Source organism: Natrialba sp. SSL1 (genome assembly GCF_001861355.1).
In the GTDB taxonomy this organism is placed as follows: Archaea; Halobacteriota; Halobacteria; order Halobacteriales; family Natrialbaceae; genus Natrialba.
In genome coordinates this window covers 220951-278621 of the sequence record NZ_MASN01000052.1, presented here as the reverse complement: position 1 = coordinate 278621, position 57671 = coordinate 220951, and the positions used below count along the sequence as shown (strand labels likewise).

Genomic DNA, 57671 nt, shown 5'->3' with positions numbered 1-57671 from the left:
CGTGGCCCACCAGCCCTGAGGTGATTCGGACGGCGTGGACGGCACGAATTCGGACGACGACACTGACGCGGCTTCAGACGACATGGACGCCATAGCATCAGCACCGCGTCCCGCTGTTCCGCCATCACCACGCGCCGGCCTGCCAGCCACCAGCCGATCCGGCGTCCGCGTTTCGACGAGGGACTCGAGTTGCCGCCAGACTGACGACGGCACGAACAACAGCAGGCCCGCGATCATGACGAGCGGAAAGACGCCGAGTCGCATCGTCGCAGCCATTCCCAGGTGTGTCCCGACGAAACCCGCCACGAGCGTGAGTCGGAGTCGGCCGGTGACGACGAGCAGTGCGATGCTACTCGAGAGCAGCGCGATCCAGAACCAGTTGACCGCGGTGAGGACCAGTGAGAGATCAGAAAGGGCGGAGCCGAGCGGTGTCAGGTACTGCTCGAGGTGGAGTGTCCGCTGGACGGCGATGCCGCTGAGCCAGGCGTCGCTCTGGAACTTGAGAATTGCGTTGGTGACGTAGATGAGTGTGAAGTGGACCAGAATGGTCGCGGTTGCGAGGGAGCAGGTTCGACTGTCGAGAACTAGCTGGTTCGTCCGCTCGTTCGCGCGCCGATACGCGTCGATCGACCACCGAGCGTTGAGCGGGAGAAAGAGCCCGAGTGCGAGAAACGTCAGCAGGATCGTGTCGCCGCCGTTGAGTGCCAGCGGGTTGCGGGCGTAAAGCGAGGCCGTTAGGACGAGCGCACCAGCGGTCGCGAGTCGCGTTCGGTAGCCGACGAGCAGCGAGGCTGCGAACAGGCCGGCGAGCGCGAGAAGCAGCGCCTGGAACCACGCAGCGCCCGAGAGGGCGTGGATCGAGACCGCCTCGAAGACGGGGTACGTTTCCGCGAGTGTGTCCCTGGGGAAGACGCCCTGATCGGTGTAGAACGTTCGCAGCCCCGGTAGTCGCAACGTAAGGAGATCAATGAGCAGCACGAGACCGAGTCCGATCCGAAACGCAGCCAGCGCTCGCAGGTCGATTCCGAGCCGGGACTCGAGTGTGTCGGTCCAGGAATCGGGTGCTGCTACCACTGCATGGAGTGTGGACGGTCGGGATGTCATCAGGGACCAGTCGGTTGACTATCCTGAGTTTTAGGCAAGGTAACAAGTGCTTTGTCCTCTGCTGGCCGGTGAGAGACTTCGCCTTCAGTCGGGCACAGTGTGGACAGGGCAGTACCAAAATGAACAGACAACCGAAAACAGGAACCGACAGCCGACGTAGTCCGCTTCTCAGTCGGCGTTCGAACTGGACTCGGACCCGGACCCGTTCGCAGTCGCGTCCGAAACGTAGGGAAGCTCGGCTGCAGTCTCCTGCACCGCGCCGGCGTTCGACTTCATCAACGCCGTCGTGTCCCAGACGCCCTCGACGAGTGCCTTACGCTGGGCGTCGTCGACGGTGACATCGATAGTGGTGTCATCGTATCTGACCTGTTCTGCTTCGATATCGATCTCGAGTTCCCCGTCGGGATTCGCGTCGACCCAGTCCTGCAGGCTCTGGATCGTTTCGCTGTCAGCCGTGACGGTTGGAATGCCAAGCGCCAGGCAGTTGCCCGCGAAAATCTCGGCGAAGCTCTCACCGATGACCGCATCGATCCCCCAGCGCATCAGCGCCTGGGGCGCGTGCTCGCGCGAAGAACCGCAGCCGAAGTTCGAGTTGACGACCATCACCGAGGAGTCCTGGAACCGGTCCTCGTTGAACGGGTGGTCTTTCAGGTCGTCGTCCTCGGTAAACCGCTGGTCGAAGAACGCGAACTCGCCGAGGCCGTCGAAGGTAACGACCTTCATGAAGCGCGCGGGAATGATCTGGTCGGTGTCGATGTCGTTGCCGCGGACCGGGAGGCCCGACCCCGAGACGTAGTTGACCTCGGGAATTTCGACCTCGTCTGTGTCGGTCATTAGGCAGTCACCTCCGCTTCCGGCAACTCGCGAACGTCTGTTACCTTCCCCTCGATCGCCGCTGCGGCGACCATCCGTGGGTTCATCAGGACGGTGCGCCCGTCCTTGCTGCCTTGGCGGCCCACGAAGTTCCGGTTCGAGGAGGAGGCGCAAGCCTCGTCGCCCTCGAGTTGGTCCTCGTTCATGCCGAGACACATCGAGCAGCCGGCGTTACGCCAGTCGAAGCCGGCCGCCTCGAAGACGTCCTTCAGGCCTTCCTCTTCGGCGGTCTGCTGCACGCGCTGGCTGCCGGGGACGACCATCGCGCGCACGTCGTCTGCGACCTGACGGCCCTCGACGATCCGCGCTGCGCGACGGAGGTCGGGCAGGCGAGCGTTCGTACAGGAGCCGAGGAAGGCCACGTCGATTTCGTAGCCGTCCATCGTCTCGCCGGGCTCGACGCGCATGTGCTCCTGTGCGCGGCGGGCGGTATCCTGCTTGTCTTCGGCGAGGGCTTCGGGTTCCGGGATTGGCTCTGAAATACCGATTCCCTGGCCGGGCGTAGTCCCCCAGGTGACGACCGGCTCGAGTTCGTCCGCGTCGATGTGGACGATGTCGTCGTACTCCGCGTCGTCGTCCGACCGAATGGACTCCCAGTAGGGCTTCAGTTCCTCGAACTTCTCGGGGTTCTCCTGGAAGTAGTCCGTCTCCGCAAGCCACTCGTAGGTGGTCTCGTCGGGGTTGATGTAGCCCGCGCGAGCGCCGCCCTCGATGGACATGTTGCAGATCGACATCCGACCCTCCATGCCCAGGTTTTCGATGGCCTCGCCGGCGTACTCGTAGACGTAGCCGACGCCGCCCTCGGTGCCGAGACGGCTGATGATCTCCAGAATGACGTCCTTGGCTTCGACGCCGTCGCCGAGTTCGCCGTCGATCTGGATCTTGCGGACCTTCTGTTTCTCCATGGCGACCGTGCCCGTCGCGAGCACGTCGCGGATCTGGCTGGTCCCGATCCCGAACGCGAGCGCGCCGAACGCGCCGTGGGTCGAAGTGTGGGAGTCGCCACAGACGATCGTCTTGCCGGGCTGGGTGAGCCCCTGTTCCGGGCCGACGACGTGGACGATTCCCTGGTCGCCCGAGTCCGGATCGGAGAACTCGATACCGGCCTCGCGGACGTTCTCCTCGAGTTCGGTCATCATTTCCTCGGCGGCATCCTCCTCGTAGGGGCGGGACTGATCCGCGGTCGGGATGATGTGGTCGACGGTTGCGTGGGTGAGTTCGGGGTAGGCGACATCGAGGTCGCGTTCCTCGAGCATGCCGAACGCCTGCGGGCTCGTGACCTCGTGGATGAGGTGGAGGCCGATGAACAGCTGATCCTGTCCGGTCGGCAGGGTGGTCACCGTGTGGTGGTCCCAGACCTTGTCGTAGAGCGTTCCCTCGCTCATTCTTCGTCTACGACCTCGTCAGAGCCGGTGTCTCGGCCGCGTTCGAAGACTCGGTTTGCGTCGTCGCTGTCGTTCGGCGGCGTGTGGGAGACGTCACGCATCGTCTCGGCATCGCTCTTGCGCTGGGAGCGGGACCGAGACCGAGACTCCGGATCTGTTGCAGCCGGTTCACCACCGTCCGTCGCGACGATCGGGCCGCGGTTGAACAGGTTGCCCGCCGTCTCGCCGGTGTAGGGGTTGGTGTGGCTGACCTCGCCCATCTTCTGATTCGCGTTCGTTCGATTTCGGTTCCGTTTCATTTCGGTCGACTGTGATTCGTTCGTGGTCATCGGTTCGTAGTTCGTCAGTTCCTGGTTCCTGTTTCGGGTCGCAATGCGCGCTGACTCGGTCGCAGTCTCAGTCGTCAGCCGGCACTTCCGCTTTCTCTGATTCGCTCTCGCTCGATTCCTCGTCCGCCCACGCGAAGAGGTCGCGCAGCCGCTCGCCGACCTCCTCGATCTCGTGATCCTTCTCGGCCTGGCGAAGCTGGTTGTAGCTCGGACGGCCGGCCTGGTTCTCGAGAATCCACTCGCGAGTGAACTCGCCGTTCTGGACCTCCTCGAGTACCTCCTCCATATTCTCGCGGACGGAGTCGTCGAGGATGCGCTCGCCGCGGGTGAGCCCGCCGTATTCGGCGGTGTCGGAGACGGAGTCCCACATGCCGCCGTTCCCGCCTTCGTACATCAGGTCGACGATCAGCTTGAGCTCGTTCAGGCACTCGAAGTACGCGATCTCCGGGGAGTAGCCCGCGTCGACGAGCGTCTCGTAGCCGTGCTTGACCAGCGCGGTGACGCCGCCACAGAGGACGGCCTGCTCGCCGAAGAGGTCGGACTCGACTTCCTCCTGGAAGTCGGTCTCGATGACGCCGGCGCGAGTGCAGCCGATTGCCTTCGCGTACGCGAGTGACCGCTCCTGGGCGTTGCCGGTCGCGTCCTGGTCGATCGCGAGCAGACCCGGGGTCCCCTCGTCGTTCTCGTAGTTTCGGCGGACGAGGTGGCCCGGACTCTTCGGGGCGACCATCGTCACGTCGACGTCTTCCGGCGGCTGGATCTGGTTGTAGTGGATGTTCAGCCCGTGGGCGAACTGCAGCGTGTCGCCGGCCTCCAGATTCGGCTCGATGGCGTTCTCGTAGACCGTCGGCTGGACGGTGTCGGGAACGAGCACGGACACGTAGGACGCCCGGGAGACGGCGTCTGCCGGCGTCTCGACCGTCAGCCCGTCCGCTTCGGCAGCGGAGCGCGAGGACGAGTCCTCGCGCAGGCCGACGACCACGTCGACCCCGCTCTCGTGGAGGTTCTGCGCGTGGGCGTGGCCCTGGCTGCCGTAGCCGAGCACGGCCACGGTGTCGTCGTCGAGGGTCGATACGTCTGCGTCGTCGTCGTAGTAAATCTCGCTGGTGAATTCGTCAGTCATCGTCTGCTGGTGCGTATTGATTCTGCGGGTGGCTCGCCGCTTCGGCGGTCGATTCGGTCGTGCTCGCGGGTGCGGCGGTGCTCTGAGTGCCACGGGCGAGCGCCGTGGTTCCCGTCCGGTCGATCTCGCGGATGCCGAACTGCTCGAACGTCTCGATCGCGGCGTCGATCTTCTGGCGCGAACCGGTGATCTCGATCGTCGCCGTCTCGGGACAGGAGTCGACGGTCTTGCCGTCGTACATGTCCGCGACGGCTGCGACCTCCGCTGGCTGATCCGCGTCGATCTTCACGAGCGCGAGTTCGCGTCGCATCGCGTCGGACTCGAGTTCGCGCACGGAGATGACCGGGATCAGTTTGCGCAGTTGCTTCTTGATCTGGTCGATGCCGGGGTCGGGTTCCTCGACGACCAGCGTGATCCGCGCGCGGTCGTCGTCGGTCGTCGGGCCGACGGTGAGGCTCTCGATGTTGAACTGCCGTCTCGAGAACAGCCCCGAAACGTCAGAGAGCACGCCGGGTTCGTGTTCGACGAGCGTCGAGATGACGGTCCGGCGCGGCTCTTGCTTGGCCTCGACCTCGGGGTCGATCCGGATGCCCTGCTCGTTGCGCCGCCCCGCTGGGGTCGGTCGCTCCTCGGGAGCGGGGCCGTCCAGGCCGCGTCGGCGTCCAGAGCCGTCTCCGCTCATAGCTGATCCTCCGCCAGCGCGAACTGGCCGTTGTCGCCGCCGCTCGGAACCATCGGGTAGACGTTCGCCTGCGGGTCGATGTGGACGTCGATCACCGAGGGGCCGTCTTCAGCGAGTGCGGCCTCGATCGTGTCGGCGACCTCGTCGTACTCGTCGATCCGGAAGCCGCTCGCGCCGAAGGCTTCGGCGAGTTTGTCGAACTCGGGCATCCAGCCGTAGTCCGACGCGGAGTGGCGGCCCTCGAAGAAGGCGTCCTGCCACTGGCGGACCATGCCGATGTACTCGTTGTTGAGCACGGCGACGGTGATGTCCAGGTTCTCGCGGACGGCCACGGAGAGGCCCTGTAGCGTCATCAGGAACGAGCCGTCGCCGTCGATGCAGACGACTTCCTGGTCGTCGTCGGCGGCGAGGCGCGCGCCGATGGCGGCGGGCAGTCCGTACCCCATCGTGCCGAGCCCGTGACTCGAGACCCACGTCCGAGGCTCGGTGAACGTCCAGTACTGGCAGGCCCACATCTGGTGCTGGCCGACGCCGGTCGTGACGACCGCGCGGTCGCTCGTGGCTTCGTCCAGCGCCTCGACGACGAACTCCGGTTGAATCGGTTCGTCTTCAGGCGCGTCGTAGGCCATCGAGTAGTCCGACTTCCACTGCTGGCACTGCGCGCGCCACTTCGTCGCCTGCGGCGAGGTCTCGACGGCGCGGGCGAGCTGGGAGACGACGGTGTCGGCGTCGCCGACCAGCGGGTAGTCCGCGTGGATGTTCTTCGAGATCTCCGCGGGGTCGATGTCGACGTGGATGATCTCCGCGTCGGGCGCGAACGTCTCGATGCCGCCCGTGAGGCGGTCGTCGAATCGGGTGCCGACGGCGATCATCGTGTCGCAGTGGGTGATCGCCATGTTGGCGTAGCCGGTGCCGTGCATGCCGGCCATCTCCATCGAGAGCTCGTGGTCCTCCGGGAACGAGCCGATACCGGGCATCGTCGTGACGACCGGAATGTCGTGCTCGATGGCGAACTCGCGGCAGGTCTCGCTGGCCTCGCCCTTGATGACGCCGCCGCCGAGCAGCATGATCGGTCGGGTCGCGTTCTCGATCCGTTCGGCCGCGGACGCGACGATCGTCGGATCGGCTTCCTCCGTCACCTCGTACGTGTCAGGCGTCGCCGGCTCGTCGGGTTCGCGGTCCGTCTCGGCGTTCGTGACGTCCTTCGGCAGGTCGACCAGCGTCGGTCCTGGACGCCCCTCACGGGCGAGCGCGAAGGCTTCGCTGACATCGGTGCCGACACGGTCCGGATCGGCAGCGAACGTGTTGTCCTTCGTGACCGGCGTCGTGACACCTGTCGTGTCCGTCTCCTGGAACGCGTCGTTGCCGACGAAGTCCGTCGGAACCTGGCCCGTCAGCGCGAGCATCGGGTCCGAGTCCATGTCGGCGTCCGCGATGCCCGTGACGAGGTTCGTCGCGCCCGGCCCCGAGGTCGCCAGACAGACGCCCGGTTCGCCCGAGACGATGCCGTAGGCGTCGGCCGCGTGCGATGCGCCCTGTTCGTGGGCCATCGTCACGTGCGTGATATCCGAATCGTAGAGCGCGTCGTAGACGGGCATGATGGCCCCGCCCTGCACGCCGAAGGCGTACTCGACGCCGGCGTTCTCGAGTGCGCGGACGACGGATTCGGCACCCGTCGTGACTGGCTTGGGCTGTGTGCCGTCACCAGTGACAGCCGCGTCAGCGCCGGTAGCGCCTGCGGTGGTGTCGTTTCCGTCCGCGTTGGCTGTTGCGTCCGCGTCCTGGTCTTGGTCCTGGTCCTGGTCCTGGTCGTCGTGCTGTTCCTCCGGTGGGATCGAGGTTGCGCGTTCGCTCATCGGTTCCCTCCCGCCGTCGTGCGGCGATTCGATCGGGTGAATCGCTGCGAGCGATACCGTTGTGTCCGTGTTGTCATCTGTGTCGTAACTGCTGGCTCTGAAGACGATGCGGCAAATTCGGGTCGGCGATAAGGAGTGATGTGAGGGGCTAGTAGGCCCCTACAATACGAATCGAAGCGAACGCGCTGCTGTCGCCCGACTGGCGAGCCGACAGCGAAGCGCGGACCGTCATTGCTGATAACGTAGGTCCGCCGATCGTTATAACTGTTGGGGGTGGGGTAATCGTTGCCTGCCGACACGGGCGATCGAGAGAGCAGGGGCTCAGGAGTGGGTGCAAACGAGGCGGTCATTCCTCAGATGCGCACCTCCTCGTGCTCCTCGTGATCGCGGTCGTCGCGGTCTCGCTCCGTGAATTCGTGCGCTTGCTCTGACTCCTGCCGACGGTCGACGTCAGCATCTTCGGCGAAGCGCTCCAGATCGCTGACCGTGACGCGGCGCTTCTCTGCGCCGTAGTCCTTGACGCGGCGGGTTACCGCCCGTACCTCGTCGTCGGTTGGATCGTAGCCGCGCTCGCGCAGTCGCTCCCGTACCGAGTGGGTGCCCGTATGTTTGCCCATGACCAGTCGGCGCTCGGCACCGACCATCTCGGGAGTCATTACTCCGGGCTCGAAGGTATCGGAGTTCTCGATGACGCCGGCGGCGTGGATGCCGCTCTCGTGGGAGAAGGCGTTGTCGCCGACGATGGGCTTGTTGCCCGGCGTCGCCATCTCGCTCTTCTCCTCGACGATCTCGGAGAGTTCGGTGATGCGCGTGGTGTCGATACCGGTGTCACACTGGTAGAGCGACTCGACGGACATGACGAACTCCTCGTAGGCGGCGTTGCCGGCCCGCTCGCCGATCGAGTTGACCGAGACCTGCGCCTGATCGGCTCCCGCTTCGATGCCGGCCAGCGCGTTCGCGGTGGCCAGCCCGAAATCGTCGTGGGTGTGGACGTCGATCCGGGCGTCGGTGTGGGCGCTGATCTTCTCGATCATGTCGCCGAACCGGCCCGGCGTCGCGACGCCGCAGGTGTCGGGAACGTTGATCCAGTCGACGCCGGCCTCGCTGACCGCTTCGACGACGTCGAGCAGGAACGTCTCGTCGGTTCGCGTCGCATCCATCGGCGAGAACATGCAGGTCACGCCCGCCTCTTTGATGCGTTCGACCGAGTCGACTGCGCGCTGTGCGACCTCCTCCCGCGTGGCGTGCATCGAATCCTCGATCTGGACGTCGCTGGTGCTCACGAACGTGTGCACCATCTCGACGCCGGAATCGAGCGCCGCTTCGATGTCGCCGTCGACGACGCGGGCTAACCCGCAGGTTGTCGTCGACGTCGAGGAAGCAATATCACGAACGGCCTCGAACTCCGCGTCCGAATTGACCGGGAAGCCAGCCTCGATGACGTGGGTTCCCATGTCGTCCAGAATCGCGGCGATCTGCCGTTTGTCGTCGTAGGAAAACGACGTTCCGGGTGACTGTTCACCATCCCGGAGGGTGGTATCGAAGACACGTGCTGACTCAATTTCGTCAGTGGAATCTAACGTGCCCTGGAAGAACTCGACCCCCCTGATTGGTATCAGAGGATGGGCTGTCTTGGTGAGACATTGTATCCGTTCCCAGGGAGGAAGTGGTATATAAATCTGGTGCAGAAAGACCTCGATTTGCGTGCCGTGATGAATTATTACAGATGTCTCGTCTACAAAACCGACAGACAGCGACGCCTATAGTGTGTTTATATGCCCTAATAGAATACAACGTCGGCAAGCCGATTTGTCTATTCGTCGGAACAAAGGTGACCAAATTTGCCTCGAATCCACGGCCGATTTGCTGGCGCGCGCAACTCGATGGACGTTCGGTCACTGACGTCCGACCAATCTGCCCTGGAGTAGTCCTTCGTCCAATAATCGACTCCCACAAGAACACGTGTCCAAGGAGGTCACCGAGAAACAGATGAACGAACGCCGGGAAACGATCCATTCGACGCATCGGAAATTCTCAGCCGAGACGTTCACTCATCGACGTATCCACTCATCACCGCTGCCTCATCACTTCCACTTTCATCACCACCACCGCCATCACCACCACCGCCATCACTACCACTGCATCACCACCACCGCCATCACCACCACCTCCTACTCACTCTCGAGTGCCCCCCGACGCGCTTCGTACTCCTCGACGTACTGTCCCTCACAGGAACGACAACAGAACGTCTTTCGCTCCCCGTCGACCGTCGTCGTCACGCCACCGTCCGTAATCTCCTTCCCGCAAAGGACACAGTCGAGGGCAAACCCAGCCGCCGACAGCGCGAGTCGCCGATCGGAGCGAGTGAGCGGTGTCACGTCGTACTCGAGTACACGCGAGAGATCGAGTTCGGTCGCGAGCCAGGAGCGGACGTTGCCACCGGAGATGGCGGCGTGGACGAGAACGTGGCCGTCCATGCCTTCGAAAACGTGATCGACGCCGTCGAGGGTGGTGGCGGCGTCGTAGACATCGGCGACGGCGTCGGGTTTGGGGTGGAGGTTGACGAGGACGGCGGTTTCCTGGCGGAGCGTCGAGCGGTCGATGTCGACGGTGAAGCCCTGGATGACGCCCTGCTCCTCGAGCCGCGAGATGCGGTCGGAGACGGCGGGCGGGGTGAGGCCGACGTGGTCGGCGATTTCGTTGTAGGGCCGACGGGCATCCTCGGTGAGCAGGGAGAGAATTTCGAGGTCGGTGTCGTCGAGGTCGCGCATGGTCGTCTCTCACGTGGGCAAGCGGGTAAAGACTGCGCTGAGAGCGGATTGCGGACGGCGGTGGCACGGAGTCGGAACTCGTGTTCAGATGCCACCTACGCGTGTCGGTATCACCTCGTGTGCAGGTACCAGCATTTTACGCCCGGTTGTGGGAGCACTGTCCATATGACCAGCGACGAGATCACCGACCTGCTGACCGAAGCCTACATCGACGAACTCGAGACCGTGATGAACTACCTGACCAACGCCATCGTCCTGGACGGCGTCCACGCCGAGGAGGTCAAAGAGAGCCTCGAAGCCGACGTGCAGGAGGAACTCGAGCACGCGCGCCAGCTCGGCAACAGACTGAAGCAACTCGAGGAGTCCCCGCCAGGTTCAGCGGCGTTCGAGGCGAGTCAGTCGAGTCTGCAGCCGCCCGAGGACACGACAGACGTGCAGTCGGTCATCGAGGGGGTACTCGAGGCAGAGGACGACGCGATCGAGACGTATCGGGCGCTTCACGAAGCCGCCTCGGAGGCGAACGATCCGGTGACCGAGGACGTGGCGGTGTCGATCCTCTCCGACGAGGAAGCCCATCGGACGGAGTTCCGCGGTTTTCAGAAGGAGTTTCCGACGGACTGACGCGTTATAGTAACAACTGCAACTATTTACACACTGATCGCACGACAGCTGTGCGATCAGGTGTGCATTGACTTGCAGTGGCTACTATAGCTGGCACTTCCGCGGCGCTCGCTCAGCCGACGACGCGAGCCAGAGTGATGCGGCGCGCGAAGACTCTCTCGCAGAGGAACGTTTTTCTCGTCGCGCTCCCACGAAGCGCACATGAGCGACTTCGACCTCGATCTGCGGACGGTCGAGGAACATATCGACGAGGAACTCGATATCGAAGGGAGCATCGTGCTCGGCGTTCTCGACGGGGAGACGCCGGAAGACGAGTGGGTCGAGGCGATTTCGAAGGGGAACGTGCTCGTTCTCTGCGTCGAGGGTGACGTCAACGAACTGGCGTCCGGTTTCGCCCGCGACGTCAAGGAGGCAGGCGGGAATCTCGTGCACTTTCGTGGATTCCTGCTCGTAACGCCGCCGGGCGTCGACGTCAGTACGGATCGACTCTGAGCCGGCTCCCGTCCGATTCATTCCTCCTGCTTGCCCTTCGGAGAGTGGCGTAGCGTGACCTCCTCCTCGCCGTTTACGGAGAGGGATCGAAGATCCCTCAGGCAGTCGGGCTACGCCCGACGACGGCGAGGCTTCCCACGAACTGAGGCCCGCTGCGTTGGGAACTTCCGTTTACACACCGACGGGGTGCTGGCGGGGCCACGCCGCCGTTACTCCTATCCGGCAGTGGGACCGAGGTTCTGCCCTGCTGGCTCGGAGTTATCTGGCTTGTTTTACGTCGGTCAGCACCCAGTACGGCCACAGAACACGTACGTCTGTGGTGCGGCGATTCACGTCCGCCGTAAAACGACGGGATTCTCTCGCCTCAAGAAGATAGCCGTTCGACGGTCGTAGTGATACCCATCTCGCGTCTCACCGCACTCACCCGCCCACAACCATACCCGTCCGGAACGCTGAATCGCGAACGGCAGGAGTGACAGCACAGCGGTCAAAACAGTTAGGGAAGTGGGCTCGCATCTGTCCGTATGGGACGATACGGCTCGCTAGATTACGCCCGGTTAACCAAAGGCGGCTTCTTCCTGGGGCTCGGTCTGTTCGTTCTCGGGGCCACCGGCGAACTCGTCGGTCACCTCGTCTACGGTTCGTTGCCCGCCTGGGAACACACGCTCTTTTTCTACGCCGAGGTATTCGGCCTCCTTATCGGCTTTTTCTCTCCGTGGGTGTTCGGCGTCCTGCTCCCGCTCACCGAGTAGTGGACGCTGCTCGCTCGCGAGCGCTCGGTTATCCGTGCAAATCCGACTGACCGGTTATCCGTGCAAACCCGACTAACGTGAGGACGGCGACACGAACGTAACCACGTGTCCGTCCGGATCCCGAACGACCACGCGTTCGGCGGACTCCTCGTCTACCTGTCGTACCTGCTCTGCCACCGCCTCCAGCGCAGCAGTCGGTTCGTCGGTCTCGAACCCAAGGTCGACGTGAACCCCGCCCCGGGCATCCGCAATTCCAAGATGGGGCTCCCACAACTCGAGTGCCATCGGGCCGTTCATCCGGACGCGTTTTCTGTCGTCGCCGATGTCGACGGTCTCGAAGCCGAGGTCGCTGTAAAAGGATTCGGCGCGCTCGAGTGACTCCACTTCGAGCACGACCTCGAAGATGCCGTCGATTCCCGGGCCGGCGACATCTTGCTGGCCGAGTTCGACACAGTTGCCGTCGGGATCGTAGAGATAGAGCGATCGGACGGGGCCGAACTGCGCCTCGTCGAGGTCGTATCCGGCTGCCTCGAGTCGATCCCACCAGTCGTCGTACTCCCCCTCCGGAATCGAGAACGCGTAGTGGGTGTGCAGGCCGCCGCGGGGTACGCCGTCGGGACGGCGCAGGACGAGGTTCGTGTCGCCGGCCGCGAGCGCGAGTTCGTTCTCGTGGCCGGACTCGCCCGCGCAGTGTCTTTCGTCGTTCGCGTCTCGTCGTACCGACAACTCGAGTACATCCGTATAGAACTCCCGCGCTGACTCGAGGGACTTGACCTCGAGTCCGAGCCAGGAGAGGGTAGTGAGCATAGCGGCCCTTCTTTGGAGAGAGGTATAGAGGCATCGCCGAGTTCGGGCGACTGGGTCGCGAGAGTGGAACGCGGACGACGGGATTGCGGGGTGGAGTGCGGACGACGAGAGAACGGGCGTCCACGGTAGTTGCCTGTCACGTTTATGTGACGACCGCCCGTAGCGATCAGCATGGCATTTCGCGTCGACGAACGCGCGAGCGAGTTTCAGGTGATCGATCGGTTCGACGGCGGCGTCGGCTGGATCGCCCACCCCGACGAGCGCATGCAGCGTGCGAGCCACGCCCTGGTCGTCGACGGTGATCAGACCCGAAGCGCGTCGGGCAAGGATGTCTGGGTCTTCGACCCGGTCGACGCGGAGGGACTCGACCAGTTGCTCGCCGAGTACGGCGAGGTTGCCGGTGTCGTCGTCCTGCTAGATCGACATACACGCGACGCGGCGGCGATCGCGAACCGGCACGACGTGCCGGTCTATTTGCCGGCCACGTATGAGGATGTCTCAGAGGAGATCGACGCCCCGGTCGCACGCTTCACCAGCGAACTCTCCGATACCGGCTTCGAGGCACATACGGTGGTCGACAACCGATTCTGGCAGGAGGTCGCGATCTACGACCCCGAACGCGGAACCCTGCTCGTCCCCGAAGCGGTCGGCACGGTTTCGTACTTCCTCGCCGGCGACGAACGCCTCGGTGTCCATCCGATGCTTCGGCCCGTCCCGCCGACGGACGCCCTGAGCGGGTTCGCCCCCGAGCGCGTCCTCGTCGGCCACGGCGCAGGCGTCACCGAGTCCGCAGCGGTTGCACTCGAGGAGGCACTGTTGAACGCCCGGCGTGGTGCACCGCGGGTGTATGCCGGTGCAGTGAGGCGGTTGTTGCCGGTGTAGTGCGGCGGTTGCCGACAGTTGCTCGACAGTTGCTCGCCGGGAGTTCTGCGCCCAGACCTGGGTTTGGATCTGAGTCTGGGTTTAGGCTGGATCTGCGCATGGACTCGGGTCAGGGTCTGGGTTTGCCGGGGCGTACATCTAACTACGCGCTCCGCGTAGGGACCGCCCACATGGTGTACATCACCCGCGCACTCGTCGACGTCCTGCTCGATCTCGCCAGCGATGCGGATCCGGATCGCGTGACGACCGGCGTATCGGTGACACCCGCGGGTGAGCTCGCGGGCGGCGGTGCGGGCGCAATCCCACCCGACACGCCCGTCTTCACCGATTTTTACCTACCCGATCCCGGGAACGCGATCAACGCCGTCTTCGGCGTCGATCTCTCGACACCTGCGCGCCAGGCCCAGGGACAGTTCGTTTCACATCCGCTACGCGAACTCGAGGTGACGAAGCGAGACGACCTCGCACAGGTGGTCTTCGTCGCGGTACCGCCGTGGTCGGACGACGAGGATTCCTTCGGTGCGTTCGACCGGTCGGGGAACCGCAAGCCGCTCGAGATTATCGACGCCGAGCCACCAGAGCAGTCGCTATCCGGCTAACCGCAGGAATTGATGGGTCGAAGATGCAAACGCGTCCACCGAGACGGTAAGCAGGCCACCGATCTTTGTCTCGGACAACACTCATACCCCGCAAAATAGTCGATTTGTGGCCGCAGTGGTGAGAACGACACCAGCAGCGGCGGCAGCGAAAGCAACAACAACAGCAACAGCAACGACGACGGCCATCAGCCGCTGTACAGCAGTCTCACCAGCCGCTGCCGACAACGTCAACCGCCACTCGGCACGCCGCCGTCGATAATTCGGTCGATGATACCCCGACGTCCCGTCTCGCTGCGTTCGTCCTCCTCATCACGGTCTGACGATGGGAAGTTCGGAACGTGTGGCATGATTTGGTCGACCTCCGTGTAGGAATACAGTTTCGAGTCGGAAAATAGCATTGCCGAGCGCTGTTCGCCCCCTCCGCTCTCTACACACTCTCTTCGGTGCGCACGAGGACTACTCGAGATACCCGAGTCCACGAAGCTGTTCGGTGATCTCCTCGAACTCCGCCTCCGTAAGTTCGCCCTGTTTCTGGTGCTGGATGACGATGCTTCGCAGCAGGAATCGGACGAGGTCGCTCGTGCTCTGGAAGCTCGTTCCTTCGATGGTTTCGTCGACTCGGTTGGCGAGATCCTTCGGGATCGACACCGTCGTGTACTCGGTCATAGTCGATACTCCGTCGCGGGCGTCAAATGCGTATCGCCACCGAGAGATGTCTCCGGTTTCTGCATTCGGAATCGTGGCGCATCCAATTCTGCCCTGAAAACCGCACGGACTCCGTAGCGGTTTTTATATTTCGGCAGTCTATCGCATGGTATGGGAGTCCGGCCACCATCGAGCGGAGACGACGACGACCCGGAGAGTGTCGAGTTCGGAATCGCCGCCGTCGATGCGCACCTCCGAACTGCTGACCTCTCGTTTCCGGCAACGAAAGACGACGTCGCAGCAGAGCTCGGCCACGAACGCGTTCCGTACGACGTCCACGGAAATGACGTTACACTGGGCGAAATGCTCGACGAGGTCCAGGCGCGCGAGTTCCGCTCGAGACAGCAGTTACTGAACGAGTTGCACCAGCCGTTCGAGGAATATCGCAAGGAGCATTCGGGTGGGATGTTTCAGCAGGTGCGGTCGATGCTGCCGTTCTGAGTTTGAGTCTCTGAGCGTCCGTTCTTGCCCGCTCTGGGCGCGTTGAACGCAGTACGTATTGGATGCTCTGCCCCGGAGAAGAGAGAAGAGAGATGAGAGACAAAAGACGAGACCGTCGCTCGATTACTCGTCGTGTTGTTCGCCGCCGTCGTCATCGTACTCGAACGCGCGATCACCTTCTGTTGCCGGCTGCTGGTCGCGTGCCTTCCGCGTAATCTGCTCGAGTCGCCGCCGCTGCTCGCGATGCAGGGTCACGAGCATGTCCGAGAGGACGCCGAACATGAGTAGCTGTACGCCGAGTAAGATGGCGGCCGCCGAGACGAGCGCGAGAATCTCGTGGCCAACGCCGTACTGGAGCCAGCGCCAGAGCACGTAGGTCGCGATTGCGCCACCGGCCGCGATGCCGCCGATGCCGAGACTCCCGAAGTAAAACAGCGGGTTGTTCGTCTTCGCCAGCGAGTACAGCGCGAGGATGATCGTCCCGCCGTCTTTGATCGGGTGGAGGTTCGTCTCCGACTCCTCCGGTCGGGCGCTGTAACTGACCGGGACGACCGTCGTCTCGACGCCGTGTTTCACACACTCGACGGCGAGTTCGGTCTCGATCGTAAAGCCGTCCGAGTCGAGCGAGAGCCGATCGAACGAGTCGACGGTGAACGCCCGGTAGCCCGAGAGGATGTCCTCGTACGCTGCGCCGTGGATGAACCGGAACGAGCGATTGATGAGTCGGTTTCCAACGCCGTTCAGCGCCTTCATCGCGTCGTCGTCCATATCGGCAAAGCGGTTGCCGATGACGTGCTCGTAGCCACGGGAGAGCGGTTCGAGCATCGTCTCCGCATCCGCCGGATCGTACGTGCCGTCGCCATCGAGCATCAGGACGTAGGGCACATCGATGTAGGACACTGCTTCGCGTACGGCCTGTCCCTTCCCCTTGCCGGACTGGGTTAGCACCTGTGCGCCGTGCTCGCTTGCAATCTCTCGCGTCCCGTCTGTGGATCCGCCGTCGATGACGACGACGTTTCCATAGCCGAGGTCCTGAAAGTCGTCGATTACGTCACCGATCGTCGCCGCCTCGTCGAGGGTCGGAAGGAGGATACAAACGTCCGCGGCCGAAATCTCGCGCCGCTCGTCGGTCATGGCGAGCACGCCTCCGGTCTCGGAGGCCGGATCGACCGACTCTGCACGAGTTCCGTCATACTCCATCGCCAGTCACTCGTTGGGCGGTATGCAAAAGGATACTGATACGCTGGTTGCCACGCTGTCGAGGGACCGCTCATCCCCTCGCCTCCTTGGACTCTGATAACCCCAAACCTTGCTCCGCAGCGCTACCAGGTCAGCCCCTCGTACACGTCGAGTTTGCGCTCATCAATCTCAACCCGTCGGCCGTCGACGACCACTCGCTGTGCCATCTCATCGAACGACAACTCGTCGAACTCTGGCCAATCCGTCGCCACCACCGCCCCGTCCGCATTAGAAAGGGCGTCGTCCGGTGAGGCAGCGAACTCGAGTGCCCCGTCGAATCGCGTCTCCCCGTACTGCTCTCTGACGTTGTCCATCGCGACCGGATCGTAGGCGACGACGCTCGCGCCGCGTGATTGCAGTTCGTCGATCACGTCGAGTGCACGAGACTTGCGGATATCGTCGGTACCCGGCTTGAACGAGAGTCCCAGGACAGCAATCCGCGCAGAATCAAGTGAAACGTGGTCTGCGAGCAGGGAGACCAGTCGGGTCGGCTGCTCGTCGTTGACCGAGACGACGGCGTCGAGCAGGTCGGGGTCGTAGCCCTGCTCGCGAGCGCCGGCCCGGAGCGCGGCGACATCTTTGGGGAAACAGGAGCCGCCCCAGCCGAGCCCCGAGCGCATGAAGCGAGCCGAGATGCGGTCGTCGAGGCCGACCGCCTCGAGGACCTCGTAGGCGTCAGCACCGTACTCCTTGGCGATATTGCCCAGTTCGTTCACCAGCGAGACCTTCGACGCGAGGAAGGCGTTGTTCGCGTACTTGATGAGTTCGGCCTCGCGGACATCCGTTTCGACGAGATCCGTTTCCTCGCGTTCGAGGATAGGCGCGTAGAGGTCGCGGAGCGTCGCAGCGGCGGCGTCGCTCGTCGCGCCGACGACAACCTTGTCGGGTTCGAGGAAGTCCCGCACCGCGGTTCCCATCCGCAGGAATTCTGGATTCATCGCGAGGTCGAGACCCTCACCGATCGCGGTGCCGGACTCGCGCTCGAGGATGGGGCCGACGACGTCTTCGGTGGTTCCGGGCAGGACGGTGCTCTTGACGACGACGAGGTGATCGCTCTCGGCGTCGCTTTCGCCAACCGTTGGCTCGAGTGCACGGCCGAGTGACTCCGAACCGGCGCGCATCGGCGCGAGGTCGAGACTGCCGTCCTCGGCCTGTGGCGTCGGGAGACAGAGGAACGTGACGTCGGTCTCGCGAACGTCGGCGTAGTCGGTCGTCGCGCGCAGGTTCCCGCTCATACTGGGACCATCGGAATCGGCGTGGTCGGCGTCGGGACCGGCGTGGTCGGCGATTCGCTCTGCCAGCCCGGACTCGTGAATCGGGGCCTCGCCGGCGTTGATCGTCTCGACGATTGCCTCGTCGATTTCGACGTTGACGACCTCGTGGCCGAGATCCGCGAGACAGGCGGCGATCGTCGTTCCGACGTAGCCGCTGCCAATGATAGAGACGTGCATACTGTGAGTCGTACACGAGCAGACGAGCGACTGCGATTAGTCGTTTTTGGATCTGAAACCCTGTCGGATTGGGACGGCCGTAGACGAGAACGGCGGCAGTTAGCCGTCGAGGATCGTCTCCATCTGCCGGCGCATCCGCGCGTCGATCGGAATTTTCGCACAGCGCTCGTCGAGGCCGATCGTCTGCAAGATGAGACTCGAGTCGTCGAGCAACGAGAGCTGGAGGTAGGTCCCCTCCCGGTAGCCGTCGCTCGTCCGCTTCATATCGATGATTTTCAGCGTTTCGTACTCGCGCAACTGATCCGTGATTCGCTTCTTCCCGAGGACGTTCGCGTCGATGGCTTCTGCAAACGCCCGGTAGACGCGGTACATCTCTGTCGCTTTGAACGCCGAGCGATCGGTGAACTCGTCCATCGTCGCGAGCGCGGCGATAGCAATCTTCGCCTGTGTCGGACAGCCACGGATCAGATCCTGAATGCGCGTGACTTCGGCGTCGTCGTTCGCGACGCGGACGTGTTCCTCGCGAACGCAGTCGGCGTCGTTGTCCCGTGCGACCTCGCCGGCGAGTCGGAAGAGATCGATCGCCCGTCGGGCGTCGCCGTGTTCCTGGGCAGAGAAGGCTGAACAGAGCGGGATCACATCATCCGAGAGGACATCAGCTCGGTAGGCGTCACGCCGTCGAGTGAGGATATCGCCGAGTTGGTTCGCATCGTAGGCCGGGAAGACGATCTCGTCCGGCGAGAACGAACTCTCGACGCGGGTGTCGAGTCGATCGCCGTACTTGAGGTCGTTGCTGATGCCGATGACCGTAATACTCGCGTCGACGTCGTTCTCCTCGCCGGCCCGGGAGAGTTGCATCAGGAGTTTGCTGTCGTCGGCGTCTTCTGGTGGGACGTTCTGGACGTCGTCCGGCGGCGCAAGTCGGTCAATTTCGTCTAACACGACGATGATAGCGTCGTACAGTTCGTCGATTACCTGCCACAGACGGTCGTAGTACGCCCCCGTCGCGATCCCTGAGTGCGGAATCGTGATTCCAGTTTCCTCGGGTTCGTTGAGCCGTTTCGCGAGGTGGATCACGGTCTGCACCTCTGACCGGCGCTGGGCACAGTCGATGACCGCGCGGCCGATGCGAACGTTGTTTTCCTCGCCGCGCTCGACGACTTCACGGCTGACGTAGCGGGTGACGAGCGTCTTTCCGGAGCCGGACTTGCCGAGCAAGAGTGTTCCCTTCCCCGTACCACCAGAAATCGTCGGCTTCAATCGCCGTGCGACGGTCTCGATCTGGTTGTTTCGCCCGACAATCTTGTTCTGGTCGGGGACGTGATCGATCCGTAGCAGATCCTCGTTCGCGAAAATGCGATCCTCCTCGTCGAGAACCGCCAGCGGATCGTCGCGAGATTCGGAGCGAGAGTGAGCAACCGCCCCGTGCTCGGCCGCGAACTCGCCGAGCGTTGCTCCCCCCTCCGTCGACAGTGTCATACACCGTCTTTCAAATGAATTTGGTTTAGTTCTTTCTTTCTCACCTATCTTCGGTCGGGAGGTACTCGAGTGCCGTTCTTACATTTCACGATCAGCATACGGCGATATAACGGCTGAATGCTGTCGATGTGACGAGATAGACACCGGATTTCAAATGAATTGGCATCACAGTGTGGTGCTGGCTCCGCTGGTGCTTGGTGGCGGGGTGGGGACCCACACCAGATTTCAGATGATTTCGTCACTGGGTAGATGGGGTGGTGGACAGATCTGGTTGTTGGGAAATGAACTGATGGAAAATGGGCTGGTGGGAACTCGAGTAGTGGCGACGAAGACGGGACACTCACACCGGATTTCAGATGTAATTGTCGGGAGGGTGTGGGTGGGGTGGTAGGAGGTGGGGAAGTAGAGCAGTGGTCGAGCGATAGGGCTGATGGAATGGCGAAACAGTGGAATGGCGATGATGGAACTGTGGGTGGGGATGATGAAACAGTGGAACGGCGATACTGAAGGTAACAACGGGATAGGAGAGAATTGGTGATGAGAGTAACGCCGAGAACGGTCTGGTGGACTGGTGATCTGGTAATCTGGTGGACTGGTGATCTGGTAATCTGGTGGACTGGTGATCCGGTGGTCTGGATTGCTGTGATGGTTGACGAGTGCCTGATTGAGGCAGGAACCGTCTGGAGAACAGTGCATCGGTGGCCACCGAATTCATCTGAAACCCGGTGTCCCAACTGGGTATGCCCGCCGCACCAATTCGCGGAAAACGCTGCAGACAATATAAATAGATTGTCTCCAAAACATGCAGAACCAGTATGTTTCTCATCATCGTCTATCTTACCTTTCTACTACGCTAGTAGTAGTACTAGATAACCTGTACAGTAATAGTTATAATAAACATCCAAGGCCGCCGATAGCTTGTCGGTAGAATGTCGCTCTTCAAACGTTTCTACAGCCGATATTCAGCACTTGGACCCAACTACACCATCATCCGCATCTCACACCCCACCCCTCACGTCCCCCTCCATTTCATCTGAAATCTGGTGTGGGGGTGCCGATAGCCACCAGTCACGTACTGTTTGACTCAACACATCAACACAAGATCCCACACAATTGAGATAATCCCGCACGTCAAAACCTTGGCTGTCGTTCGATTGAGCGCAGGGAAAACGGATTGGCTGCGCTACTCGAGTACACCTTGCTGAGTCAGCCTCGATCGCGGACGCTCACTCAGTCTGACTGGCCATCGGTGAGTCTCCCTGGAGGCGCTCCGTTGCGGTTTCCTGGTCTTCGGGATAGCCGACGTCGATGCGCCAGCCGTCCATGCGGATCGCGTCGATCGTTCGGCCGGACTGGATGAGGAGGTCGATCGCGTCGGGAAGTTCGTACTCCCCGCGATCGCTGGGCTGGACGAGGTGGCAAGCGTGGAAGATCGCGGGCGTGAACGTATAGAAGCCGGTCATGACGAGATTCGATGGGGGTTCGTCGGGTTTCTCGACGACCTCGACGATTTCGCCGTACTCGTTCGTATCGAGGACGCCGTAGCGCGAGGCCTCCTCGTAGGGGACTTCTTCGACGAGGAACGCTGCGTCGGCTCGCTCCTCTTGCTGACGGTTGACTACGTCACCGAGGTTGCCCCGGAAGATGTTGTCCCCGAGCATGAGCATGAAGTCGTCATCGATGTGTGGTTCGGCCTGTAGGATGGCATGAGCGAGACCCAGCTGCTCGCGCTGATGAGCGTAGGTGATCGGAACGTCCTCATACTCGTCGCCGTAGCGTTCGATGATCTGCTCTTTCTGGTAGCCGACGACGACGATGAACTCCGTTGCACCGATCTCGAGAAGATTGTCGAAGACGTCTTCGATGAGCGGCGTTCCGTCGACTTCGACGAGGACCTTCGGTTTGTCCTCGGTCAGGGGCCGAAGGCGGGTTCCCTTGCCCGCGGCCAGTACGACTGCTTGCATATGGATAGAGGTCCGATGCAAGTCCTATATGTCTTCGGGCATCGTGATTGTTCAGTTTTATCGGCGATCTTCTTTTGTTGGTGCTGGTGTACAACCGGAGACCGTTCTCCACTCACGAGACAGACCGGTGCAACTCTCGATCGTGACCTGTTACCCTGAGCCTGCCTACCAGCAGTTATTCAAGGATACTCGGGCAAGAGCACCTATGAGCGAAGAGACCGTGCCGGCCGTCGTACTCGCGGCCGGAGAGGGTCGTCGGCTCGATCCGCTGACGAACCGGCGACCAAAACCCATGGTTCCGGTCGCGAACCGACCGATACTGGACTACGTCGTCTCGGCACTCGCAGGTGCCGGTATCGACCGCATTGTACTCGTCGTCGGCTACCGCCAGGAACGGATCAGGAACTACTTCGGCGACGGCGACGACTGGAACGTCGACATCGAGTACGTCGTCCAGGACACACAGCTCGGGACCGCCCACGCGGTCTTGCAGGCCGAGGCGGTCGTTGACGGTCCGTTCCTCGTGCTCAACGGCGACCGAATCGTCGATCCCTCACTCGTCTCGCAGGTCCGCGACGCGGTCGCAACCGACGCCGACCGACCCGTCCTCTCGGTCACCCGGTCGGCCCACGCGAGCGACTACGGCGTCGTCTCCATCGAAGGCGACCGCGTCACCGAAATCACCGAAAAGCCGACCGCCCCAGCCCGCTCGGAATTGATCAACGCGGGCGTCTACGGCTTCTCGAACGACATCTTCGATGCGATCCGGGAGACGCCGACGGAGAAAGGAGAGCTCGCAATCACGACGACACTCGAGACCATCCTCGCTGACCGGCCCGCCAGCGCCGTTCGGGAACACGACACCTGGCTGGATGTTTCCTACCTCTGGGACCTGCTCAGCGTCAACGCGGCAATTCTCGGCGACGACAAGTTCGAAACGACCCAGGAGTCGGCACTCGAGGGCGCAGTCGCGACGGATACGGCGATCGGCACCGACGTTTCGTTGGGTGCCAACGCGACCGTCGGCGGCAGCACCGCGCTCGGCGACAACGTCACGATTCAGCCGAACGCGGTCGTCTCGAACGCGGTCGTCTTCCCCGACGCAGTGATCGAATCCGGTGCCGTCGTCCGCGATGCCATCGTCGCGAGCAACGCCAGAATCGGAGCGAACACGACGATCGCAGGCGGAACGAGCACCGTTGTTGTCGACGGCGAGGTCCACGAAGACGTCGACTTCGGCGGCGCGATCGGCGACAACGCCACCCTCGGCGGCGGCGTCACCGTCGATCCCGGCACCGTTCTCGGCGACGACGCCGTCGTCGACGCCGGCGCGCACGTCACCGGTCGAATCGAACCCGATGCGGTCGTCAGGAGGGGGTAATCATGTGTGGAATCGTCGGCTACGTCGGTGAGGGTCCCGTCGGATCGATCGTCCACAGCGGCCTCGAAAACCTCGACTACCGCGGCTACGACTCGGCGGGCATCGCGCTCGTCGACCGCGGCTCAGACGACCTGGCCATCACCAAACGCGAGGGCGAAGTCAGCGGCCTCGACGTGCCGTCCGTCTCGAGTGCAACCTGTGGGATCGGCCACACGCGCTGGTCGACACACGGCCCGCCGACCGATACCAATGCCCACCCGCACACGGGCATGACGGGCGAGGTCGCCGTCGTCCACAACGGTATCGTCGAGAACTACGCGACCCTCAAGGACGAACTCATTGCAGACGGCCACGAGTTCACGAGCGATACCGACACCGAGGTCGTCCCCCACCTGCTCGAGCAACGACTCGAAGCGGGCCACGATCTCCAGTCGGCACTCGAGTCCGTCGTCGACGAACTCGAGGGCAGTTACGCAATCGCCGCCGTCGAGGCTGGCTCGGATCGAATCGTCGCGACGCGCCACGAGAGCCCGCTGGTCGTCGGCCACGGCGACGGAACTGCCTTTCTTGCGAGCGACGTCACCGCCTTCCTGGAGCACACGCGCGATGTCACGTATCTGCAAGACGGCGACGTCGTCGTTCTGGAGGACGGCACAGTGACGATCACACAGGATAGGGACCCTGTCGACCGCCCCATCGAAACCGTCGACTGGGACGCCGACGCCGCCGAAAAGGGCGGCTACGACCACTACATGCTCAAGGAGATCCACGAACAGCCCACCGCGCTCCGGCAGGCGCTCTCGGGGCGGGTGAACCTCGACGACGGAACTGCCGACCTCAACCTCGAGTTCCCGCCCGGATTTCTGGAGTCACTCGAGGAGATCCAGTTGATCGCCTGTGGCACCTCGTACTACGCCGCCCAGTACGCGGCGGGGCTCCTCGAAAGCGTCGCCGACGTTCGCGCGTCGGCCCAACTCGCCAGTGAGTACACGTTCAACGGCGGCCGCGACCCCTGGCGGACGCTCACTGTCGCCGTCACGCAGAGCGGCGAGACGGCCGACACGCTCAGCGCGCTGCGTCGCGCCAGTGGCGCTGGCGTACGCACACTCGCAGTGACGAATACGCTCGGCAGCACGGTCACACGGGAAGCCGACGACAGCCTCTTCATCCGTGCGGGGCCGGAAATCGGCGTCGCCGCGACCAAGACGTTCGCCTCGCAGGTGACGACCCTTGCGCTCCTCTCACTCTTCATCGGCCGAGAACGCGGGACGCTCTCGGCGGCCGACGCTCGAAGTGCACTCGCAGACCTCCGCGGACTCCCCGGCGCAGTCCAGCAGGTCCTCGACGAAGCCGACACAGTCCGCGAGGCGGCCGAAACCTACGTCGACGCCTCGGCGTACTTCTTCGTCGGCCGGACCTACGGCTATCCGGTTGCACTCGAGGGCGCGCTCAAGTTGAAGGAGATCGCCTACGACCATGCGGAAGGATTCGCTGCAGGCGAGTTGAAACACGGCCCGCTCGCGCTCGTGACCGACGAGACGCCAGTTCTCGCCGTCCTGACCGAGGGAACGCGGCCGGCAGAGACGCTCAACAACGTCGCCGAAGCACAGACCCGCGGGTCACCCGCGATCGGTATCGTCGACGGCACCGTCGAGACGAACGCGCTGGATGTCTCGTTCGAGGTGCCATCACTTGGGACCGCGACGCCACTCGTGGCGAACGTCTACCTGCAACTGTTCGCGTACTACATCGCGGATCTGCAGGATCGGCCGATCGACAAGCCGCGGAATCTGGCGAAGAGCGTTACGGTCGAATAACCAAGCACAGGATACGTCCTCAATTTGGGAGGAGTGGTATATCGAACGGGAGATTGTTCGTTACTGTCGTTCGGAACGAACTCGAGATTCCAAACAGTGCCCCGAAGTAGACCACTGCACCGATAGTCACCAAGATGCCGACGAACACAGTGTTGTACTCGGCCAGCCAGTGCGCTTCTCCCAACTGACGGGTACCGTAGACAATGAGCCCCATTCCAACTGCTGCAGCCCACTGACGGCTGATCTCGGACAGTGGAACCGTAATTGGAACGTTTGATCTGACGTAGTAGTAGGCGACTACGAGCCCAACTGCAGCAGATAGTGCTGTTGCAATGGCTGCACCGACCCAGCCGAGCTGCCAGATGAGAACGACGTTGAGGATGACGTTCGTAGCGATGAAGACACCGTTTGCCCGAAACGCAAGGTCAGGTCTGTCGATCGCATTGAGCGTATTCAGCAACTGTTTGTTATAGGTGTAGACGAGCAACGCGACGATGAGAACTGTAAGCACCTCTGTCCCGGCGACGAACGGTTCGCCGTAGACCAGTAGTAGTCGATCACCAATGACCAGTGCACCGACGAGGCCTGGAATCAGAATCAGTCCTGCATAGGAGAGCGCATCTCTCGTGAGCCCGGCGACTGCACTCGAGTCCTTCTCCGCGGAGACCTTACTCATCTCGGGAAAGAGCGTGCTACTGATCGCATCACCGAAGATATCCAGAAACTTGCTGAGCGACCAGACGACAGAGTAGATGCCGATCAGTCCCTGGGTGACGAAGAAGCCGAGCACGGCGATATCGACGGTATCGAACGTCTTGCTGCGCATCTTTCCGAGCCAGGCAAATTTGGCGTACTTGAAGAGACTGACGACGTGTTCCTTCCGTGGGAGTGCGGGTCGAAGGCCGAGAATCCAGATGCCGATCGTCGCCGTCATGATGTAGGCGATCGCGTATCCCCAGAGCATTCCTGCGAGTTCGAAGCCGATCACGACGAGCGCAACCTGTACAATCGCGCGCGTAATCTGCTTGCCACTCGAGAGAACTGCGTAGACGTGCACGAGATGGGTCCCTTTCAGCGATGCGTTGATGAGTTCTTTGTAGAGAGTAACAAAGAGGATAAGAACGACAAATTCGGCAACTGGCACGCCAACGTATGCGTTCACCTGTTCACGAAAGACGACGACGAGGACAGCAACCGCGGTCATCATCGCCCCCATTACTATGAGTCCAGCGCCGACGAATTCCTCCGCTTCTTCACCTTCGCTGATCCGTTTGGTAATTGCTCCGGAGAACCCGACCTGACCACCAATCGCGAACCACGTAACAAGCGTTATGACGAGCGCGTACTGGCCGAGGATGTCTTCGCCGAGGACTCGGGCGAAGTAGACTGTTGCGAGAAAACCTAGTGAGGCACCGAGGAATTTAGATACAAAATATATAATTGATGTCTGTCCCAATCGCATACAAATAACTCACTCTATCTAATTCGGTTGTCAGGGTCCGGTGATAAAGTAGATTGTTGTCTGAGGTAGAACTTTTATTCATCGCTTTGTTCAGTCACCCAACTATCTGGAACGGTCTCAGCAATATCTGGGTGGTTAATGTTGCTTTTTGCGCGTTCAGATAGTTCTTCTTTTGAGTTAGCGTTCATGACTTCTTCGCGTAGATTTTGCCATTCGGAGTGGCGAACAACAATACGAACGGGGATTTCGTCAAGTTCAAGCACATGAGAAATCGCAAGCCGATGGTTGCCATCAATGAATAAGAAGTCGCCGTTACGACTGATAGCTACCGCTATATCGGTCTTTGATCGATCAAATGAACCGCTCAGAACTATAGATTTGACGCTCCTGCCCTGCAATTCGGATTGTGATTTGAAACCAGACTCTTGAATAGAAGCATACAAATCTTCGATGCTCTTCGCTCGTTGTTCAATATCATTGATTGTTCGACAACCGTTCCAGTACACTTCCCCTTCACTGACGCGTTCTATAGCTGTAGAATATATCTCTGTGTTTTCCCAAGCAACATCATTTTGGAACCGATCAACAACGCTACGATATTTTATGAGTTCATTGAGTGATTTGTTCGACTGATCCCAGTTTCCAGACCGAACCTCACCGATGTGTTTCCATCGATCAATATTCCCTGGCGCAGTGCTCTGTATCTTCTTAGGATTCACTTTTATAACTGTGAAGGGTTCTGCCATTCGCTGGTGAAAGTGTAGATATTGTTTATAAAAATATATTATATAATAGTTTATACCTTGATAATTCAATCCTATGATCCTCAGTACTGTACTGAAAAAGGATAGAATACCTTCATTTCGGAGAATGTAAAACCCATCCCGGAATAAAGATTGGATAGTTGTGAGTAATTGCATTGGGGACATGGTGATATAATTCGGTTACGATTGCAACCCATTGATGATTTCCTTTCTGTGGGCTCTGGTGAATCGAATAACTACGTAGACTTTAACCGATAGAACTAGGGAGTTAAAACAGGAGGATCCTATTGATTATGTCAAATTTTTATTCATTCGCTGGGAATGCCGTGATGTTGGCTAAAAGTGCTGTTGGTAGTTGAGCCGAAACCGCCGCCCCCCAAACGATGGTGGCGGATTCGTCGACTACGCCGTCGTTTCGTTGCATTGTCTGCGGGTATACTTAGAGAAATCCTACCGTGAAGCGTTTAATTCTCTGAGTGAGGTGCCGGAAATATTGGCGGTAATTAGCCTTAAGAAGGTCAATTTCCTTGATCACTCGGCGCTAGTGAAATCGTTTGGCAAGACTAAGATGCCGGTCCGGTGAGTGCTGCTACGCCTGTCGGCGAACTGCATGAGCCACTGGTCATGCAGAGATAGACGCGACGTTTTTGACCGTGAAAACGCCAACAATACTATTTCTGATGGACGAATTACCACGTGTGCACACGCTCAAGACAACGGCTCTTGTCGATGTGAAGTCACAAACTGTTCTCGACGTTCAATACATGACCGAGAAACGTTGCGACACCCAACTCGGCTGGCAACTCGTCCGCCGTGAGTTACACAATCTCGCTGCCGACAAAGGCTACAACTGGCAGTAATTTCGAGATAAGCTGAGAAAAGAAGGCGTGAGACCGCTAATCAGGCATCGTGAATTACATCCCATTGATCACGCGCACAACGCACGGATTGATGGGTACTCTCTACGGGCAGAGAGCGTTATCTGGGATCGTCTTCTCGGTGATCTAGCGCACGTTCGGCGATGCCGCGCGTGTGCGATCCTGATATTAAGAGTTCCGTAAGTTCTTCTATCGTTTATTCGACCTGTTCTTCGTTGACCACTACATCAGCTTCCAAAGCAACAATTCAATCAAAAGCAGCACGCCCTGACACCCGCTATAGTAACAACTGCAACTATTTACACACTGATCGCACAGCAGTCGTGTGATCAGGTGTGCATTGACTTGCAGTGGCTACTATAGAATGTCCGGATTATGCTCGCCCTCACAAACAAACCTGAACGCACTTGTGGAACAGAAAATAATTTTGGCTCATACTATACATACCCCAAACTCTCTAAGTGCTCCAGTGTTCTATTGTTGATCCGGTCCTGATGCGATGAAACTCCCAAATCGGAATAGCGATCAAATACGTCTGTAACAACCTCGTGAGCATTATCCTGATCGATGACTGTCGCGGTGTGTGCATCTTTAATCTCAACCGTGACAGCATTATCATCCCATTTTAAATACTTCTTAACACTTCCGGTTTCGTTTTTGTACACTGCCTGAATTTCTCCTCCATAGGGGTCAATATCATCGCAGAACTTCCCCGCCCGTTGAGCATTTTTCTTCTTGTGGTCAATTGTTGATGCGGATGCTACAACTGGCCCATCTGGAACAAACTCGTTACCGTCCCATTCCCCTTTCACAGCAGCCTTAACTGCCTCTGGAAAACAACGAAGTGTCGCTGCGTCAGAGACTTCGCGTCCATACGACTGGTTAGGATACGAGACGATTAGTGGAACATGGAGAAGAGATTCATGCAACCCCACAATATGTCCCGCAATGGGAAAATCAGGGCGGACACGACTATATTCGCCAAACCCCTCACCGTGATCAGATGTTATGACAAGGAGCGTCTCGTCAAGAATCTCACGTTCTTCAAGTTCTGTGACAAGGTCTTCGAGATACGAATCCACTTGCCTAATTGTGCCGTCGTAGATATTTTCAAAAGCATTCCAATCCTCCCAGGAGACCTGTTCACCGTATACTTTCCACGAAGTAGGATCAAGATCTGCCTGTTTCTGTTGCAGTTCTTTTCCCCCCCAGAGGTCATACTCTTTTGCAGGGTAAAACGGCAAATGTGTGTCCATTAGATTGAGACAAGCCGCCCATGGCCCGTTCTGTGAATCAATCCATGAATAAAATGGATTCAGGAAGCGATCTGCCGAATGGTCAAGTTGTTGTTCCAATCTGGATGATGAGAGAGAAAGGCTAAGTTGTTTTGCAGCGCCATTTGCTAGTCCTCTAATTGGGCGATCACTCCTAAGACAGTGCGTCAGGAAATCAATATACTTTGACCGGTTGTTATTATTTTCAAGATATTCTGGACTATTGAAGAAGATATCGGGGTCGTCTGCCTTTGGAAATAGTCGGCCCCGGCGGCCTACAACATGATCAAAGCAGGATTTGAGCGATTTGTCGCCTGTGAGATTGACATTATCTGAGAAAACACCAGTCGTATATCCGTGTTCTTCACTGAGTGTATGCCAAATCGTACTAGTGGGATCTAGCTGGTGGGTAAGAAGATCATGTGCACCGTGTTCTTTAACCTCCATGCCAGTGAATATACTTGCATGACTAGGGTAACTGGTCATCCCTGGTGCACGGGCTTGTGTGTATAATGTTGCGTTCTCAGAGAATTGGTCTAAGAAGGGTGTTGTCTTCCGTTCGTAATCATGTAAACTCGTGTTTTTTGCTCTTGTACTGTCTAAAACCACAAGTAGAATATTTGGAGCAGCACTCGTCATTAGGGATACAACTCAAATAGTGGGGTAAGTAACTTGTGAATTGTTAATTTACAACTCTCAAGCAAAGGTGATTATGATATTGTAGAAGGTGGCGATTCGTCCACACTAATAGTTCAATATGGGGAACATTAATAATAACGAATGTATTCATCTATATATTTTATATAGAATAATACTCTGTTTGATGATGTATTATACGACTATTCCGCACTCTCCCACACATCTTGCCAAGTGATGTAGATGTTATTATGTTTTTAACCCCCATCTCATTCTCTGTTAGGACTCCTTCAAAATACAGATTAAAGATCATACTCTACTTTATATTCATATCCGATCAATACACATGAATTTGTCATCACACATTGCCAAAACGGCAAACACTCATCGCTCAGAAATACGAGACGATGGGTCAATTTCTCCCGGACACAACGGATTGTACGGCGACAAAGAGACGCCCGTACGGAACACTTCGCATTGGCTTCTCACTTTTTCTCACCTGTACCAACAAACAGGTAATAATTCGTTTCGTAATGCAGCCGAGCGGACAAGTTCATACCTTCGCAGCCAAGATTCGCGGCCCGAGGGATGGACGTTTCACCACCGGGCAGAAGATGGGAAGGACGCCTGTAACGGTCTCATCGGACAGGCCTGGACAATCGAGGCGCTAGCGGTCGCTGCGGACGCACTCGCTGATCGAGAACTCGCTCAACTTGCCGAGGATGTTTTTCTCATGCACCCTCAGGACGAGCGAACGGGAATCTGGAAACGCGTGGAAATCGACGGACGAACACTGCCGTTCGATGCAACGTTCAACCATCAGATCTGGTTCGCTGCAGCGGGTGGCATATTGGCTAATCTTTCTTGGACAAGTTCACAGATTGATACTCGGGTTCGGCGATTTCTCGATGAACTGGAACAGAATCTCCGGCTTTATCCATCGGGTCTTGTGTTCCACCCGCTCAAACCGACGGACTCGCTTCGACGGCTACTGCACCTTGCATGGGTTGACGAGCGTAACCGTATTGGTGTGACGTTCGGGACGAGCAGTATTCCACTGCCGTCGCGGAAACAGCAACTTCGATGGAAGGCTATCGGGTATCACGCATTCAACCTGTATGCGTTCGCGCTGTTGAAACAACAATATCCCGACCACTCGTTCTGGAGTTCTGAAAAGTGTACTCGTAGCCTGAACTACATTACATCCTCAGCGTATCGGGAAAAGGTATGGGAAAACGAATATGGACCGGCATACAATCCCGTTGGATTTGAGGTGCCCTTTGCGATGGAAGTCTTTGACATCGGTTCAGCAGACGAGCGACGATGGTGGATCACGAAACAGTTCAATCGTCACTACAACATGAACACAAATCGAATGGACCGGAACACCCCAGACGCCGAAACGCTCACAGCGAGACTGTATCAAGCTACCCGGCTTAGTGACATAGCGCTCCCGGATCATGACCCAATATGAGTGAGCAACAGACAGCAGCAAAACTCTCGATCGTTGTCCCCGTATACAATGATCCTGTTGGCGCTAGTGAGACGATTGAATCCATCCTTCCACAACTCGAGGGAGATGCTACACTAACTGTCGTCGATAATAACTCAAACGACAATACACCACATGTTGTCGCTGAAGGCATTACGGAGAGCGATCAGGCCACACTCCGCTTTGAAAGGGAGAGACAGTCCTCCTACGCTGCCCGCAACACTGGAATTCGAGAAACCGACAGTGAAATTCTAGCCTTCGTCGACGCAGACATGACCGTCCCTGATGACTGGGTAGAATCTGCACTCAACGAGTTCGAAACCACCAATGCGGATTATATGGGCTGTAACGTTGAACTCACGCTACCCGACAACCCAACGGTCGCAGCCCGATACGATCATCACACTGGGTTTCCGATCGAACAGTATCTCGAGTACCAGCAGTTCGTACCGACGTGTTGTCTGTTCGTTCGCCGCCACGTGTTCGAGGACGTGGGTCTCTTCGATCATCGCCTGACATCCGGTGGGGACAAAGAATTCGGCAATCGGGTACACGAAGCCGGCTACAAGATGCACTTCGCCGAGGACGTGACGATGACCCACCCTACTCGGAACTCACTGCGTGCACTGATCAAAAAGGATCGTCGAGTCGGTCGTGGACTCTGTCAACTCCAGCAGTACTATCCAGAGCGATACGGAGAGCTAGGCGTTCCACCGCGACCGTCAGGGATTAAATCTCCCGATCGGGATCTCCCGACAAGCGACCGTGCGGCCTTCAGTGCCCTTTCGACGTTTCTTACGGGTGTTCGTGGTCTTGGGTACTACCGCGAGTATCTCGAGTACGTCCGCGGTGCAAACAATGAGACGAACAGCGGGCCACCTACACTCGAGTAGAGTCGCTACGTAGCCGCACCGACGAGTTTGTCATCCGATTGGATAAGTCCGTACAGATAGCCGAAGCCGACTGCCGCGGTAAAGATGAAAATCGTGACGAGTTGTTTCGCCTTCGGGCTCGATGGATTCCGAATTAGGTCTCGCAGTCTGGAAGGAACGAACTCGAGCATGAGCTGTTTCAGATAGTCGTTCTTGTCTCCCGCGGCTTCGGGTAGGAGCAAGTCCATAATTCGCTTCGAGTAGCCCTGCCAGAACGAGCGAAAGACCAGCCATCGGAACTCCCCGCGATAGTCGAACAGCTTGTGGTTTACGACGGCGTCAGTGTTGTAGATGACGCCCTTCCCGTACTTGTTCGCCATCCGGATGCAGACCGGCGCTTCGTGGGCCTGGATGTGTCGGTCGCCCTTCCGGCCGGTGTTCTCGTCGTAGCCGCCGACGTTCAGAAAGACGTTTCGCCGGAAAGAAATGTTGGAGCCGTACGTGTTCCGAAGTTCCTCCATGTGCTCGCCCATTCCGCGTTCGTCACAGCCGACGAGCCAGTAGAACTCCTCGGGGAAGAAATCGGGTTTGTCGGTCACCCAGTCGGGTTTGGCGTGTCCGCCGACGGCGATGGCGTCGGTTTCGTCGTAGACCCGCGCGAGTTCGTCGATCCAGTCGGGTTCGGCGACGGCGTCGTCGTCGATGAACGCGACGACATCACCGGTTGCAAGTTTGGCACCACGGGTTCGACTGTAGGAGATGCCCTGATTGTCGTCGTTGCAGTAGCATTCGACACCGTCGAGGTCTCCATAGTCGTCCGTAACGCGCTCGAAGACAGTCTCGTTGCCGTCTACAACGATGACGACCTCGAGCGGGTCGTAGGTTTGTTCGAGAACGCTATCGACGCACTCGGAGAAGACGTCGTAGCGTTCCATCGCGTACGTGCAGATGACGACGGAGACCTTCATCGTCCGCAGCATTGCTGTGAGTGGCGAATAAGCCTTTTCCTTCGATGGAGTCCGATGCAGTCCGTTCCAGAATGGCGGTCTACTCATCCCCATCAACAGTAGTCTCCCTGTGCGACCGGTCATCAAAACACGACGTGTATATAACAAGACTTATTCCCGGCTTGGGTCTGGTGCAACCTAATGAGTACCAACACTGAACACGTCGAAGAGGAGGAGACGAACACCTCCATTCTCGAGACGTGGGACGACTGGTATCATATCCCCGTAATCGGGGCTGTGATACTGTTCATGCTCTGGGTTCGGCTGCAGTCTTACAGTGCGTTTACCACCGAGGACGGAACGCCGAGCCTCGCTGCAGTCGACTCGTGGTATCACTGGCGAACGATCGAGTGGACGGCAGAGAACTACCCGTACACGATGCCGTACGATATTTGGACCGGGTTCCCGACTGGGCGGTATGTCGGCCAGTTCGGAACGCTGTTCGACCAGCTCATCGTCACCGTCGCGATGATCGTCGGCCTCGGCGATCCATCGACGGAGACACTGTACACGGTCTCGCTGATCGCTGTTCCCGTGATGGCTGCCCTCGTTGCGATTCCGGTGTTCTACATCGGCCGCCGACTCGGCGGAACGCTCGGCGGAATCGTTTCGATTCTGCTCCTCGCACTCGTCCCGGGACAGTTCCTCACGCGAACGACGGTCGGACAACTCCAGCACCACGTCGCCGAAGTGCTGTTTATGGCGATTGCCATCCTGGCGCTGATGGTGGCGCTGCGCGCTGCAGAACGCGAACAACCGATCTACGAACTCCTCGTCGACAAGGACTGGGAGACGCTTCGTGAACCGACGATATACAGCGCTCTTGCCGGTCTCGCGCTGTCGCTCTACATCTGGGTTTGGCCACCAGGGGTCGTCCTGATCGGGATCCTCGCGATCTTCTTCACCGTCCAGCTCTGTCTCGACTACGTCCGAAACATTTCGCCGGACCACGTCGCATTCGTTGGTGCGACCAGTCTCGGCATTACCGCGCTCGTGACGGCATTGCTGATCGAAGACCCCGGAACGAGTGTGACGAGCTTTAGCTACCTCCAGCCGCTAAGCGCCGCACTCGTTGCTGGTGGCTGTGTGTTCATGGCCTGGTTCGCGCGCCAGTGGAACGGATTCGATGTCGACCGACGATTCTATCCCGCAGCGATCGGTGGCTTGCTCGCTGTCACGTTCGGTCTGATGTGGGTCGTTCTTCCTGACTTGTTCAGTACGATCGTGGACAACGCGACCCGCCGCGTGCTGCCGTTCGGTGAGACTGCCACGGACCTCACCATCCAGGAAGCACAACCACCTAGTGACTTCACCAGCTTCATGTTCGACGAGTTCGGCGCAGCGTTCTACACGATGCTCGCCGGTCTCGGCCTGCTGATCGCACGGCCGTTCCTCGGCCGTGAGTACCGCACCGAATACACTCTCATCATCGTCTGGTCGTTGTTCCTGATGAGTATGGCAGCGACCCAGATCCGATTCTCCTACTATCTCGTCCTCGCGGTCGTAGCCATGAACGCCGTCTTCGTGGCTGACGTCGTCCGTCTGTTCGACTTCGATATCCGAAGCGGCGTCAATTCGATCCGACAGATCGAGACATACCAGGTTATCGTCCTGTTCATGGTCGCACTGCTGCTGTTTGCCCCGTTGCTCCCGCCGATCGCACAGGCAGGAAACACTGCGTGGGAGCAGGGAAGCTACGCACAGCCACACGACGACGCGACGACCTGGGAAGAGTCGAACCACTGGCTGGCAGAAAACACGCCCGAACCAGGTAACTGGGGCGGCGCTGACAACGCCAGTGAACTCGACTACTTCGGCAGCTATGACTATCCGGAGGACGGGAACTTTGATTATCCGGTTGGAAGCTACGGCGTCATGTCGTGGTGGGACTATGGCCATCTGATTACGACACAGTCAGAGCGGATCCCGCATTCGAACCCGTTCCAGCAGAATGCTCGCTCCTCATCGGCGTTCTTAACGGCTGAATCTGAGGAGCGCGCAGAGCTAATTCTCGATGCGATTGCGACGGGTGAGTCGGTCGATGACCACTCGGACGAGGAACTCGAGCAGCTCATCGCGGATGCCGACCAGACTGACGAGGAGATCCGGTACGTGATGATTGACGACGCAATGGCGAGCGGAAAGTTCTCCGCCATCACGACCTGGTCCGAACCCGATCATAGCCACTACGTTACGCCGGAAGACTACGACGGAACCGAACAGATCGACCGTGACGAGGTCGCGGAGATGTTCAACGACGTTCCGTACGACGATACGGTCCTCTCGTCGCTGTACTTCAACAACGCGGTCGGAATGGAGAACTACCGCCTCGTCCACGAAAACGAGGAGCACGCGACGCAGTTCATGAGTTACGCGATCATCAACTCCGACACCGATCAGGTGCTAACGGCGGAGGACGGAACACCGCAAGTCCGCCTCAACCAGGACCTATCGAGCCAGCACACGCTTCTCGAACTGCAGCAGATCCAGCAGCATCCAAACCTCGAGTACGAAGAGATCGGACAGCGTGAGACCGCCTCCGTCAAGACCTACGAGCGCGTCGAAGGTGCAACCCTTAGCGGAACCGTTGATGACGAGAACGTCTCTGCAGGCGACATCGTCACTGCAACGCTCGAGATCGAGACCAACACCGGAACCACGTTCAACTACACCCAGCAGGGTGAAGTCGACGAGAACGGTGCGTTCGAGCTGACGGTCCCGTACGCGACGGACGACGAACTCGGCGTCGAAGACGGCTACACGAACAGTGCCGTCGAAGCGCTTGACGACGAGTACGAACTCTCGTTCACGATGTCCGACGGCGAGACATTCACCGTGTACCAGGGAGCGCAGGAAGTTTCGGAATCTGCAGTCATCGACGGTGAAACGCTCGACGTCGAACTCGAGGAGGTCGAGACTGAGGACGAGGAGCCGGCGGACGACGATGAAGACGAGACAGCTGACGACGATGAGGAGGGCGGCGATGACACCGTCGCAGACGAGGAAGCAGCAGACGATGAGACGGATGACATCTAAACAGTCTCCCCTCACATAGCTGCCCGTTGCGTTCGCTGACCGATCGAATTTTTCGGATGCTGTTCTAGGGAGTTCGGTTCCCTATTCTCACTGACACCGCATTTCTGTTGTCTCAGCGCCACCCAGACCAATTTCTCTCGTGTGTGCCCTTACTTACCTGCGTTCTAGTCACGGGATCGTTTGACATGCTCTGTTCAGCACCGTGTCACTTATTTCTGTAACATTGCATATGAAAGTATAAGATATATTTATTTCCATTGGTGGTAACCATAGGAGTGTAATGTCCGTAACTGACAGCATGAAGGATTACCTTGCCCAGCACCCACGAATGATCGGCGCACTGTTCACGCTCTGCATCCTGCTCAGCCAGGCAGGGACGGTTGTTGCAGGCACCAACTCGCAGGTTGGTCCGTAACTACCTCGAGATCAGCTGCTAACCGTATAATTTTACCCCTGTCCTCGGAGCAGAATCAACTAGTCTTCTAGAGACCGGTCAGTCACCGCTAAACGGACCAATCCCGTCGTTCCACGAGAGCGTCTCCTCGATTAACATCGGTAACTCATTCCAGGAGAGATACTCGTGCAACTCACTCTCATTAACACTGGAGAATGGCGTACATCCAGGACTCAAGTGCCGATCTTTGACGTACGGGAGGTTCGAAGCAGTTGCCGTTCCTAACTGGAACTCCTTTGTGGAATACGACTGGATAGCGAAATCCATCACTCCTGCCTCGCAACGGTTGAGTTTGACAACAGCAGGCGCACCCCCATCCGACTGCGCAATATCAGCAGACCCGTCACCAACGATCAGATACTGTTCCCCGAGTGCCGTATTCTGGCGAGCGATCTCGAGTGCCCCCCGAAGCGGGAAGCCCCGGTTGAGCAATCGGGCCATCGTCTCGCCCGCTTCGACAGCATCTTCGTTGGCAACGTCACCGTACGTGCTGACGCCGCCGAACGCGCCACGGCGGATCATCGCGAGCCCCTGTTGATAGGAGCGACAGGCGTTCAGGAAGAAGACGCCCACGTCGACCGACTCGAGTGTCCGGATGTCTAGCTCACCGTCGGGACAGCGCAGCCCGTCTTCGGTTGCGTGGCCGATGTAGTGGACGAAATCGTACCCGCCTTCGGTGAGGAGTGTTGCAAGTTGGTTGCTGTCGACGCCGAACTCGGAGTCGATCTTGAACGGGAGTTCGTCTCGATTCCCGTAGGTCTCATCGAGCAGATCGTGCTCGTCGAGCATGCGGACGTCGTTGCAGACGAGGAGAATTTCGATCGATTCGTTTCGCGTGTCGCGATGCAGCTGATTTCGATAGGCCTCGATAGTCGCCTTCGAGGCGTTCTGGGGGACGTTGTTGCCGAACCAGGCGTGTTCGACGGACTCGTCGGTGACGGTGGGGATGACGAACGCGGATTCATCCGGTGGATCGGCTGGTGAGGGCGGCGGTGATGGAGCGGGTGATCGATCGATTGTGTCGGGTGGTGCCTCGCTCGTCGAGCGAACGAGTCGGGCGTCTGCTGCGGGCGCAGCCGGTGGTTCGGCCGGTGTCTTGCCGCGCGAGGGACGGACGATACCCAGTTCGTTGACGATGAACGGCAACAGCTCGATACTCTCCGGTTCGGGCGGGATGTGCGCAGTCAGTGGCCATCGAGGTGCGTGCGTCTCGATGAGGTCGAACGGCACCTCGAGATATCGCGCTAACCGTTCGGGGAGGGGTTCCTCATAGGTGGTCCCGAGATCAAACGGCAGTTCGTCTTCGAGTTCGGAGCGCTCGAGGAGGTCGTACTGGAAGATTCCCTCCGTTCTGGTGAGACAGTCGAGGAAGAAGAAGCGCTTGAGCAAGTTCGCAATCTCGTCACCGAACGTCTCGTCGTTCGGGAGCGGGTACTCGAACGCTGGCGTCTGCAGCGCGGGTTCGGTTCCAGGCCGAATCTGGGCATCGAGGAAGAACGCGAGCGGGGCGGCCTGAAAGAGCGCGAGGTAGCGCTCTGGGACGGTTATCGTGATTCCCTCGCCCGGTGTTTCGGTGGTGGTTTCGGCGTCAGTGCTGGTGCCGGTACCAGCATCAGCACCAGTGCCAGTGCCAGTATCAGTACCTCGTCCCACCACTGAGTCTCCTGCTGGTGTGTTTGCAGTCGCAACTGCTGTCTCGTCGGCCGGCAGCGAGCCGGTATCTGACACAGCCCGTATTCTCGCTCCGGTTTCGGGACCGATATTCGACTTCCTGACCGCGTTCGGGATTTCGAGCGTTTCGCCGAGTTCGATCAACGGTGGGTGACCGCGCAGCGTTGGCCACGTCCGCTCCGGAGACGTGGTCTTCAACGCGGAGGGGAACGCAGAGAGCGCTGCCGCCATCGATTCGATATCCGGCGGCGTCGTAATCGTTCCCGCCGGCTGGTCGTGCAGCGAGCGCGCACCGATCGTAACTGTGGTCTCGCACTCGAGTTCGATTCGGACGGCGGTAAGTCCGATGTCGACCGTCCCTGCGGTATCGATGCGACAGTAGAGTTTGATCGGGCCGCTGAGTCCGACGAACTGCGGGCGGTTCTCGAGTGTGGTGCGTTCGCCGACGCCGACGTTCGCTTCGGTTCGACCCGTTTCGTCGTGGATGGTCACGGAGTAGGGTTGATCGAACCGGATTTCGTCGGTCGCTATTGTGCAGGTTTTGTTGACTGGGAATCGAAAGTTCTGGGGATCGACCGAGGTGGGCGAGACGGTTTCCGGTGTGCCGACGCGGAGATGCCGCTGTTCGATCGAATCGTGGAACTCGAGCCCTGACGGATCGGTGACTGCCGCGAACTCAATCGTCATGTCTTCTCCGGAATATTCATCTCATTCACGCCGATTGTTAAAAAGAGTACTATCGGTCCAGTGGCGGGTGGTCTGTTTAGTGTGCTAGTGTGTTAGGGTGATCTGTTCGTGCTGGTGTTCGCGTTTGTGTCTGCGTCTCTATCGGTGTCCGTGTCTGTGTCCGTACTTGTGTCCGTATCTGCTTTTGTGTTTTCGTCTCTATTTACGTCCGTGTCCGTGTCCGTGTCCGTGTCGGTGCTTGTATCCGTTTCTGTGTTCGTATTCGTCTCTGTCTCTGTATTCGTGTCCGGTACCGCATCCAGATCTGTGTCTGAGTCCTCTTCCGTATCCATGCTGGTCGCTGTCTCCGCCGTTGCTGACGTGAGTGCTCCAAAGACGAGCGTCGGGAAGCGAGGTTCGACTGTGCTCGGACGGCGACCGCTGCCACTCGTCGGGAGCGGAACGCGTTCGATGACGCCCCGATCTGCGAGCTCGTAGAGGAACCGCTTGACCGTGCCGTTGGTGAGCGTCGAGCGCTCGGCAATGGCACTCGCGACCTCTCGGATCGGACGGCCGTCGGTGTCGACATCGACGAGATGGACGAGCACTTGCTGGCGCGTCTCGGAGAGTGCAAGCGCGCGGTCGATGTGGACGCCGTCCGCAGGGACCGCGCTCCGCGCCGCCTCGAGGTGGGAGGCATCGATACGTGTTGCGTCGGTCTCGGTGGCATGGCAGGCCGCTCCGAACAGTGCGGCGAGCGCGTCGTGGGCGTTGCCGTCGGCCCAGATGGCGAGTTCGCGCACCGACTCGTGGTCGAGGACACCCGCGGCGAGGCCGGTCGAGGCGCGGTCGGTGATGACATCGACGAGTTCGTGATGGCGGTAGGCCGGCACAGTCACGACCGAGCGCGCTGGCTGTGTGCTCTCGTCTCCGGTCGCTGTCCGGCTCTTGCCGGCCTTGATTCCGGTTCCGTCTTCATCCCGGTCCGCATTGCCGTCTACATCGCCGTCAGCCTCGCCGTCAGCGGGCACCCACTTCTCGGGTGTCGACTGGCCGACCGCTATCGTCGCGACACTGTCACTGACCGGTTCGAGGAGCTCTCTGGCCCGTTCGTACCGAAGCGTTTCGGGTTCGTCGTGGTGGTCGATGGCGACGACAGCCCGACGGTCGTGGCGCGCGAGGCGCGCGGTCAGTCGCTCTCGGAGGTCATCCGTTCCAATTCCGCTCTCGGGCACCGGCTCCGCCGAAATCACGGAGAGAACGGATTGGTAGAACGCAAAGGCGCTCTCGACGCGGCGACCGTCGACGTAGACGAACCAGGTCACCGGGCCGGTGCTGCCCGCGCGCGTCGTCGTTGCAATCGATCGGCTCGATTCTCCGAGTCGGTCGTTGAGCGCATCGAACAGCGCAGTAACGATCGCGGATGTCCCCGAACCCGGCGGGCCGACAACGGCGACCGGCTCCGGCAACTCGCCGTCGAAGACGGGCTCGAGTTCGTCCAGCAACTGCTCCAGAACGGGGCCGCGGCCGATCGGCTCCGGGCGGTGGACGACTGGACTCAGATGGTCGCGGTCGACCACCACCGTTCGCCCCTGGTGTGCCGATCGTCGTCGTGCGATGCGCTCCTGAAGGTTCATCAGTTCGACTCCGTCGCTGTCTCGGTACCCGCACCTGCGCTTGCGTGCGAGCCACTCCCGCTTCCGTCCCTGTCTCCGACGAGGGCCGCCTCGAGTACCTCGAGCGTGTGCTTGATCTCGTAGCCGGTGCCGTGTTCCATCTGCATCGAACAGGTCGGACACTCCGTCAGGCCGGTCTCGGCCTCGGCTGCGTCCATGTGCTCGAACATCTCCTCGCCGATCTTCATCGACGTCTCGTAGTTCTCTTCTTTCCACCCGTAGGTGCCCGAGATGCCCGAACAGGAGTCCCCCACGTCGTGGGCGTCGATGCCGTCGATCGCGTCCATCACTTCGATCGTCTGTCCATCGAGTCCCTGGTTACGTGAATGACACGGTGCGTGATATGCCATGTCGTCGAACTCGTCGCCGACGGTGGTGTTCTCGAGTGCACCCATCAAATCCTCGTGGACGCGGAGGTACTCGACGGCGTCCCAGGTATTCGCGGCGACGTCCTCGGTATTCTCGAAGTCGAACAGTTCGGGGTACTCCTGGCGAATCGACATCGAGCAGGAGCTACACGACGCGATAACGTCTGCGCCGTCCTCGATGGCTGCGGCGAGTTCGCGGACGTTCGTCTCGGCCGCGCGGCGGGCGTCCTCGAGCATGCCATTGGCGAACATCGGCGTGCCGGAACAGGACTGTTCGGGGACCATGACCTCGTAGCCGAAGTGCTCGTAGACGTGCACGAGTGCCTTCGCGACCTCGGGGGTGTTGTAGTTCGAATAACAGCCGTGGAAGTAGGCGATGCGCTTATCCTCGTTTTCGACGTTCGCCCCGCCCCTGTCCGTCCACCACTCGCGGAACGTCTCCGTCGCGAACTCGGGAAAGTCGCGCTCGCTCGTGATCCCCAGGGTCTTCTCGCCGAGCCACTTCGTGACCGAGCGTCCCATCACGAAGTTCGCCGTTCGCGGGAACATCGACGCCAGCGGCGCGAGGCGGCGGTAGTTCGCGAGCACCCGGTTGCGAAGGTACTCGCGCGAGAATTTGCTCATGTTCTCCTCAACGTACTCCGCCCGCGCCGTGTTGTGCATCTGCGAGAGCGGGACACTCGAGGGACAGGCACTATCACAGCGCATGCAGTTCGAACACTTCATCACCGAGTCGTCGATGTCGTGGTCGTCCTGGCGCTTTAGCCGCCACTGCTCCGGCCCCTGGAACTTCGGCCCGGGGAACTCGTCGTCGACCTCGGCGACGGGGCAGTTCGTATCGCAGGTCGAGCACTTGTAACAGCTGTCCGCACCGGGCCGGAGGTCCATCTCTTCGGCCTCGGGGAAGACCTGGACGGGTTCGAACTCGTCGTTGCCGTCGCCGCTGTCGCTGTCGCCTCCGCCCACACCGCCAGTGCTCGGTTGCTCGCTCGATACGCCGTCGTCGCTCGGTCGCTGTGCATCACTCATAGCTCAGAGAGATCGGTGTCGCCTGTCGTCTGGGGTGGTACTCGAGTCCGATTCACGGCCAGTCGGTGTAGAAACCGAACGGGCGGGGGAGGAGGAGAATACAGCATCACTGACACGCCTCCCCAGCGTGCGTACCGGCGACGTAGCCCGTCGCGAGCGAGACGCCAGCGCCGGATTTCTCGGCCGCGTAGTCGTAGCCGCCCAGCACGGCCCCCGCCGCTCGCAGGTTCGAAAACTCGGGATCATCATCCGCATCGAGTGGCCGAAGCTCCGTATCCGGGACTACACCAAAGCGGGCGTACGGCTGTTCGCCGAAGACGTCGTCGACGAACCAGTTGTAGCGATCCGTCGCGTGCGGAACGTAGCAGTCGAACAGCGGTTCGGTCACTCGCTTGCGGTTCGATTCGATCCCTTTCCCGACCAGTCCGCCCGTCGCGAGGACGTACTGGTCGGCCTCGTGGGGAATCTCGGCACCGTGGCGGTCGACGACGACGTGGTCGATGGCAGCTGTCATCCCCTCACTCGTCGTCTCGTGCCCGACCACCGGCACACCCGCAGTCACGCGAACGCCGGCCGACTCGAGTGCATCGTACAACAGATCCTCGAGTCGAAGACCGGGCAAACTCGGCGGCCCCATCGGGACTTCGAAGACGTCTGCGCCGAGCGCGTCCGAGAGCGCTTCGCGGACGGCAGTGGGGTGTTCGTCACCCAGAATCGCCGGGAAGCCGACGCGTGACTCCCCGTCGAGATGCGGTTTCACGGTCGCGGCGATCGCCTCCCGAGCGCCGGTCTCGCCGGTCAGCGTCTCGACGCGCTCGTCGTGATCCAGCAGATGCGCGTACCGCGTTACCTTCGCGTCGTCCCGGCCGATACCTGGGAACGAGAGCGTCACACCGCGCGCGTCGAACGGTGCGCCCGCCGCTTCGAGATGGGCCGCAGCGAGCGGAGCGTCGAAGTCGGGCAGCGTCTTGAAGCCGACGAGGAGGGTGTCGCGGTCGTCGCTCGCCAGCCCCTCGGCCGTCGAAACCGGATACCGCGCGGTCGGCTTGACCGTGCCGCCGTGGGTCGGGACGAGCGCGTTCCTGTCGGTATGTGCGCCCGCGTAGGCGTCGCCGGCAACCTCGTCGAAGAAGGCGAGTGCCTCTCGAACGGCGTCGACTCCGACGCGCTGGTAGGGGTGGCTTTCTGGGAGGGACTCGAGTGCGGTGAACGGATCGGCGATGGGCTGTTGTTGTCCGTCGCCGCTCGGCGCGTACCCCAGAACGTCGATCAGTCCGCTCGCATGTCGGAGGGTGCTCTGCTTGTACGTTACGAGGCGAACGCGTGCGTCTTCGGCCGCGTCCGAGGCGGCGAGCGCGGCGGTCGCACCGGCGAGGCCGCCGCCGATCACGAGTACGTCGTCGGTGATCGCCATCTAGGCACCTCCGTCGAACTGTGCGTAGTCGACCTGTGTCGATGCGCCAGCGGGGTCGTTGTCGCGGTTCATCGTCGTCGCGTGGAGCGCGTAGTTCAACATCGCCTGCGAGAGCTGTTCGCCCCAGAGCGCGTGTCGTTCGCCCTTCCAGCGTTCCTGAAAGAGTTCGTCGAGCGCCTCGCGGACGGTTGCCTCGTCGTAGCGCGGGTGGAGTTCGGTCGCCATGTTTTGACAGCAGAAGCCGCCCTGGCAGTTGCCCATAGAGGCGCGGGTGCGGATGCGAACGGCGTTCAGATCCGAGCCGGACTGGTCGATGGCGTCCTGTACCTCAGCGCGGGTGACACCCTCGCACTCACAGACGACGGGGTTCGGCTCGTCCGTCTCCAGCACGTCCGCGGCGCGGCTGCCGAGTCGCTGATTGCTTCGGCGGGCGATCGGCGATCGAAGGCCGAAGTCGTCCATGCCCTCTTCGAGCACCGAGATATCCTCGCTGCCGGGCAGCGGTTCCTCGGCGGTGGCACAGGTCGCGCTGACGCCGAGTTTTGCGCAAACGTGGTCGGTAATCTCCTCGGCCATCGCGCGGTAGGTGGTGAACTTCCCGCCGACGATGCTCGACATGCCGCTGACGCCGTCGCGCTCGTCGTGGTCGAGCAGGAAGAAATCTCGTGTGATGTCGGTCGGGTCCTGCGTCCCGGTTCCGGGTGGCTCGTACAGCGGACGGACACCCCAGAACGATCGGATCGTGCGGGCCTCCTCGAGTATCGGAACGAGTTCGGAGAGGGTGTCGATCATCATGTCGACCTCCCACTGCTCTTCGGGGTAGTCGTCCGGATCTGCGACCTCCTCGTCCGTGGTGCCCAGAATGGCGGTCGTCTCGTGGGGGACGATGATGTCGGCGTCGCCCTTCGGCCGGCAGCGGTTGATGACGGTGTCGACTTGTCGGACGTTCATGATGGTCATGACGCCCTTCGAGGGCCGGACGGCTACGTCGAGGTCGGCCATGTCGCCGATCTGGCCGGCCCACGCACCCGTCGCGTTGACGACGTACTCGGCGGTGATTTCCTCGGTCGTGCCCGGCGATTTGTGGGTTCGTTTTCCCGGGCCGGAGTCGTGACGAACTTCGACGCCGTAGATCTCGTCGCCGTCGCGCAGAAGGTCGATCACCTCGGCGTGAGTCTCGATGCGCGCGCCGTGGCGTTCGGCGTCAAGTGCGTTCGCAACGCAGAGGCGGAACGGATCGACCGCACCGTCCGGCACCTGAATCGCGCGCGAGACATCCTCGGCGAGGTACGGCTCAACTCCGCGGGCTTCGCGCCCCGAAAGTACCGTCGCGGGAATGCCGCAGTCACGACAGCCCTCGAGTTTCTCCTGAAAGTACTCGTCCGAGTCCTCGGGGCGCTGGACGAACAGGCCGCCGGTCTCCTCGACGCAGTGGCTCGCGATCTCCCGGAGAATTTCGTTCTCCTCGATACACTCCGTCGCACTGGCCTGGTCGGAGACGGCGTAGCGGCCGCCGCTGTGCAAGAGACCGTGCATTCGGCCAGTCGTTCCGTCCGTGAGGTTGCCCCGCTCGACGAGCGTGACGTCGACGCCGCGCATCGCCAGATCGCGGGCGATGCCACAGCCGGTCGAACCGCCGCCGAGGACGAGGACCGCCGTATCGTGTGCCATCCCTTCGTTCGACACAGTCGGTCGCCGCGACCTTTATTTTATCGACGCCAGTAAAGCGCCCATAACGAACAGCAATCCTGTGAACACGGAACACAGCAGCTCGCGACGATGGTCCGAATATACTCATTGCTATAGATCGCTCTGTAGCGGTCCGTTCTGCTCCCCTGTGGGCTGTTTCCAGTAGTTCAGATTTGTTGATACACTACGAATTCGGTAACATTTATAATGATCGTCGTGACTGTTTATCAATAACACGTAACCGACGGTAAACTCGGTGCGTGACCGATCCGGGGTGACCACAGTGACAGACACAACATACGTCGGCGCAGTTGACCAGGGAACGACCGGCACCCGCTTCATCGTCTTCAATCACGATGGGCAGGTCGTCGCGAACGCGTACGAAACACACGAGCAGTTCTATCCCGAACCCGGTTGGGTCGAACACGACCCGATGGAGATCTGGGAGAACACGAAGACCGTCATCACGCAGGCGCTCGGCCAGGCCGGCATCAGTCCCGACCAACTCGAGACGATCGGCGTCACCAACCAGCGCGAGACCACCGTGCTGTGGAACGCCGACTCGGGTAAACCGGTCCACAACGCCATCGTCTGGCAGGACCGCCGGACGACCGAGCGCATCGAGGAACTCGAGGCGAACGGCACGGTCGAGACCGTCCGCGAGAAGACCGGCCTCGAACCCGACGCCTACTTCTCGGCGACCAAGGCCGAGTGGCTACTCGAGGAGGCCGATCCGATCAAGATGGAGCGCGCCCGCCCGGCGGACATCCGCGACCGCGCGGAGGCCGGCGACGTGCTCTTCGGCACGATCGATAGCTGGCTGATCTACAACCTGACGGGCGAGCACATCACCGAGGTCACGAACGCCTCGCGGACGATGCTGTACAACATCCACGACCTCGAGTGGGACGACGACCTCCTCGAGGAGTTCTCGATTCCCGAAGCCATGCTGCCCGAAGTTCGGCCCTCCAGCGACGACGAGACCTACGGTACCACCGACCCCGAGGGCTTCCTCGAGGCCGAGGTTCCCGTCGCCGGCGCGCTCGGCGACCAGCAGGCGGCCCTGTTCGGCCAGACCTGTTTCGACGCCGGCGACGCCAAGAACACCTACGGCACGGGCTCGTTCTTCCTGATGAACACCGGCAACGAGGCCGTCAAGAGCGACCACGGCCTGCTGACGACCATCGGCTTCCAGCGCTCTGGCGAGCCAGTCCAGTACGCACTCGAGGGCTCCATCTTCGTCACCGGCGCGGCCATCGAGTGGCTGGAGGACATGTCGCTGATCGATAACCCCTCCGAGACGGCCGAACTCGCCCGCAGCGTCGACACGACCGACGGCGTCTACGTCGTCCCTGCCTTCACCGGCCTCGGCGCGCCCCACTGGGATCAGCGCGCCCGCGGCACCATCGTCGGGATGACTCGCGGCACTCGCAAGGCCCACGTCGTCCGCGCGACACTCGAGTCCATCGCGTACCAGACCCGGGACGTTGCGGAGGCGATGGAGGCCGATTCGGGGATCGAGATGCGGTCGTTGAAGGTCGACGGCGGCGCGGTCAAGAATAACTTCCTCTGTCAGCTGCAGTCGGACATCATCGGTTCGGAGATCGTTCGCCCGGTCGTCGACGAGACGACGGCACTTGGCTCGGCCTACGCGGCCGGCCTCGCGGTCGGTTACTGGGACGACGTCGACAGCCTGCGCGACAATTGGCAGGTCGACCGGACTTTCGATCCGACGATGGACGCCGAGACGGCGGACGCGCGCTACGAGCGTTGGCTCGACGCGGTCGACCGATCGCTCGACTGGGCGCGGGACGGTTCTGAGACGGGAACCGACGGTGACGCGAGCGACAGCGGTGACGGTGCATGATCGAGCAACTACTCGACCTCGCCGAGATGATCGCCGCCTTCGCGGGCGGTGCGTTCGGCGCTGCACTCGGGCCGCTGCCGGCGTTCATCTTCACCGGCTTCATGGTGATCGCCGGGGAGGCGGCGGTGCTCGTCGATCCGGAGGCCGCTGCGATCACCGACGAAATCGCCTTCGGACCACCGTTCTCGCCTGCGATTTCGTTCGCAGGCGGTGTCGCTGCGACGGCATACGCCGCGCGGAAAGGCTATCTCGACACCGATTACGACTACCACGAGGCGAAGAACATCGCCTACGCGCTCGGGACGAAGCCCGACGTGCTCGCCGTGGGTGGCGCGTTCGGTATTATCGGCTACTGGCTCGTCGTCGTATCGGCGGAGCTGGGGATGCCCTACGATCCCATTGCGATGGGTGTCGTGCTCTCCGCGCTGTTCCACCGGCTGATTCTCGGCTACAGCATCATCGGCAAGGTTCGCGGGTCGGGTATCCTCGACATGACGCCGTTCGAGCGCGAGGAGCGCCGGACGGCAACCGACGGCGGTCAGAACAAGTCTCGACCTGAGAGCGAAACACAGGCCGTGACCGACGCGTCGACGACGCAGACCCCGACGCAGCAGGCTCGGTTCACTGTCGAGCCGTGGCTCCCCCATCAGTACCGCTGGACTCACGTCGCCATGATCGGCCTCGTCGCGGGTATCCTCGGTGCGTACGTCGGAATCGCGTCCGGCAGCGCCTTCCTCGGATTCGGGATCAGCGCGGCCTCGCTGGTCTTCCTCAACTGCGGCGTCGAGAAGGTGCCGGTGACTCACCACATCACACTGCCGGCGGCGACCGCCGCACTTGCCGTCTCGCTCCCTGCTGAGGCTGCAGATGGCGCGCCAGTCGCCTACGACAGTGCCGCACTCCTCGCGAACACGGGGCTCGAGATCGCGCTGATCGTCGGCCTCGCCTTCGGGATCATCTGCGCGCTCTTCGGTGAAGTCTTCCAGCGCACCTTCTACGCCCACGGCGACACCCACGTCGACCCACCCGCAGCAGCAATCGTCTTCGGGACTTTCCTGGTGGCGCTGCTCTACGTTGCCGGCGTCTTCCCGACGACGGTCTGGGTCCCGTGGTTCTGAGCTGCTACCCGTCACTGGAGGCGCTTTTTCCATTCTTTTGGCTGTTCGATGTCGTCTGGGGCGACTGGCTGTTGGCCGTTGGCTACCAGTTGGTAGCTGTTCGTCGTCGGTTGTACTCGAGTAACCCCACCTCGTCACCGCTCACACGGACGCGGTCAACCCGCCATCGACGCGGATGTTCTGCCCGGTCAGATAGCTTGCCGCGGGCGAGAGCAGGTACGCGACCGCGTCTGCGATCTCTGTCGTCTCTGCCGGCCGCTCCATCGGAATCTGGGCCGTGGTCTTCTCGTCGACGTCGTAACTGTCGACGAATCCGGGCTGGACCGTGTTCATCCGGAGTCCCGCCGAGGCATACTGGTCGGCGTAGAGTTTGGTAAAACTCCCGAGGCCCGCTCGAAGCACCGACGAGACGGGAAACGCACTCGAGGGTTCGAACGCCGAGAACGTGGAGATATTCACGATCGATCCGTGGCCCTGCTCCTCCATGACCGGTGTGACGAGTCGGGCCATCCGGACGGTGTTCAACAGCACGAGGTCGAGTCCGTCGTGCCACTCCTCGTCAGTGATCTCGAGGAGGTCGCCGGACGGCGGGTGACCGGTGTTGTTCACCACGGCGTCGATACGCCCGTACCGGTCGTGTGTCGCTTCTACGAGGGCTGCCAGGTCGTCGGGGTCCGTCACTGAGCCTTCGAAGCCATCCCCGCCGAGGTCGTTCGCTACCTCGACAGCGCTTCCGGATCGTGACAACAATACCGGCGTGTAGCCATCCGCGGCGAGTTGTCGGGCACACGCTTCGCCGATACCGCTTCCCGCCGCTGTCACGATTGCCACTTTCGTTTCAGTCATACAACCGCTACCAGAGATGCGTCCATAAATTTGCACGCAGCCACCACGTACCAACACGTACTGACACTGCACACACGCGCTCTCGCAGCACACCGCAGAAAACAGGTACTCGAGAACCAGCGACAAGACCCCGTTTCCGACACCAGTCTGAGGGGACGTTCAGCTACGTACTCGAGTCGGTGGTGTCTGCCCCGTCGTCGACTTCGGTCTCGTCTGCATCTGTCTCCCCGTCGGGTCGGGGTTCGTCTGCGTCTGTTTCTCCATCGACTTCAGTTTCGGCCGCTTCGCCGTCTGCTTCGGTCGCAGTGTTCTCGTCGTCTGTGTCGGGTGTGTCGGGTGTCCTGTCCGTGTCGTCTACGTTGTCTGCGTCACCTGCGTCGTCTGCGCCATCCTCACTATCGGAGTCGGCACTGGATTGGGTGTCGCTGTCCACACCGTCCTCGTCGTCACTGTCGCCCTCTGCCGGCCGGTCGTCGTCGACGGTGTCTACGGTCTGATCCGCATCCTGGCTCTCGGTGTCGTCCTCATCGCCGTCTTCGGCACTGTCTGCAGGTTCTGCGTCGTCGGGTTCGCCGTCATCGTCGCTCCCATTGTCACCGTCACCATCGTCATCACCGTCATCATCGCTCTCACTCACCTCACCCACATCACCCATATCACTCTCGTCATCCTCGAGTCCGGACTCGAGTGCACTCGGTTCCGACTCGGTCTTGCCGGCGGGGAGTGCGTGCGGGTCGTCATCGTCGGCATCGTCGGCATCGTCGGCTGCAGTTTCACCTGCTGACGTACTCCCTTCGCCAGCGGCCGCCGCGGTCGATCGGGCTTGTGTCTGGACGTGCGCTTGTGCTTGTTCCGTTGCTTCAACTTCGCCGGCGTCGCCCCCCTCGCTTTCCTCGTCTGTACGGCTCTCCTGACCCTCCTCGAGTGCATCCGATTCGGCAGCATCCGCCGGCAGTGTTTCGGGTCCGTCTGGGTCGACGTACTCGAGTTCGGTGCCGGGATGGTCGTCGTCGGCGCTGTCGTCGGTGTCGCTCCGCTCCCCAGCCCCGGCCGCATCACCCGTGCCAGGATCAACAGCTCCGCCGTCGACATCGGTCGTGAACGCGGCGAGTGACTCCTGAAGCGTTATCGACTGCTCGGAGAGGTCGTCTGCGTTCTCGCTCACGGTCGAAATTGCGGCCGTCTGCTGCTCGACGGCGGCGGCGACGTCGCTTGCCTCGCTCGCCGTCTCCGTGCTGATTTCGGTCACGTCGTCGACCATCGTGACCAGGTCCTGGGTGGAGGTGGCGATGCCGTCGGTCGCGTCGCTGATTTCCTGAACGCCGTGGTCGGCTTCGGTCACTTCGGTCTCGATTTCGCGGAACGCCGTCGCGGACTGCTCGACCGTCTCGGTGCCTGCGACGACGTGTTCGCGCATTGCTTCCATCTCGTCGACTGTCTCGTCGGTCTGGGACTGGACGGTGTCGATGAGTTGGTCGATTTCCGCGGCGGACTCCTTGGTCTCCTCTGCGAGCTGTTTGACCTCGTTGGCGACGACGGCGAAGCCGTTTCCGGCGCGGCTACTGCCGCCGTCGCTGGCACTCGCGTTGCTGGCGTGTGCCGCCTCGATGGAGGCGTTCAACGCCAGAATGTTCGTCTGGTCTGCGATATCCGTGATGACGTCGATGATCTCGTCGATCTCTGCCATCGACTCGTCGAGGTCGCGGATCGCCTCGAGTGTTGCCTCGGTTCGCTCCTCGATGTCTTCCATCTCGCTGACGAGGTCGCCGGCCGACTCGCGGCCGTCGTTCGCGCGCTCGGCGGCGTGCTGTGAGGTTTCCGCGAGGGTGTCAGCCGTCGCTGCAATCTCCTCGATGTTCGCGGAGATGCCCTGCACCTCGCCGGAGATGGTCTCCATGCGCTCGTGTTGCTGGTCCGCGTAGCCCGTAATCTGCTGGACGGAGTCGCTGACCGTCTCGCTCGTGGACTCGAGTTCGGTCGCGCGAGCCTGCACGTCGTCGGTCGCCTCGGAGACGTCGCCGGCGAACGTCGAGACGGTGCCGACGGTGCGCTCGAGGTCGTCAAGCATCTCGTTGAACGTGACGGCAATCTCAGCCATCGGCTCGCTTTCGGTGTCCGGATCGAGACGCTGGGTCAGGTCGCCGTCGGCGCAGGTCTGCATGACGGCGCAGTACTCGGTCGCGGTCCGTTCGAGCTGCTCGTTCATCTCCTGGGCGTCCTGGCGGGCGCGCTCTGCGCGTTCTTTCGCCACTTCTGCCTCTTCGCGAGCCTCGTCGGCCTGCTCTCTGGCCTGTTCTGACTCCTCGCGGGCCTGTTCGGCCTGCGTTCGGGCCTGCTCGGACTCTTCGATCTGGTCGACCAGCGAGATACGCATGTCGTCGATCGAACTGTAGAGCCCGCCGATTTCGTCGATACGATCGGATTCGACCGCGGTGTCGTACTCGCCATCTTCGATCGCGGCTGCCCGTCCGGAGAGATCGCTGAGCGATCGGGCCGTGTTTCGTCCCAGAACGGTGCCGAACACGCCGATGACGGCGACGCCGACGAACGTGATCAAGAGGCCGAACTGGGTCGCGGTGTTGGCAAAGCCGAGCGCGTCTGCCTCCGTCGTGTGCACGAGCACGGTCCAGTCCTCGCTCGTCGTGTAGTACCCGACGACGTAGCCGTCAGGATCGAAGTTGTACGGCTCGCTCTGTAGCGTCTCGCTCGGCGCGCCATCGACGCGAACCGAGCCGCGGTTCTCGAGTTGGGCTGCTTCGAGGACGCCGCTTTGATCCTCGTACGTGGAGAGGAACGACAGCGTTTCCTCGTTCCCCTCGCCGTCGTTACCCAGATAGGCGTCGTCACCGACGATCTGCCCGTCCTCGTTGACGATCGTCACGACGGTCCCCGAATCCGCGGCGGAGACCATCTCAGTCGAGCGTTCGGAGAGGTCGAACGTGAACACGATCGCCCCTTCGCCGTCGTTGACACCGACGTAGTACGAAATGACCGGATGTGCATCCGTCGAGAGTCCCAGCTGATCCGGCATCATGTACGGCTCCGTCTGCTGCACTAGATTCGTCGACATACCGCCATCGAGGTCCGCAGTATCGGGGAACTCGAGACCATCCAGATTATCGACGTCGGCACCGATGCCCGTGATGATGTCGCCGGATTCGGTGTCGACGTAGAGTGCGTTCATGCGCTCTTCGGGCATGTCGTAGTATATTTCTTGAAGATAGTCGTCGACTTGCTCCGGGTCACCGCTGTCGGTTACGGGGGCGTCTGCCGTCGCAGCGACGAGGTTGTGATTCTGTTCGAGCCAGTTTTCCATGGCGATGCCTTCCTGATAGGCTGCGTCTTGCCGGTCATCGAGGGCGGTTTCCTCGACGTTTTCGGAGAGCAGCGTCGTCGAAACGAGCCCGAGACCACCGATCGTGAGCCCGAGGACGAGGAAGACAACACCGAACTTCAATGCGTAACTTCGTCTGATGAACGACGGTATGAGACGTCGTCCCTTCCACACCATAGGTGCTAACGCCCAGCACTGGTCTTAGTTCTTATCGCCACACAGGACATATTGGAGATGGTATAACTATTCGCGCATCTGTATCAATTGGTACAACCGTTGTGAATTACTGGTGGTGTGACCTCAGTTCTCGGCCACTCGAGACGACGGTCGAATCGGTGCAGTCCGGTTGCAACTGACGACGACAGTCAGATGGTTTTAGGTACTGGTCCGCTAGCTGCGTGTATGTCCACGCCACCGCTGATTCTCGATATCGACGGAACGCTGACTCGGCCCGATGGGTGGGGCATCGATCCGCGCGTGTTCGACCCGCTTCGCGAGTGGAACGCACCGGTCGTGCTCGCCACCGGGAAGGCCTTTCCCTATCCGATCGCACTCTGTCACTTCATCGGTGTTCCGGAACTCGTCGTCGCCGAAAACGGCGGTATCGTCTACACCGGTGACGACGTTCACGTCACGGCCGACGCCGACGCTTCACGGACAGTCGCCACGGAGTACCGCGCCGCCGGTTACGACCTCGGTTGGGGTGAGGGCGACACGGTCAACCGCTGGCGCGAGACGGAGGTTGCCGTCAGCCGGGACCAGCCGCTGGAACCGCTGCGCGAACTCGCCGCCGCGGCCGGACTCGAGGTGATCGACACCGGCTACGCCTACCACGTGAAGGACACCGACCAGAACAAGGGCGAGGGCGTCAGACTCATCGCGGACCACGTCGGGTTCGATCTCGCGGACTGCGTCGCGATCGGCGACTCGATCAACGACGTCTCGACGTTCGAGACCGTCGGCCGCAGTTTTGCCGTCTCGAACGCTGACGACGCCGCACGGGCGGCAGCCGACGAGGTGCTCGCAGAGGCACACGCCGACGGGACGCTGTCGGTGCTCGATCGAGTTCGATAAGCGCGCGTTCGAGCGGGGTCGATGAGGGGCTCTGTGGGCAGGCGTGTCAGCAGCGGCCGACGCCACGCAGAACGCTTTTGCATGTCCCGGCGAAGAGCCACGTATGGATGCAGTCGACGCGGCGATCGCGCTGTTCGGCGTCGTCGGAACGGTGCTGATATACGTCTATATCGGTCGCGACGCGGTGCGAAACGACGTGTCACGCTCACAACTCTGGGCTGCAGTCGCGGCGGTCCCCTTTCTGCTCGGCGTCGGTCTTCACCTGTTCGCGTCGGTTCCGACGACGGGTGTCATCATGACGGCGAACACCGGACTCGTCCTGTACACGTTCGAGCGCGAAATCGCGAACGAGGAGGACGAACCGGCCGAACCGGGAGAGTTGCCGCCCGGTCCGAACGTTGGCAGTAGCTCCGAGGAACGGACGGAGTAACCCTCCGTATCCCGGTATCCTGCTCGTTCGACGCGCGACACCACACGTCTTTTAGTGGCTCCTGTCCAAGCGAGAGCAACATGAGCGATTCCGCCGACGCAGGCGTCGATGTCGAGGTGGGGGCCGACGCCGATGCCGATTCAGGGACAGACGATGGTAACCGCGACGGTGGACCGGCACAGGTCTCGAGTCCGAACTACCACAGCGAGAACCACACCGCCGCCCAGACCTGTGGATGGACGGCAAACGCCCTGCGCGGTGAGGGCCGCTGTTACAAGAACATCTACTACGGTATCGAGTCTCACCGCTGCATCCAGATGACGCCGGTCGTGAAGTGCAACGAGCGCTGTGTCTTCTGCTGGCGCGACCACCAGGGCCACGCCTACGAGATGGACGGCGTCGAGTGGGACGACCCTGAGGCCGTCGTGGACGCCTCGATCGACCTGCAGAAGCGGCTCCTGTCGGGCTTCGGCGGGAACGACGAGGTTCCCCGGGAGGTCTTCGACGAGGCGATGGAACCCCGTCACGTCGCCATCTCCCTCGACGGCGAACCGACGCTGTACCCCTACCTGCCGGAACTGCTCGAGGCGTTCCACGACCGGGACATCACCACCTTCCTCGTCTCGAACGGTACCCGTCCCGAGATGCTTCGGGAGTGTGACCCCACCCAGCTGTACGTCAGCGTCGACGCCCCCGAACGCCACACGTTCGATCAGGTCGTCAAGGCCGTCGAGGACGACGCTTGGGACCGCCTCCTCGAGACGATGGAGGTCCTGCGGGAGAAAGAGGAAACCCGGACGGTCCTCCGAACGACGCTGGTCAAAGGCGAGAACATGCACCACCCCGACTGGTACGCCGGCTTCTACCAGCAGGCCGACCCCGATTTCATCGAACTCAAGGCGTACATGCACGTCGGCCACTCCCAGGGACGACTCGACCGGTCGTCGATGCCCGACCACGAGGAAGTTGTCGAGTTCGCCGAATCCGTCGCGGAGTACATGCCCGAATTCACCGAGTGCAAAGGTGTCCCCTCCTCGCGCGTCGCGCTCCTTTCGAAGACCAGCGATACGTGGGTGCCCAAGCTGAAGAAGGGAAGCGAATTCTGGGCGCGCGATCCAGTCACGGGCGACTGAACGGCGCTACCTCCGACTGGATCAGCACGAACCCGTGACTGCATCGCGACTCCAATCTGGGTACTCGAGTGCAATCGTACTCGAAGCGAAACGAGGCAAGACGAAGCAAACCAACCCGAAATCCTGGTCGTCGCTGGCTCCAGACCGGCATTGTTGGCAATAATCCTTACAACCGCGCACACAGAACGTCTGGGAGTGACGCTTCGACCGTTTTTCGATTCGCTCGGGACAGCCAGCCGGACGCTTGCCGTCGTCGCTGCGGATGAGAGTGCCGAGCGCGGACCGTTGACCGACCTCCTTGCGGATTCCGTCGACAGTCCGCACGTCGAGGTAACGGTCGCTGATCGATCGATAGCCGCGGGAGCCGACCGCCACCGCCACCTCGACGATGTTCTCGACGCACACGACACCGTCGTCGTCGCACTCGAAGATGGCGAACCGATTGCAGCGTCGCCAATGGCTGACCTGTACGACGCGATTCTCGCGATCAACTCCGACCTGTTCACGACCGGAAGCCGCGGCCTCGGCGAGATCGAGCTCCGTCCGTGCTGGCCGCACTCGAGAACACCCGGCTCGAGCTGCGGGGGTATCCCCGCTCGCACAAGGAGAAGCTGCTGTTGATCCTGCTCTCGCGCTACATCGAGCAACTCGCCTGGTCGGACGGGAGCGGCATTCTCCGGAGCTCGTTCCAGCATCTCTCTCGGATCGAGGACGAAGTCGGAACTCATGCCGTATACGACCAACTCGGGCGAACGGACATCGATGTTCACGTCTACGGTGTCGGCGGTCCCGAACCGCCTGCGGTCGAGGCCACCGTCCACACCGGGCGGAGTCGTCTGTACCGAACCGCCTGGTTCGTCGTCTATCGTCCCGACAGCGAGGGATCGACTGACCAGAAGCCGCGCGAGGACGCGACGGGAGTCAGCCGGACCGATTTCGATCCGCTCCTTCGATCCGATGGGGACTCGAGTACTCCTCCTCGTAGCGCGGCGCTCGTCTGTCTCGAGACTGCCGATCGCAGCTGGGAGGGGTTCTTCACGTTCGCTCCGGATCGGGTTGCGGCGATCGAGGAAAGCATCGCAGCGGAGCTGTAATGAGCGACCCTCCAGAAACGCCACCGCTATCGGAGGGCTTTTGCTCGGCCACACGAAGACGACGGTAGCGAAGCGCGAATAAACGCTCACGAACGGCGTAGCAGTTTTGATATGCATACCACATTCGGTACGCTTTTGACTGGCGCTGACAAAGCCTCGTCTATGTCAACGACAGCGGAATCTGCCGTCGGCCACGACGAACTCGCCGTCCTGAAGCTTCTCGCACTCGAGGGCGGGCTCGCGGGCGACGTCAAAATCTCCTGTTCTCACCTCGCAGACCGCCTCGACGCCTCCAACCAGACCGCCTCCCGTCGCCTCCAGCGCCTCGAAAGCGCTGCCCTCCTCGAACGCGATACGGTCAGCGACGGACAGTGGGTGGCCATCACCGACGATGGCGAGCGCGCGCTCCACGCCGAGTATGAGGACTATCGTCGCATCTTCGAGGCAGACTCGGAGGTCGAACTCGAAGGCACCGTCACCAGCGGTATGGGTGAGGGTCGCCACTACATCTCGCTGCCCGGCTACCAGCGCCAGTTTGAGGACCGCCTCGGATACGAGCCGTTTCCCGGCACGCTCAACGTCGAACTTCGAGACGAGAGCGTCCGCCGCCGGAGCGCCGTCTCCTCGCTCGATCCCGTCCCGATCGACGGCTGGGAGGACGACGACCGCACCTACGGTCCCGCCGTCTGCTACTCGGCCACGGTCGAGACCGCCGACGGGCAGACCTACGAGAACGCCCACACCATCGCGCCGGAACGGACCCACCACGACGAGGACCAACTCGAGGTCATCGCCCCCGAGAAGCTCCGGGACGAACTCGAGTTGGCCGACGACGACCACGTCACGATTTCGGTGGGTGATCGCGAATGACGGGCCAGCACGCGGGAACGACGTCGGGCGGGACGAGCGGATCCGGCGATGCGAACGCGAGTCTCGACACCGCTGGTGACGCCTCCGTGGACGACGCGCTGGCCGCGTTACAGGCCGGTGAGCCGATTCTCGTCCACGATGCGGCGGACCGTGAAGGCGAGACTGACCTGATCTATCACGCCGATTTCGTCACACCAGATGCCGTTGCTCGACTCCGAAACGACGCCGGCGGACTGGTCTGTGTCGCACTCGGGCACGAGACGGCCGAGGCGTTCGACCTGCCGTTCTACGGCGAGGAGGTCGACCATCCCGCGACCGCCGACCACCAGCTCGGCTACGACGAGCGCTCGTCGTTCTCGCTGACGGTCAATCACCGCGACACCTACACCGGGATCACGGACAACGACCGTTCGACGACGATTCAGGCGCTCGGTGAGGCTGCGGCCGATCCTGACGCGACCGCGTTCGCCGAGGAGTTCCGCGTTCCGGGCCACGTCCACCTGCTGAAGGGTGCACCGGAGCTGCTGGCACAGCGTGAGGGCCACACCGAACTCGGCCTCGCGCTCGCCGCGGAAACCACGCTCTCGCCCGCCGTCGTCGTCTGTGAGATGTTAGACGACGAAACGGGTGAAGCACTCTCGCCGGCAGATGCGCGCGCATACGCCGCCGACCACGAGTTCGCGTACCTCGAGGGACGGGACGTCATCGACCGGCTTGCCTGAGGAACAGACCACCGAGCATACGTCGGTCTCTTACTCGGTCGA

General features: G+C 60.9%; 48 protein-coding genes and 1 pseudogene (2 of these 49 only partly in view). 22 read left to right on the top strand and 27 right to left on the bottom strand.

What is annotated here, in order from left to right; all coding sequences use genetic code 11:
• The 9 genes from BBD46_RS18610 to BBD46_RS18570 all read right to left on the bottom strand — a co-directional run.
• A protein-coding gene (locus BBD46_RS18610; RefSeq protein ID WP_071403152.1) for an HTTM domain-containing protein crosses the window boundary here: on the bottom strand, positions 1 to 1104 show its 5' portion. It extends 516 nt beyond the left edge of the window; only the first 1104 of its 1620 coding nucleotides appear in the window; its start codon is at positions 1102 to 1104; the stop codon falls past the left edge of the window.
• A 168-nt stretch (positions 1105 to 1272) separates the two neighbouring features.
• Positions 1273 to 1938: a 3-isopropylmalate dehydratase small subunit gene (leuD, locus tag BBD46_RS18605; protein WP_071403151.1), complete on the bottom strand. Its 666-nt coding sequence runs from the start codon at positions 1936 to 1938 to the stop codon at positions 1273 to 1275.
• On the bottom strand, positions 1938 to 3362 hold the full coding sequence (gene leuC / locus BBD46_RS18600; RefSeq protein ID WP_071403150.1) for a 3-isopropylmalate dehydratase large subunit: 1425 nt from the start codon (positions 3360 to 3362) through the stop codon (positions 1938 to 1940). The genes leuD and leuC overlap by 1 nt, the downstream gene beginning before the upstream one ends.
• Positions 3359 to 3691, bottom strand: coding sequence for a hypothetical protein (locus tag BBD46_RS18595; RefSeq protein WP_071403149.1), 333 nt, complete (start codon positions 3689 to 3691; stop codon positions 3359 to 3361). The genes leuC and BBD46_RS18595 overlap by 4 nt, the downstream gene beginning before the upstream one ends.
• Positions 3692 to 3758: 67 nt before the next feature.
• Positions 3759 to 4814 (bottom strand): ketol-acid reductoisomerase, encoded by a 1056-nt coding sequence (ilvC, locus tag BBD46_RS18590; protein WP_071403148.1) that lies wholly within the window; start codon positions 4812 to 4814, stop codon positions 3759 to 3761.
• Positions 4807 to 5496 (bottom strand): acetolactate synthase small subunit, encoded by a 690-nt coding sequence (ilvN, locus tag BBD46_RS18585; RefSeq protein WP_071403147.1) that lies wholly within the window; start codon positions 5494 to 5496, stop codon positions 4807 to 4809. The genes ilvC and ilvN overlap by 8 nt, the downstream gene beginning before the upstream one ends.
• The gene (ilvB, locus tag BBD46_RS18580) at positions 5493 to 7352 is read right to left on the bottom strand and encodes a biosynthetic-type acetolactate synthase large subunit (RefSeq protein ID WP_071403146.1); all 1860 of its coding nucleotides are present in this window, start codon (positions 7350 to 7352) and stop codon (positions 5493 to 5495) included. The genes ilvN and ilvB overlap by 4 nt, the downstream gene beginning before the upstream one ends.
• Positions 7353 to 7705: 353 nt before the next feature.
• The gene (locus tag BBD46_RS18575) at positions 7706 to 9001 is read right to left on the bottom strand and encodes a LeuA family protein (protein ID WP_171908250.1); all 1296 of its coding nucleotides are present in this window, start codon (positions 8999 to 9001) and stop codon (positions 7706 to 7708) included.
• Between the two features lie 522 nt (positions 9002 to 9523).
• Positions 9524 to 10123, bottom strand: coding sequence for a winged helix-turn-helix transcriptional regulator (locus BBD46_RS18570; protein ID WP_071403144.1), 600 nt, complete (start codon positions 10121 to 10123; stop codon positions 9524 to 9526).
• 165 nt (positions 10124 to 10288) lie between these two features.
• Between BBD46_RS18570 and BBD46_RS18565 the strand changes: the two genes are divergently transcribed.
• The 3 genes from BBD46_RS18565 (at position 10289) to BBD46_RS18555 (ending at position 11988) form a co-directional block, all read left to right on the top strand.
• The gene (locus BBD46_RS18565) at positions 10289 to 10744 is read left to right on the top strand and encodes a ferritin-like domain-containing protein (protein ID WP_071403143.1); all 456 of its coding nucleotides are present in this window, start codon (positions 10289 to 10291) and stop codon (positions 10742 to 10744) included.
• Between the two features lie 201 nt (positions 10745 to 10945).
• Complete coding sequence (locus BBD46_RS18560) at positions 10946 to 11236, top strand: DUF5779 family protein (RefSeq protein ID WP_071403142.1); 291 nt, start codon at positions 10946 to 10948, stop codon at positions 11234 to 11236.
• Between the two features lie 524 nt (positions 11237 to 11760).
• A complete protein-coding gene (locus BBD46_RS18555; RefSeq protein ID WP_071403141.1) occupies positions 11761 to 11988 on the top strand; it encodes a hypothetical protein in 228 nt (75 codons plus the stop codon).
• A gap of 72 nt (positions 11989 to 12060) precedes the next feature.
• Here the strand turns inward: BBD46_RS18555 and BBD46_RS18550 are convergent, their stop codons facing one another.
• Positions 12061 to 12795 carry a VOC family protein gene (locus BBD46_RS18550; RefSeq protein ID WP_071403140.1) on the bottom strand — a complete coding sequence of 245 codons (735 nt, stop codon included), beginning with the start codon at positions 12793 to 12795 and terminating at the stop codon, positions 12061 to 12063.
• A 171-nt stretch (positions 12796 to 12966) separates the two neighbouring features.
• On the opposite strand from BBD46_RS18550, the gene BBD46_RS18545 reads away from it, so the two are divergent.
• The gene (locus BBD46_RS18545; RefSeq protein WP_071403139.1) at positions 12967 to 13677 is read left to right on the top strand and encodes a hypothetical protein; all 711 of its coding nucleotides are present in this window, start codon (positions 12967 to 12969) and stop codon (positions 13675 to 13677) included.
• A 170-nt stretch (positions 13678 to 13847) separates the two neighbouring features.
• Positions 13848 to 14276: a hypothetical protein gene (locus tag BBD46_RS18540; RefSeq protein WP_071403138.1), complete on the top strand. Its 429-nt coding sequence runs from the start codon at positions 13848 to 13850 to the stop codon at positions 14274 to 14276.
• A gap of 456 nt (positions 14277 to 14732) precedes the next feature.
• Here the strand turns inward: BBD46_RS18540 and BBD46_RS18535 are convergent, their stop codons facing one another.
• Positions 14733 to 14942 carry a ribbon-helix-helix domain-containing protein gene (locus BBD46_RS18535; protein WP_004216700.1) on the bottom strand — a complete coding sequence of 70 codons (210 nt, stop codon included), beginning with the start codon at positions 14940 to 14942 and terminating at the stop codon, positions 14733 to 14735.
• Between the two features lie 150 nt (positions 14943 to 15092).
• On the opposite strand from BBD46_RS18535, the gene BBD46_RS18530 reads away from it, so the two are divergent.
• On the top strand, positions 15093 to 15422 hold the full coding sequence (locus BBD46_RS18530; RefSeq protein ID WP_071403137.1) for a hypothetical protein: 330 nt from the start codon (positions 15093 to 15095) through the stop codon (positions 15420 to 15422).
• Positions 15423 to 15545: 123 nt separating this feature from the next.
• On the opposite strand, the gene aglJ is transcribed toward BBD46_RS18530, so the two are convergent.
• From aglJ to aglF, 4 genes are all read right to left on the bottom strand, one after another.
• Positions 15546 to 16622 (bottom strand): S-layer glycoprotein N-glycosyltransferase AglJ, encoded by a 1077-nt coding sequence (gene aglJ / locus BBD46_RS18525; RefSeq protein ID WP_071403136.1) that lies wholly within the window; start codon positions 16620 to 16622, stop codon positions 15546 to 15548.
• A 122-nt stretch (positions 16623 to 16744) separates the two neighbouring features.
• The gene (locus tag BBD46_RS18520) at positions 16745 to 18112 is read right to left on the bottom strand and encodes a UDP-glucose dehydrogenase family protein (RefSeq protein ID WP_071403135.1); all 1368 of its coding nucleotides are present in this window, start codon (positions 18110 to 18112) and stop codon (positions 16745 to 16747) included.
• A 99-nt stretch (positions 18113 to 18211) separates the two neighbouring features.
• Positions 18212 to 19591 carry a Cdc6/Cdc18 family protein gene (locus BBD46_RS18515; protein WP_071403134.1) on the bottom strand — a complete coding sequence of 460 codons (1380 nt, stop codon included), beginning with the start codon at positions 19589 to 19591 and terminating at the stop codon, positions 18212 to 18214.
• A gap of 1226 nt (positions 19592 to 20817) precedes the next feature.
• Positions 20818 to 21555 (bottom strand): UTP--glucose-1-phosphate uridylyltransferase AglF, encoded by a 738-nt coding sequence (aglF, locus tag BBD46_RS18510; protein ID WP_071403133.1) that lies wholly within the window; start codon positions 21553 to 21555, stop codon positions 20818 to 20820.
• A 205-nt stretch (positions 21556 to 21760) separates the two neighbouring features.
• On the opposite strand from aglF, the gene BBD46_RS18505 reads away from it, so the two are divergent.
• Together BBD46_RS18505 and glmS are read left to right on the top strand one after the other, a co-directional pair.
• Positions 21761 to 22936, top strand: coding sequence for a sugar phosphate nucleotidyltransferase (locus BBD46_RS18505; RefSeq protein WP_071403132.1), 1176 nt, complete (start codon positions 21761 to 21763; stop codon positions 22934 to 22936).
• Positions 22937 to 22938: 2 nt separating this feature from the next.
• Complete coding sequence (gene glmS / locus BBD46_RS18500; RefSeq protein ID WP_071403131.1) at positions 22939 to 24753, top strand: glutamine--fructose-6-phosphate transaminase (isomerizing); 1815 nt, start codon at positions 22939 to 22941, stop codon at positions 24751 to 24753.
• Between the two features lie 19 nt (positions 24754 to 24772).
• On the opposite strand, the gene BBD46_RS18495 is transcribed toward glmS, so the two are convergent.
• Both BBD46_RS18495 and BBD46_RS21905 read right to left on the bottom strand, forming a co-directional pair.
• Positions 24773 to 26215, bottom strand: a complete 1443-nt coding sequence (locus BBD46_RS18495; protein ID WP_071403130.1) for a polysaccharide biosynthesis C-terminal domain-containing protein — start codon at positions 26213 to 26215, stop codon at positions 24773 to 24775.
• Between the two features lie 74 nt (positions 26216 to 26289).
• Positions 26290 to 26961, bottom strand: coding sequence for a chromosome partitioning protein ParB (locus tag BBD46_RS21905; protein WP_241431474.1), 672 nt, complete (start codon positions 26959 to 26961; stop codon positions 26290 to 26292).
• A 311-nt stretch (positions 26962 to 27272) separates the two neighbouring features.
• Between BBD46_RS21905 and BBD46_RS23265 the strand changes: the two are divergent.
• A pseudogene (locus BBD46_RS23265) lies at positions 27273 to 27984 on the top strand (transposase); the annotation flags it as partial.
• A 310-nt stretch (positions 27985 to 28294) separates the two neighbouring features.
• On the opposite strand, the gene BBD46_RS21895 reads toward BBD46_RS23265, so the two are convergent.
• Entirely contained in the window at positions 28295 to 29770 is a 1476-nt protein-coding gene (locus BBD46_RS21895; RefSeq protein ID WP_084777819.1) for a sulfatase-like hydrolase/transferase, read from the bottom strand.
• Between the two features lie 433 nt (positions 29771 to 30203).
• Here BBD46_RS21895 and BBD46_RS18480 point away from each other — a divergent pair, with 433 nt between their 5' ends.
• The gene (locus tag BBD46_RS18480; protein WP_139173710.1) at positions 30204 to 31241 is read left to right on the top strand and encodes an agl cluster protein AglQ; all 1038 of its coding nucleotides are present in this window, start codon (positions 30204 to 30206) and stop codon (positions 31239 to 31241) included.
• Positions 31238 to 32152, top strand: coding sequence for a glycosyltransferase (locus BBD46_RS18475; RefSeq protein WP_071403128.1), 915 nt, complete (start codon positions 31238 to 31240; stop codon positions 32150 to 32152). The genes BBD46_RS18480 and BBD46_RS18475 overlap by 4 nt, the downstream gene beginning before the upstream one ends.
• Positions 32153 to 32157: 5 nt before the next feature.
• Here the strand turns inward: BBD46_RS18475 and aglG are convergent, their stop codons facing one another.
• Positions 32158 to 33099, bottom strand: a complete 942-nt coding sequence (gene aglG / locus BBD46_RS18470) for a glucosyl-dolichyl phosphate glucuronosyltransferase (RefSeq protein WP_071403188.1) — start codon at positions 33097 to 33099, stop codon at positions 32158 to 32160.
• Positions 33100 to 33279: 180 nt separating this feature from the next.
• Between aglG and BBD46_RS18465 the strand changes: the two genes are divergently transcribed.
• Entirely contained in the window at positions 33280 to 36174 is a 2895-nt protein-coding gene (locus tag BBD46_RS18465; RefSeq protein ID WP_071403127.1) for an oligosaccharyl transferase, archaeosortase A system-associated, read from the top strand.
• A gap of 280 nt (positions 36175 to 36454) precedes the next feature.
• Complete coding sequence (locus tag BBD46_RS23385; RefSeq protein ID WP_256375003.1) at positions 36455 to 36589, top strand: DUF7503 family protein; 135 nt, start codon at positions 36455 to 36457, stop codon at positions 36587 to 36589.
• 78 nt (positions 36590 to 36667) lie between these two features.
• Here BBD46_RS23385 and BBD46_RS18460 read toward each other — a convergent pair whose 3' ends face one another.
• The 5 genes from BBD46_RS18460 to glpA all read right to left on the bottom strand — a co-directional run bounded on the left by BBD46_RS18460 (position 36668) and on the right by glpA (position 45123).
• Entirely contained in the window at positions 36668 to 38986 is a 2319-nt protein-coding gene (locus tag BBD46_RS18460; protein ID WP_071403126.1) for a hypothetical protein, read from the bottom strand.
• 92 nt (positions 38987 to 39078) lie between these two features.
• Positions 39079 to 40602 (bottom strand): Cdc6/Cdc18 family protein, encoded by a 1524-nt coding sequence (locus BBD46_RS18455; protein WP_071403125.1) that lies wholly within the window; start codon positions 40600 to 40602, stop codon positions 39079 to 39081.
• Positions 40602 to 42038, bottom strand: a complete 1437-nt coding sequence (locus tag BBD46_RS18450) for an anaerobic glycerol-3-phosphate dehydrogenase subunit C (RefSeq protein ID WP_071403124.1) — start codon at positions 42036 to 42038, stop codon at positions 40602 to 40604. Before BBD46_RS18450 ends, BBD46_RS18455 begins: the two co-directional genes overlap by 1 nt.
• Before the next feature lie 106 nt (positions 42039 to 42144).
• The gene (gene glpB, locus BBD46_RS18445) at positions 42145 to 43452 is read right to left on the bottom strand and encodes a glycerol-3-phosphate dehydrogenase subunit GlpB (RefSeq protein ID WP_071403123.1); all 1308 of its coding nucleotides are present in this window, start codon (positions 43450 to 43452) and stop codon (positions 42145 to 42147) included.
• Positions 43453 to 45123 (bottom strand): anaerobic glycerol-3-phosphate dehydrogenase subunit GlpA, encoded by a 1671-nt coding sequence (glpA, locus tag BBD46_RS18440; RefSeq protein ID WP_071403122.1) that lies wholly within the window; start codon positions 45121 to 45123, stop codon positions 43453 to 43455.
• Between the two features lie 301 nt (positions 45124 to 45424).
• On the opposite strand from glpA, the gene glpK reads away from it, so the two are divergent.
• Positions 45425 to 47008, top strand: a complete 1584-nt coding sequence (gene glpK / locus BBD46_RS18435) for a glycerol kinase GlpK (protein ID WP_071403187.1) — start codon at positions 45425 to 45427, stop codon at positions 47006 to 47008.
• Positions 47005 to 48126 carry a hypothetical protein gene (locus BBD46_RS18430; protein ID WP_071403121.1) on the top strand — a complete coding sequence of 374 codons (1122 nt, stop codon included), beginning with the start codon at positions 47005 to 47007 and terminating at the stop codon, positions 48124 to 48126. The genes glpK and BBD46_RS18430 overlap by 4 nt, the downstream gene beginning before the upstream one ends.
• Positions 48127 to 48267: 141 nt before the next feature.
• On the opposite strand, the gene BBD46_RS18425 is transcribed toward BBD46_RS18430, so the two are convergent.
• Positions 48268 to 48972, bottom strand: coding sequence for an SDR family oxidoreductase (locus BBD46_RS18425; protein WP_071403120.1), 705 nt, complete (start codon positions 48970 to 48972; stop codon positions 48268 to 48270).
• 163 nt (positions 48973 to 49135) lie between these two features.
• On the bottom strand, positions 49136 to 52429 hold the full coding sequence (locus BBD46_RS18420) for a methyl-accepting chemotaxis protein (protein WP_071403119.1): 3294 nt from the start codon (positions 52427 to 52429) through the stop codon (positions 49136 to 49138).
• A 279-nt stretch (positions 52430 to 52708) separates the two neighbouring features.
• On the opposite strand from BBD46_RS18420, the gene BBD46_RS18415 reads away from it, so the two are divergent.
• From BBD46_RS18415 to ribB, 7 genes are all read left to right on the top strand, one after another.
• Positions 52709 to 53380 carry an HAD-IIB family hydrolase gene (locus BBD46_RS18415; RefSeq protein WP_071403118.1) on the top strand — a complete coding sequence of 224 codons (672 nt, stop codon included), beginning with the start codon at positions 52709 to 52711 and terminating at the stop codon, positions 53378 to 53380.
• 103 nt (positions 53381 to 53483) lie between these two features.
• Entirely contained in the window at positions 53484 to 53810 is a 327-nt protein-coding gene (locus BBD46_RS18410; protein WP_071403117.1) for a hypothetical protein, read from the top strand.
• An 80-nt stretch (positions 53811 to 53890) separates the two neighbouring features.
• A complete protein-coding gene (gene twy1 / locus BBD46_RS18405; protein ID WP_071403116.1) occupies positions 53891 to 54943 on the top strand; it encodes a 4-demethylwyosine synthase TYW1 in 1053 nt (350 codons plus the stop codon).
• Between the two features lie 195 nt (positions 54944 to 55138).
• Positions 55139 to 55564 (top strand): hypothetical protein, encoded by a 426-nt coding sequence (locus BBD46_RS23595; RefSeq protein WP_394326837.1) that lies wholly within the window; start codon positions 55139 to 55141, stop codon positions 55562 to 55564.
• Positions 55489 to 56037: a hypothetical protein gene (locus tag BBD46_RS23590; protein ID WP_394326836.1), complete on the top strand. Its 549-nt coding sequence runs from the start codon at positions 55489 to 55491 to the stop codon at positions 56035 to 56037. The genes BBD46_RS23595 and BBD46_RS23590 overlap by 76 nt, the downstream gene beginning before the upstream one ends.
• Before the next feature lie 162 nt (positions 56038 to 56199).
• Positions 56200 to 56907, top strand: a complete 708-nt coding sequence (locus BBD46_RS18395; RefSeq protein ID WP_071403115.1) for a DUF120 domain-containing protein — start codon at positions 56200 to 56202, stop codon at positions 56905 to 56907.
• Positions 56904 to 57629 carry a 3,4-dihydroxy-2-butanone-4-phosphate synthase gene (ribB, locus tag BBD46_RS18390; RefSeq protein WP_071403114.1) on the top strand — a complete coding sequence of 242 codons (726 nt, stop codon included), beginning with the start codon at positions 56904 to 56906 and terminating at the stop codon, positions 57627 to 57629. The genes BBD46_RS18395 and ribB overlap by 4 nt, the downstream gene beginning before the upstream one ends.
• Positions 57630 to 57659: 30 nt before the next feature.
• Here the strand turns inward: ribB and BBD46_RS18385 are convergent, their stop codons facing one another.
• Positions 57660 to 57671, bottom strand: partial view of a DUF7471 family protein gene (locus BBD46_RS18385; protein WP_071403113.1) — the 3' portion only. Its footprint extends 318 nt past the window's final position; only the last 12 of its 330 coding nucleotides appear in the window; its start codon lies off the right edge, out of view; it ends in the stop codon at positions 57660 to 57662.

Bases quoted from the DNA above. Each gene is read 5' to 3' on its own strand.
- leuD (WP_071403151.1), bottom strand. From the start codon at position 1,938: ATGACCGACACAGACGAGGTCGAAATTCCCGAGGTCAACTACGTCTCG.
- leuC (WP_071403150.1), bottom strand. From the start codon at position 3,362: ATGAGCGAGGGAACGCTCTACGACAAGGTCTGGGACCACCACACGGTG.
- BBD46_RS18595 (WP_071403149.1), bottom strand. From the start codon at position 3,691: ATGACCACGAACGAATCACAGTCGACCGAAATGAAACGGAACCGAAAT.
- ilvC (WP_071403148.1), bottom strand. From the start codon at position 4,814: ATGACTGACGAATTCACCAGCGAGATTTACTACGACGACGACGCAGAC.
- ilvN (WP_071403147.1), bottom strand. From the start codon at position 5,496: ATGAGCGGAGACGGCTCTGGACGCCGACGCGGCCTGGACGGCCCCGCT.
- ilvB (WP_071403146.1), bottom strand. From the start codon at position 7,352: ATGAGCGAACGCGCAACCTCGATCCCACCGGAGGAACAGCACGACGAC.
- BBD46_RS18570 (WP_071403144.1), bottom strand. From the start codon at position 10,123: ATGCGCGACCTCGACGACACCGACCTCGAAATTCTCTCCCTGCTCACC.
- BBD46_RS18565 (WP_071403143.1), top strand. From the start codon at position 10,289: ATGACCAGCGACGAGATCACCGACCTGCTGACCGAAGCCTACATCGAC.
- BBD46_RS18560 (WP_071403142.1), top strand. From the start codon at position 10,946: ATGAGCGACTTCGACCTCGATCTGCGGACGGTCGAGGAACATATCGAC.
- BBD46_RS18555 (WP_071403141.1), top strand. From the start codon at position 11,761: ATGGGACGATACGGCTCGCTAGATTACGCCCGGTTAACCAAAGGCGGC.
- BBD46_RS18550 (WP_071403140.1), bottom strand. From the start codon at position 12,795: ATGCTCACTACCCTCTCCTGGCTCGGACTCGAGGTCAAGTCCCTCGAG.
- BBD46_RS18545 (WP_071403139.1), top strand. From the start codon at position 12,967: ATGGCATTTCGCGTCGACGAACGCGCGAGCGAGTTTCAGGTGATCGAT.
- BBD46_RS18540 (WP_071403138.1), top strand. From the start codon at position 13,848: ATGGTGTACATCACCCGCGCACTCGTCGACGTCCTGCTCGATCTCGCC.
- BBD46_RS18535 (WP_004216700.1), bottom strand. From the start codon at position 14,942: ATGACCGAGTACACGACGGTGTCGATCCCGAAGGATCTCGCCAACCGA.
- BBD46_RS18530 (WP_071403137.1), top strand. From the start codon at position 15,093: ATGGGAGTCCGGCCACCATCGAGCGGAGACGACGACGACCCGGAGAGT.
- aglJ (WP_071403136.1), bottom strand. From the start codon at position 16,622: ATGGAGTATGACGGAACTCGTGCAGAGTCGGTCGATCCGGCCTCCGAG.
- BBD46_RS18520 (WP_071403135.1), bottom strand. From the start codon at position 18,112: ATGCACGTCTCTATCATTGGCAGCGGCTACGTCGGAACGACGATCGCC.
- BBD46_RS18515 (WP_071403134.1), bottom strand. From the start codon at position 19,591: ATGACACTGTCGACGGAGGGGGGAGCAACGCTCGGCGAGTTCGCGGCC.
- aglF (WP_071403133.1), bottom strand. From the start codon at position 21,555: ATGCAAGCAGTCGTACTGGCCGCGGGCAAGGGAACCCGCCTTCGGCCC.
- BBD46_RS18505 (WP_071403132.1), top strand. From the start codon at position 21,761: ATGAGCGAAGAGACCGTGCCGGCCGTCGTACTCGCGGCCGGAGAGGGT.
- glmS (WP_071403131.1), top strand. From the start codon at position 22,939: ATGTGTGGAATCGTCGGCTACGTCGGTGAGGGTCCCGTCGGATCGATC.
- BBD46_RS18495 (WP_071403130.1), bottom strand. From the start codon at position 26,215: ATGCGATTGGGACAGACATCAATTATATATTTTGTATCTAAATTCCTC.
- BBD46_RS21905 (WP_241431474.1), bottom strand. From the start codon at position 26,961: ATGGCAGAACCCTTCACAGTTATAAAAGTGAATCCTAAGAAGATACAG.
- BBD46_RS21895 (WP_084777819.1), bottom strand. From the start codon at position 29,770: ATGACGAGTGCTGCTCCAAATATTCTACTTGTGGTTTTAGACAGTACA.
- BBD46_RS18475 (WP_071403128.1), top strand. From the start codon at position 31,238: ATGAGTGAGCAACAGACAGCAGCAAAACTCTCGATCGTTGTCCCCGTA.
- aglG (WP_071403188.1), bottom strand. From the start codon at position 33,099: ATGAAGGTCTCCGTCGTCATCTGCACGTACGCGATGGAACGCTACGAC.
- BBD46_RS18465 (WP_071403127.1), top strand. From the start codon at position 33,280: ATGAGTACCAACACTGAACACGTCGAAGAGGAGGAGACGAACACCTCC.
- BBD46_RS23385 (WP_256375003.1), top strand. From the start codon at position 36,455: ATGTCCGTAACTGACAGCATGAAGGATTACCTTGCCCAGCACCCACGA.
- BBD46_RS18460 (WP_071403126.1), bottom strand. From the start codon at position 38,986: ATGACGATTGAGTTCGCGGCAGTCACCGATCCGTCAGGGCTCGAGTTC.
- BBD46_RS18455 (WP_071403125.1), bottom strand. From the start codon at position 40,602: ATGAACCTTCAGGAGCGCATCGCACGACGACGATCGGCACACCAGGGG.
- BBD46_RS18450 (WP_071403124.1), bottom strand. From the start codon at position 42,038: ATGAGTGATGCACAGCGACCGAGCGACGACGGCGTATCGAGCGAGCAA.
- glpB (WP_071403123.1), bottom strand. From the start codon at position 43,452: ATGGCGATCACCGACGACGTACTCGTGATCGGCGGCGGCCTCGCCGGT.
- glpA (WP_071403122.1), bottom strand. From the start codon at position 45,123: ATGGCACACGATACGGCGGTCCTCGTCCTCGGCGGCGGTTCGACCGGC.
- BBD46_RS18430 (WP_071403121.1), top strand. From the start codon at position 47,005: ATGATCGAGCAACTACTCGACCTCGCCGAGATGATCGCCGCCTTCGCG.
- BBD46_RS18425 (WP_071403120.1), bottom strand. From the start codon at position 48,972: ATGACTGAAACGAAAGTGGCAATCGTGACAGCGGCGGGAAGCGGTATC.
- BBD46_RS18415 (WP_071403118.1), top strand. From the start codon at position 52,709: ATGTCCACGCCACCGCTGATTCTCGATATCGACGGAACGCTGACTCGG.
- BBD46_RS18410 (WP_071403117.1), top strand. From the start codon at position 53,484: ATGGATGCAGTCGACGCGGCGATCGCGCTGTTCGGCGTCGTCGGAACG.
- twy1 (WP_071403116.1), top strand. From the start codon at position 53,891: ATGAGCGATTCCGCCGACGCAGGCGTCGATGTCGAGGTGGGGGCCGAC.
- BBD46_RS18395 (WP_071403115.1), top strand. From the start codon at position 56,200: ATGTCAACGACAGCGGAATCTGCCGTCGGCCACGACGAACTCGCCGTC.
- ribB (WP_071403114.1), top strand. From the start codon at position 56,904: ATGACGGGCCAGCACGCGGGAACGACGTCGGGCGGGACGAGCGGATCC.